The organism is Desulfovibrio sp. (genome assembly GCF_047607245.1).
In the GTDB taxonomy this organism is placed as follows: domain Bacteria; phylum Desulfobacterota; class Desulfovibrionia; order Desulfovibrionales; family Desulfovibrionaceae; genus Desulfovibrio.
In genome coordinates, this window is record NZ_JASGDK010000012.1 from 1 (window position 1) to 54,805 (window position 54,805).

Annotated in this window: 49 protein-coding genes, 2 tRNA genes and 1 riboswitch; of the genes, 34 read left to right on the top strand and 17 right to left on the bottom strand. The window is 54.1% G+C overall.

Going from position 1 to position 54,805, the window contains the following annotated elements; translation table 11 throughout:
* Window positions 1-223 precede the first annotated feature (223 nt).
* The 4 genes from QM579_RS01110 to sodC all read right to left on the bottom strand — a co-directional run bounded on the left by QM579_RS01110 (window position 224) and on the right by sodC (window position 5,482).
* The gene (locus tag QM579_RS01110) at window positions 224-1,357 is read right to left on the bottom strand and encodes a 5-methyltetrahydropteroyltriglutamate--homocysteine S-methyltransferase (RefSeq protein ID WP_414997391.1); all 1,134 of its coding nucleotides are present in this window, start codon (window positions 1,355-1,357) and stop codon (window positions 224-226) included.
* Window positions 1,358-1,802: 445 nt separating this feature from the next.
* Window positions 1,803-1,987: riboswitch (cobalamin riboswitch) on the bottom strand.
* A 359-nt stretch (window positions 1,988-2,346) separates the two neighbouring features.
* Window positions 2,347-2,422: transfer RNA gene (locus tag QM579_RS01115), tRNA-Ala, on the bottom strand.
* A 151-nt stretch (window positions 2,423-2,573) separates the two neighbouring features.
* On the bottom strand, window positions 2,574-4,322 hold the full coding sequence (locus QM579_RS01120; protein ID WP_414997392.1) for a DUF3880 domain-containing protein: 1,749 nt from the start codon (window positions 4,320-4,322) through the stop codon (window positions 2,574-2,576).
* A gap of 623 nt (window positions 4,323-4,945) precedes the next feature.
* The gene (gene sodC, locus QM579_RS01125) at window positions 4,946-5,482 is read right to left on the bottom strand and encodes a superoxide dismutase [Cu-Zn] SodC (RefSeq protein WP_414997393.1); all 537 of its coding nucleotides are present in this window, start codon (window positions 5,480-5,482) and stop codon (window positions 4,946-4,948) included.
* A gap of 183 nt (window positions 5,483-5,665) precedes the next feature.
* Here sodC and QM579_RS01130 point away from each other — a divergent pair, with 183 nt between their 5' ends.
* The 23 genes from QM579_RS01130 (at window position 5,666) to tsaB (ending at window position 28,218) form a co-directional block, all read left to right on the top strand.
* Window positions 5,666-6,298, top strand: coding sequence for an RlmE family RNA methyltransferase (locus QM579_RS01130; RefSeq protein ID WP_414997394.1), 633 nt, complete (start codon window positions 5,666-5,668; stop codon window positions 6,296-6,298).
* A 31-nt stretch (window positions 6,299-6,329) separates the two neighbouring features.
* Window positions 6,330-7,067 (top strand): YebC/PmpR family DNA-binding transcriptional regulator, encoded by a 738-nt coding sequence (locus tag QM579_RS01135; RefSeq protein ID WP_414997395.1) that lies wholly within the window; start codon window positions 6,330-6,332, stop codon window positions 7,065-7,067.
* A 267-nt stretch (window positions 7,068-7,334) separates the two neighbouring features.
* The gene (locus QM579_RS01140) at window positions 7,335-8,150 is read left to right on the top strand and encodes an ABC transporter ATP-binding protein (RefSeq protein WP_414997396.1); all 816 of its coding nucleotides are present in this window, start codon (window positions 7,335-7,337) and stop codon (window positions 8,148-8,150) included.
* Window positions 8,151-8,415: 265 nt separating this feature from the next.
* Window positions 8,416-8,868 carry an outer membrane lipid asymmetry maintenance protein MlaD gene (mlaD, locus tag QM579_RS01145; RefSeq protein ID WP_414997397.1) on the top strand — a complete coding sequence of 151 codons (453 nt, stop codon included), beginning with the start codon at window positions 8,416-8,418 and terminating at the stop codon, window positions 8,866-8,868.
* Window positions 8,869-9,513, top strand: a complete 645-nt coding sequence (locus tag QM579_RS01150; RefSeq protein ID WP_183718513.1) for a phospholipid-binding protein MlaC — start codon at window positions 8,869-8,871, stop codon at window positions 9,511-9,513. It begins immediately after the preceding gene.
* Window positions 9,503-10,354 (top strand): VacJ family lipoprotein, encoded by an 852-nt coding sequence (locus QM579_RS01155; RefSeq protein ID WP_414997398.1) that lies wholly within the window; start codon window positions 9,503-9,505, stop codon window positions 10,352-10,354. Before QM579_RS01150 ends, QM579_RS01155 begins: the two co-directional genes overlap by 11 nt.
* Before the next feature lie 299 nt (window positions 10,355-10,653).
* Window positions 10,654-13,752: a flagellar filament capping protein FliD gene (gene fliD / locus QM579_RS01160; protein WP_414997399.1), complete on the top strand. Its 3,099-nt coding sequence runs from the start codon at window positions 10,654-10,656 to the stop codon at window positions 13,750-13,752.
* Between the two features lie 23 nt (window positions 13,753-13,775).
* Window positions 13,776-14,582, top strand: a complete 807-nt coding sequence (gene fliS / locus QM579_RS01165) for a flagellar export chaperone FliS (RefSeq protein ID WP_414997400.1) — start codon at window positions 13,776-13,778, stop codon at window positions 14,580-14,582.
* Window positions 14,583-15,155: 573 nt separating this feature from the next.
* Window positions 15,156-15,887, top strand: coding sequence for a Crp/Fnr family transcriptional regulator (locus QM579_RS01170; protein WP_414997401.1), 732 nt, complete (start codon window positions 15,156-15,158; stop codon window positions 15,885-15,887).
* A 386-nt stretch (window positions 15,888-16,273) separates the two neighbouring features.
* Entirely contained in the window at window positions 16,274-16,786 is a 513-nt protein-coding gene (locus QM579_RS01175) for a flavodoxin family protein (protein ID WP_414997402.1), read from the top strand.
* Window positions 16,787-16,796: 10 nt separating this feature from the next.
* Window positions 16,797-17,258 (top strand): pyridoxamine 5'-phosphate oxidase family protein, encoded by a 462-nt coding sequence (locus QM579_RS01180; RefSeq protein ID WP_414997403.1) that lies wholly within the window; start codon window positions 16,797-16,799, stop codon window positions 17,256-17,258.
* A gap of 138 nt (window positions 17,259-17,396) precedes the next feature.
* Window positions 17,397-18,713: a 4Fe-4S ferredoxin gene (locus tag QM579_RS01185; protein WP_414997404.1), complete on the top strand. Its 1,317-nt coding sequence runs from the start codon at window positions 17,397-17,399 to the stop codon at window positions 18,711-18,713.
* Between the two features lie 31 nt (window positions 18,714-18,744).
* Window positions 18,745-19,281 (top strand): HPP family protein, encoded by a 537-nt coding sequence (locus QM579_RS01190; RefSeq protein ID WP_183718505.1) that lies wholly within the window; start codon window positions 18,745-18,747, stop codon window positions 19,279-19,281.
* A gap of 151 nt (window positions 19,282-19,432) precedes the next feature.
* On the top strand, window positions 19,433-20,308 hold the full coding sequence (locus QM579_RS01195; protein WP_414997405.1) for an AzlC family ABC transporter permease: 876 nt from the start codon (window positions 19,433-19,435) through the stop codon (window positions 20,306-20,308).
* Window positions 20,305-20,655, top strand: a complete 351-nt coding sequence (locus QM579_RS01200) for an AzlD domain-containing protein (protein WP_414997406.1) — start codon at window positions 20,305-20,307, stop codon at window positions 20,653-20,655. The genes QM579_RS01195 and QM579_RS01200 overlap by 4 nt, the downstream gene beginning before the upstream one ends.
* Window positions 20,655-21,002 (top strand): DUF4911 domain-containing protein, encoded by a 348-nt coding sequence (locus QM579_RS01205; protein WP_414997407.1) that lies wholly within the window; start codon window positions 20,655-20,657, stop codon window positions 21,000-21,002. Before QM579_RS01200 ends, QM579_RS01205 begins: the two co-directional genes overlap by 1 nt.
* Before the next feature lie 141 nt (window positions 21,003-21,143).
* Window positions 21,144-21,857, top strand: coding sequence for a UMP kinase (pyrH, locus tag QM579_RS01210; protein WP_414997408.1), 714 nt, complete (start codon window positions 21,144-21,146; stop codon window positions 21,855-21,857).
* A 276-nt stretch (window positions 21,858-22,133) separates the two neighbouring features.
* Window positions 22,134-22,694, top strand: coding sequence for a ribosome recycling factor (gene frr, locus QM579_RS01215; protein ID WP_414997409.1), 561 nt, complete (start codon window positions 22,134-22,136; stop codon window positions 22,692-22,694).
* 150 nt (window positions 22,695-22,844) lie between these two features.
* The gene (gene uppS / locus QM579_RS01220; protein WP_414997410.1) at window positions 22,845-23,651 is read left to right on the top strand and encodes a polyprenyl diphosphate synthase; all 807 of its coding nucleotides are present in this window, start codon (window positions 22,845-22,847) and stop codon (window positions 23,649-23,651) included.
* Complete coding sequence (locus QM579_RS01225) at window positions 23,641-24,459, top strand: phosphatidate cytidylyltransferase (protein WP_414997411.1); 819 nt, start codon at window positions 23,641-23,643, stop codon at window positions 24,457-24,459. Before uppS ends, QM579_RS01225 begins: the two co-directional genes overlap by 11 nt.
* 362 nt (window positions 24,460-24,821) lie before the next feature.
* On the top strand, window positions 24,822-26,153 hold the full coding sequence (gene dxr / locus QM579_RS01230) for a 1-deoxy-D-xylulose-5-phosphate reductoisomerase (RefSeq protein WP_414997412.1): 1,332 nt from the start codon (window positions 24,822-24,824) through the stop codon (window positions 26,151-26,153).
* A complete protein-coding gene (locus tag QM579_RS01235; protein ID WP_414997413.1) occupies window positions 26,147-27,343 on the top strand; it encodes a M50 family metallopeptidase in 1,197 nt (398 codons plus the stop codon). The genes dxr and QM579_RS01235 overlap by 7 nt, the downstream gene beginning before the upstream one ends.
* A complete protein-coding gene (gene tsaB / locus QM579_RS01240) occupies window positions 27,340-28,218 on the top strand; it encodes a tRNA (adenosine(37)-N6)-threonylcarbamoyltransferase complex dimerization subunit type 1 TsaB (RefSeq protein WP_414997414.1) in 879 nt (292 codons plus the stop codon). Before QM579_RS01235 ends, tsaB begins: the two co-directional genes overlap by 4 nt.
* A 1,125-nt stretch (window positions 28,219-29,343) precedes the next feature.
* Here the strand turns inward: tsaB and QM579_RS01245 are convergent.
* The gene (locus QM579_RS01245; RefSeq protein ID WP_414997435.1) at window positions 29,344-29,760 is read right to left on the bottom strand and encodes a hypothetical protein; all 417 of its coding nucleotides are present in this window, start codon (window positions 29,758-29,760) and stop codon (window positions 29,344-29,346) included.
* A gap of 13 nt (window positions 29,761-29,773) precedes the next feature.
* Here QM579_RS01245 and QM579_RS01250 point away from each other — a divergent pair, with 13 nt between their 5' ends.
* Entirely contained in the window at window positions 29,774-30,262 is a 489-nt protein-coding gene (locus QM579_RS01250; RefSeq protein ID WP_414997433.1) for a septal ring lytic transglycosylase RlpA family protein, read from the top strand.
* Window positions 30,263-30,715: 453 nt separating this feature from the next.
* Window positions 30,716-31,654 carry an EamA family transporter gene (locus QM579_RS01255; protein ID WP_414997415.1) on the top strand — a complete coding sequence of 313 codons (939 nt, stop codon included), beginning with the start codon at window positions 30,716-30,718 and terminating at the stop codon, window positions 31,652-31,654.
* Between the two features lie 119 nt (window positions 31,655-31,773).
* Here the strand turns inward: QM579_RS01255 and trmFO are convergent, their stop codons facing one another.
* Window positions 31,774-33,141, bottom strand: coding sequence for a methylenetetrahydrofolate--tRNA-(uracil(54)-C(5))-methyltransferase (FADH(2)-oxidizing) TrmFO (gene trmFO, locus QM579_RS01260; protein ID WP_414997416.1), 1,368 nt, complete (start codon window positions 33,139-33,141; stop codon window positions 31,774-31,776).
* A gap of 210 nt (window positions 33,142-33,351) precedes the next feature.
* On the opposite strand from trmFO, the gene QM579_RS01265 reads away from it, so the two are divergent.
* Entirely contained in the window at window positions 33,352-35,643 is a 2,292-nt protein-coding gene (locus QM579_RS01265) for a diguanylate cyclase (RefSeq protein WP_414997417.1), read from the top strand.
* A gap of 114 nt (window positions 35,644-35,757) precedes the next feature.
* On the opposite strand, the gene leuB is transcribed toward QM579_RS01265, so the two are convergent.
* From leuB to QM579_RS01295, 6 genes are all read right to left on the bottom strand, one after another.
* A complete protein-coding gene (gene leuB, locus QM579_RS01270) occupies window positions 35,758-36,831 on the bottom strand; it encodes a 3-isopropylmalate dehydrogenase (RefSeq protein WP_414997418.1) in 1,074 nt (357 codons plus the stop codon).
* Between the two features lie 182 nt (window positions 36,832-37,013).
* Window positions 37,014-37,505 (bottom strand): 3-isopropylmalate dehydratase small subunit, encoded by a 492-nt coding sequence (locus tag QM579_RS01275; RefSeq protein WP_183718491.1) that lies wholly within the window; start codon window positions 37,503-37,505, stop codon window positions 37,014-37,016.
* A gap of 141 nt (window positions 37,506-37,646) precedes the next feature.
* Window positions 37,647-38,909 carry a 3-isopropylmalate dehydratase large subunit gene (locus QM579_RS01280; protein ID WP_414997419.1) on the bottom strand — a complete coding sequence of 421 codons (1,263 nt, stop codon included), beginning with the start codon at window positions 38,907-38,909 and terminating at the stop codon, window positions 37,647-37,649.
* 380 nt (window positions 38,910-39,289) lie between these two features.
* Complete coding sequence (locus tag QM579_RS01285) at window positions 39,290-40,843, bottom strand: 2-isopropylmalate synthase (protein ID WP_414997420.1); 1,554 nt, start codon at window positions 40,841-40,843, stop codon at window positions 39,290-39,292.
* Window positions 40,844-40,955: 112 nt separating this feature from the next.
* Window positions 40,956-41,717, bottom strand: coding sequence for a CDP-diacylglycerol--serine O-phosphatidyltransferase (pssA, locus tag QM579_RS01290; protein ID WP_414997421.1), 762 nt, complete (start codon window positions 41,715-41,717; stop codon window positions 40,956-40,958).
* Window positions 41,718-41,764: 47 nt separating this feature from the next.
* A complete protein-coding gene (locus QM579_RS01295) occupies window positions 41,765-42,412 on the bottom strand; it encodes a phosphatidylserine decarboxylase family protein (RefSeq protein ID WP_414997422.1) in 648 nt (215 codons plus the stop codon).
* Window positions 42,413-42,461: 49 nt separating this feature from the next.
* Here QM579_RS01295 and QM579_RS01300 point away from each other — a divergent pair, with 49 nt between their 5' ends.
* The 5 genes from QM579_RS01300 to infA all read left to right on the top strand — a co-directional run bounded on the left by QM579_RS01300 (window position 42,462) and on the right by infA (window position 46,183).
* Window positions 42,462-42,920: a hypothetical protein gene (locus tag QM579_RS01300; RefSeq protein ID WP_414997423.1), complete on the top strand. Its 459-nt coding sequence runs from the start codon at window positions 42,462-42,464 to the stop codon at window positions 42,918-42,920.
* A gap of 6 nt (window positions 42,921-42,926) precedes the next feature.
* The gene (locus QM579_RS01305) at window positions 42,927-44,264 is read left to right on the top strand and encodes a metal-dependent hydrolase (protein WP_414997424.1); all 1,338 of its coding nucleotides are present in this window, start codon (window positions 42,927-42,929) and stop codon (window positions 44,262-44,264) included.
* A 103-nt stretch (window positions 44,265-44,367) separates the two neighbouring features.
* Window positions 44,368-44,856 (top strand): cyclic pyranopterin monophosphate synthase MoaC, encoded by a 489-nt coding sequence (gene moaC, locus QM579_RS01310; protein ID WP_414997425.1) that lies wholly within the window; start codon window positions 44,368-44,370, stop codon window positions 44,854-44,856.
* Complete coding sequence (gene lgt, locus QM579_RS01315; protein ID WP_414997426.1) at window positions 44,853-45,740, top strand: prolipoprotein diacylglyceryl transferase; 888 nt, start codon at window positions 44,853-44,855, stop codon at window positions 45,738-45,740. Before moaC ends, lgt begins: the two co-directional genes overlap by 4 nt.
* Window positions 45,741-45,964: 224 nt before the next feature.
* Window positions 45,965-46,183 (top strand): translation initiation factor IF-1, encoded by a 219-nt coding sequence (gene infA, locus QM579_RS01320; protein ID WP_006008898.1) that lies wholly within the window; start codon window positions 45,965-45,967, stop codon window positions 46,181-46,183.
* Window positions 46,184-46,281: 98 nt separating this feature from the next.
* Here infA and QM579_RS01325 read toward each other — a convergent pair whose 3' ends face one another.
* Window positions 46,282-46,752 (bottom strand): phosphatidylglycerophosphatase A, encoded by a 471-nt coding sequence (locus tag QM579_RS01325; protein WP_414997427.1) that lies wholly within the window; start codon window positions 46,750-46,752, stop codon window positions 46,282-46,284.
* A gap of 319 nt (window positions 46,753-47,071) precedes the next feature.
* Here QM579_RS01325 and QM579_RS01330 point away from each other — a divergent pair, with 319 nt between their 5' ends.
* The 3 genes from QM579_RS01330 (at window position 47,072) to QM579_RS01340 (ending at window position 48,758) form a co-directional block, all read left to right on the top strand.
* Complete coding sequence (locus QM579_RS01330; RefSeq protein ID WP_414997428.1) at window positions 47,072-47,521, top strand: hypothetical protein; 450 nt, start codon at window positions 47,072-47,074, stop codon at window positions 47,519-47,521.
* Window positions 47,522-47,554: 33 nt separating this feature from the next.
* Window positions 47,555-47,640, top strand: a tRNA-Leu gene (locus QM579_RS01335).
* A 221-nt stretch (window positions 47,641-47,861) separates the two neighbouring features.
* On the top strand, window positions 47,862-48,758 hold the full coding sequence (locus tag QM579_RS01340) for a site-specific integrase (RefSeq protein WP_414997429.1): 897 nt from the start codon (window positions 47,862-47,864) through the stop codon (window positions 48,756-48,758).
* A 260-nt stretch (window positions 48,759-49,018) separates the two neighbouring features.
* Here QM579_RS01340 and QM579_RS01345 read toward each other — a convergent pair whose 3' ends face one another.
* The 4 genes from QM579_RS01345 to QM579_RS01360 all read right to left on the bottom strand — a co-directional run bounded on the left by QM579_RS01345 (window position 49,019) and on the right by QM579_RS01360 (window position 54,732).
* A complete protein-coding gene (locus QM579_RS01345; RefSeq protein ID WP_414997430.1) occupies window positions 49,019-49,978 on the bottom strand; it encodes a hypothetical protein in 960 nt (319 codons plus the stop codon).
* Window positions 49,979-50,760: 782 nt separating this feature from the next.
* Window positions 50,761-52,080, bottom strand: a complete 1,320-nt coding sequence (locus tag QM579_RS01350; protein WP_414997431.1) for a hypothetical protein — start codon at window positions 52,078-52,080, stop codon at window positions 50,761-50,763.
* Window positions 52,081-52,804: 724 nt separating this feature from the next.
* Window positions 52,805-52,951 (bottom strand): hypothetical protein, encoded by a 147-nt coding sequence (locus tag QM579_RS01355; protein WP_414997432.1) that lies wholly within the window; start codon window positions 52,949-52,951, stop codon window positions 52,805-52,807.
* A 347-nt stretch (window positions 52,952-53,298) separates the two neighbouring features.
* A complete protein-coding gene (locus tag QM579_RS01360) occupies window positions 53,299-54,732 on the bottom strand; it encodes a hypothetical protein (protein WP_414997434.1) in 1,434 nt (477 codons plus the stop codon).
* Between the last annotated feature and the right edge of the window lie 73 nt (window positions 54,733-54,805).

The following is a 54,805-nucleotide window of genomic DNA, read 5'->3' on the forward strand; positions in this document are numbered from 1 at the left end:
ATGGACGCAAAGATTTTAGCCTTGACGGTACCGTCTTCAGCCAGCCCCCTTTCGATCATATTGCGGCTGCCCCATAGCTACGCTTTTCTTTATGACGCGCAGGTAAACGCATGTGCCCGGCAGGTTGTTCTTACACTCCTGCCGGGCACAAATTTGCAACATGGCTTCAATTGCCAATTTTATTTCCCGCAAGGCATCGGGACAAACCAATCGTTCAATGCCTTTACTTCCAAATGCTCTCCGCCACTTCAACAACAAGGCCAATCTTTTTCCACTGCTCTTCTTCGGTCAGCGTATTTCCTTCTTCAGTGGACGAAAATCCGCACTGCGGGCTGAGGCAAAGTTGTTCAAGGGGAACAACCTTTGCGGCTTCAGCAATTCTCGCCTTGATGGCTTCCCTGTCTTCCAAAACGCCTGTTTTTGTCGATACCAGGCCAAGCACCACTTGCTGATCACGCATATGCTTGAGCGGGCTAAAATCGCCAGCGCGTTCGGAGTCATATTCAAGAAAGAAGCCGTTCAGTTTAGCCTTGCCAAACAGTTCCTGCGCCACAGGCTCATAGCCGCCGCTGGAAAACCATGTGGAGCGAAAATTTCCCCGGCAGATGTGCATAGTCACTGCCATATCGGCGGGTCTGTCTGCAATGGCGGCGTTCACAAGGTTCACATATTTTTCTGCTAAAGCTGCCGGATCGATGCCTCTGCCCGCCAATGCGGCTCGCTGTTCGGCAGAGCACAGTGCTCCCCAGCTGGTGTCGTCCAGCTGAAGATAGCGGCATCCGGCTTCATAAAAAGCTTTCAGGGCGCCTCTGTAGGTGTTTGCTATATCGTCAAGCAACGCGGTTTCGGACTGATAAAAACCGGGCAGCGCAAACTGTTCATTCCTGATAGCCAGCACAAAATGTAGCATGGCAGGCGAAGGAATGGTCATTTTAGCCGTATGCTCCCCGGCGCAGCCTTTTAGAAAGGCGAAGTCCCGTAACATCGGGTGGTCAAAAAAACTTACGGGGCCAGCCAGTTCCACACTTTCTGCCTTGGTATGCACACCGTGGAAAACAAAACCCTTATTGGTTACGGTTTTTTGAATCCCCTGAAGTCCGGCGAAAAAGTCCAGATGCCACCAGCTCCGTCGAAACTCACCGTCTGTGACAGCTTGAAGCCCGCACTGTTTCTGCTTTTCCACCAGTTGCATGATGGCTTCATCTTCCACAATGCGCAGAGCTTCGGGCGTAATTTCTTTGTCTTGCAGTTGCTTGCGGGCCGTTTTCACAGATTCCGGGCGCAGAAAGCTGCCTACATGATCGGCCCGAAAAGGAGGTTTGCCCAAAGAACGCGTAATGGAATTTTCAGTAGTCATTTTTAATCCTTTATATGCTTGCACCTATGTGACGGCGCACAGTTTTGCGGACCAATCCGCCTTCATTTACAAAGCGTAATCTGCCAAACGGGCAACATGCGAAAATACGGGTACAGTCTGACAGGCGGCCACAGATCAAGAATTCTCCGCAGGCGCACGCTCAAAACCAGCCTTCGCTGGATGCGCCAAAGGATTTTTAGGTCGTTTGCGACCGCCGTGAAGGATTGTCTGACACGAAAAGCGTTACGGTAAGATTCGGGAACCAGCTGCGACTCTTACAGAGTCTGCCAATTGATGTGAACCTCAAAAAAGAGGTTTTCATAGGATGCTCCTTTCAATAAGTGTTGAAAGGACAGTCCATTTCACGTGAAGCCAGAACGGATGGAAAACACCCGTCAGGCCGGACAATTGCCTGTACGCGAGACAGTACTGCCGAGCTGCGCCATTCGCAGCGATTGTGACAAGTCGTCTCCTGGCTTCCGGCCCGTGGCAGCCTGGTCTTCCCATTTGCAGATACAAACAGTGGCCAGGTTCAGGTAATTCCGGTTACAGTGGCGCGCCCGCGGCAGATTTTCACTGCCTTCCGTTTCTTATCACAATATCAAAATAAATTGATATATAACATAGTTCGCCTCGTCAACCGACGATTTGCCGCAAACTACGAAATGTAAATCCTGCTCCATCCACGAGAATGGCAACCGCTCCCTTGCAGCAACGCCACAATTTGCCAAGGGTTTCCGTTGTTAAATTCTGCTATCCACGCATCAATGAAAGATATTCGGTGCCATTTAAAAAACTGTGAAGAGCTGCTGGAGCAGATCGTTGGCTTGTCTCTGTGCACAGCATGCAGGGGGGATGCGCGACGGCAGACCGCATCATCCAGAGATGGCGATGTTGCCGCCCTTAATGACTCATCTTCAGTGGGTAGGATAAAATACTATTGAAAAACAAAAAAAGGGTTACCTGATTACAGGTAACCCCTTAAAAAATGGTGGAGAAGAAGGGATTTGAACCCTCGACCCCCGCCTTGCGAAGGCGATGCTCTCCCAGCTGAGCTACTTCCCCACGAATTGAAAATATCGCAGGAAGAAACCAATAGGCAATACACGTCCTGCTGTCAAGTGCTTTGCATCTGCGCAGCTTTGCCTTTCTGCCAAGAAAAACCTGTCATATCCAATACACAAGGCCAATCTGCACTACGGCCTTACGCCCCAAGCTATACCTCGGCAGCAATGCTGCCCGTCAACTCACAAATGCGCCGCACGCGGTGCGTATACTCATGAGCCTCACGCAGGTGCTCACGCCAGGCCATGCGCAAATCTTTTGCATAGGCAGGCCGCAAGTACACGACGTCCCAGCGCGGCCAGAAATCTTCGGGAGCATTAAGCCGCACAGCGTCTGCCAGATCTTCCGGAAACAAATCCAGACCCGGTGTGGAGTCACTCAGCAGCAATCCGCCAGCAGCCCAAACGTCAAAATGACGTTGACTCAGGCTGTGCGGCAGAAGCAGGCTCGTCACGTTGACCACCGCCGCTTGGGCATAGAGCCCGGGCAAGGCCGAATAATAGTCCACAGGAGGCTGAATGCCCGCACCGGGCAAAAGCTCACGCCAGCCAGCGTCCCCCACAATGCGCAGTGGCAGACGCCTCAAGTCCGCTGTGGGGCTAGAAACAGGGCCATCAGTGGAGCCCGCTGCGCGGCTGATATTCGTCCCATCGTACGCAACCGCCCTTCCCTCAATAATAGTTCGTAACCAGCGGACGCGATTGGCGCGGGCGCATACCTCGGCACCCAACCCGGCGCTACGTACAGCCGGATCAGGCCAGCGGGCTCCGCCAAGCGTGCGTTGCCACCAAAAATAATTGGGGCCAAGAGCTGGCGCTTCCCCACGTTCCAGCAAAGCCAGCGCTTCAGCCAGCAGATCTTCTGGCACCCTGGCGGCTGCAAAAAAACGTTCCTTCTGAGGAAAGGCAGAACGGCCCACAAAAAGCGGTTCAGGCGCTGCCAAAAGATCAGGCGCTGCCTCCCGCCACATATGTGGCGCAACAGCCAGAGGCAGGTGATGCACGTGCCGCGCCCCGGCGGCCACAAGCTCCGGCACAAAGGAAGGGTCTGTGACAAATATATGGGCTTCACGCCACCACGGCAGCCGCAATGCCGACAATACATGCCAGGGATTGTCCACAAGCCAGAGGGCCACTGGTATATTCATGCCCTGGCAAAGATGAAAGATCCGCCCTTCCGCATCCAGTCCACGCAGATTTACAGACAATACAAGACGCGGTTTGCCCTGACGAAGGATGTCACGCCAGACAGCGTGCACGTCAACATGCGTCTGAAAGGCGTCCGGCAAAGCTGAAATCGCATGTAATCCGCAAGAATCCAAAGCCTGCAACAATTCCTGATGCAGCAGCTGCCCGTTATGCCCAGGCAAAAGCACTGAACCTCGTGATTCTCCCCTACCCTTTCGTGAAGCCAGGCAGGCAGGCATGCCAACGTTGGCAGCGTCCGGCGGGGCCGATGCCGCGCTGTTTTCTGACGAACCCTCTGCCGTCAGCTCTCCAGCGCCCAGCTGTGCCGCGTCCACATGCCCCAGAAGCGGCCCCCAGAACTCGGGGGCAAGCCGCATGCCTGGGCCATAAAAGAGACACTCGCATTGAGCAGCCAAAACCACGGCCTCATCCAGTGATACCTTTTTCCAATGGTCCGGCGGGCCCGCCCCACCTCTTTCATTCAGTGCGGGCAAGGATTGCAGGGTTGGTTCATGTTCCAGCCAATAAACAGTGCGCGCTCCCGCTGTGAGAGAGGTTCGCCACGGGCAGCCAGGGCCAAGGCCCAATACCAGCGCGTCTTCGCCTTCGCCCGCACGCCGCCAGGACTCCTGCCCTTCTGGCAGCGTCAGCTTTCGCCCGAAAAAATCAGGCAGGCTCAGGCGCTGAGGTCTGGATGCTTGATCTGCATTCAATATATTGCCCGACTACCCTTTACTATCGTGTTGCCGTCACGGTTACAGTGCCCGCCTTACAGCATGCAATGCTGGCATGCTGTACGAGTTGCCTGCGCAACGCGGCAGGGATCTTGCTGAAAACCACATCATCTTCAAAAAATACCGGTTTTGAAACGGCAGAGCGCTCAATGTGCAGCTATTTCAGGCCGTGCCGTCAAATGAATATCCCTGTTTTATCAAGAAGAACTAATAGCTTATGCGGGCAGTGCCTTCGTTTAATACTCTACCGGAACAAAAGAAAAAGTTCGGCGCAAAAACATCTAAGGAAGCACTGATTAAAGATCCTCCTGGAAACGCGCAGTTATTTCGTTTGGCAAGGCGCGATCTTTTTTTGGAGCAGGAGTAGACACTTCCTTCCTCGACTGTTTCAAAAAAAGCGAAGCAACGCCGCCAAACGGAATAAATCAGCGTTTCCTTAAAATGACGCTCGGCCTGCACGGCCCAAACTGCCCAAGCTTTCCTGACGTGCAGCATAGCCAATGCACGCCACTGCGGGCAAGTATGGCACACGAAAAAACCCCGCCACAGAAAACGTGGCGGGGTCAATAGTAAAGGAGTGCCTTGGGGATTTCTACGGCTGTTTACTGAATCACGCCGCAGGCTATCCGAGCGCCGCCGCCGCCCAGAGGGGCGGGTTGGTCGGAATAGTTGTCTCCGCCCGCATGAATAATGACCGCGCGGCCCTTGAGGTCCTTAACGGCCAGATTGGGCGCGTTCAGCTCACCCTTGACTTCGCCCTTGGCATCGGCAGTGATGGCGGGCAGGTCGCCCTTGTGGCCATGCTTGACCGGGCCTTCATGCTTGCCAGTTTTATCGGGGTCAAAATGACCACCTGCCGACAGGCCAGCCACTTTCTTTCCATCTTTTTCAGCAGGAGCGCATGAGGGGTTTTCATGCACGTGCATGCCGTGCTGGCCTTCGCTGATGCCCATAACGTCCATCAGAATATCCAGGCCACCCTTGCCGTCATCAGTAAACGTGATGAAGCCTATGGCTTCGCCCACACCGTCGTCAGTGATCTTATTAACAGGAACCTTGACGCTCTCCGCCTGCGCGGCGCCCGCTCCGATCCAGAGGGCGCAGCACACAAAACACAAGGACAGCAGAATTTTTTTCATATGAAGTCTCCTTTGTTTATGGCATGCAGCAAGACAACTCACCGACACCTGTGAAACCTTACTAATAAGCTAGCGCATCCACACAGTCTGGTCAACGCGTCATTTTTTTTCGCGGACTCTTGCCCCCATACGCCACTTGGCGAAGCGAATAAAAAAGAGTATGGTTACGTGTTGGTATATATTATGAAGGAATATCGAGACCATTACTTCCTCAAGGCCAAGCGCGAGAATTATCCCGCGCGTTCGGTCTACAAGCTTAAGGAACTGGACGCCAAGTTCCGCCTGTTGCGGCCCGGCCAAAAGATTCTGGACCTGGGGGCAGCCCCCGGCTCATGGTCATTGGGCGCGGCGGAAAAGGTGGGTTCCAAGGGTTTGGTTCTAGCCTGTGACATTCAAAGCACGGAGACGACCTTCCCCCCCCAGGTCACCTTCATGCAAGAGGACGTGTTTGACCGCTCTTCGGCCTTTGAGGCCAAGCTGGAAGAACTCGGCCCCTTTGACCTTGTCATAAGCGACATGGCCCCACGCACAACAGGTACCCGCTTCACCGATCAGGCCCGCTCACTGGATCTGGCCGTGGAAGCGCTGTCTGTTGCCTGCCTGCATTTGAAGCAGGGCGGGAGCTTTGTGGTGAAACTTTTCATGGGCCCGGACGTTCAGGAATTGCTGGCGCCTATGCGCAAAGCGTTTACAACGGTCAAGTCCTTCAAACCCAAGAGTTCGCGTCCTGAAAGCAAGGAAACATTTTTTGTGGGCCTTGGCTTTCGCGACAAGCCGAACCAGACTGACCCAGTGGATGCGCCGCCGGGCCGGTAAAACAATTATTCCTAAAGGTTTCGGAGGTTTTATGTCTGGTCACAGCAAATGGGCCAATATTCAGCACCGCAAAGGGCGTCAGGATGCCAAGCGCGGTAAAATATTCACCAAGGCTGCCAAGGAAATCATCATCGCCGCTAAAACCGGCGGCGACCCTGACAGTAACTCCCGCTTGCGCGCGGCCATAGCCGCAGCCAAAGCGGTGAACCTGCCCAAGGACAAAATTGAGGGCGCCATCCGCAAGGGCACCGGCGAAGACGCTGGCGGCGATCTCACCGAAACCTTCTACGAAGGCTACGGCCCGGGCGGCATTGCCGTCATGGTTGAAGTGGCCACCGACAACAAGAACCGCACTGTGGCTGAAGTACGCCACCTTTTTTCCAAGCATGGCGGCTCAATGGGTGAAAACGGCAGCGTAGGCTGGATGTTTGACCGCAAGGGCGTCATCAGCATCGAAAAAAGCGCCTATCCTGAAGACAAGATTATGGAAGCGGCTCTGGAAGCCGGCGCTGACGATGTGATTGACGATGAGGACCAATGGACCATTCACACGGCCATGACAGATTTTACTGCCGTGCGTGACGCTCTGGAAGCAGCCGGCCTTGCCATGCAGTCTGCCGAGCTTGCCATGGTGCCGCAAAATCTGGTGGCTGTTGACGCCGACATGGGCCAGAAAGTATTGCGCCTTATGGACGCGCTGGACGACAACGATGACGTCCAGAACGTTTACGCCAACGTGGATTTCCCTGACGACATGCCCACCGACTAAAGCTTTTCACGCCTGAAAGGGGTGTAAGGATTTGTTCTCAAGTCCTTGCACCCCAGGCGAATACGAATTTTCCCGTCGTTACGCGGCTCTTTCAGGCTGCAACGCCATCCGGGTTGAAAAGTCAAACTTGTTCCTCCGCTCCGCCTGGGTTAGACTATAGTCCCCCGGCGCCCCCGGGAGGGGAAAATAAAAAATTTATTGCAAAGCACCCGAACGTTTCCGGACGTCGCAAACAGCCCCGGCAACCATTTTGAAGGCAGGCGTTACATGCAGGCATGGGACTTGGAATTTCGCGAGCTCAGCGTGGGCTATGGAAGTCATGTGGTCCTTCGTGACATCAATGCGACACTGCCCGGCGGCAAGGTTTCGGTTATTCTGGGTGGTTCCGGCTGCGGCAAGTCAACACTGCTGCGCCACATCATCGGTCTTTCGCGACCACTTTCCGGCCAGGTGCAGGTTGGCGGGCGCGACCTCTTTGCCCTCGGCAAAACCGACTTTCGCCGTATCCGCCGCCACATGGGCGTGCTTTTTCAAGACGGCGCCCTGCTCGGTGCCCTGTCTTTGGTGCAAAACGTCACTCTGCCCCTGAGCGAGCACCTGCACCTGCCTCCCGCCACCATTCGCGAAGCGGGCCTGCGGGTTCTGCGCATGGTCGGGCTTGAAGATTTTGCCGATTTTTATCCCAACCAGCTCTCCGGCGGCATGCGCAAGCGCGCCGGGCTTGCGCGGGCCATCGTTGCAGAACCGCGTGTGCTCCTGTGCGACGAGCCAACCTCTGGCCTTGACCCCATAACCGCGGCCCGTATGGATGACCTGCTGCTGGCCATGCGCCAGCAATACGCCGACATGAGCGTGGTTGTAGTAAGCCACGACCTGGCAAGCCTGAGGGCCATTGCCGACCATGTGCTGGTGCTGGCAGATGGCGAGGCGCTGTTTTCTGGCACGCTGGCCGAACTTGAAGCCAGTGAAAATCCCTATTTACGCCAGTTTTTACAGCGTGAGGCCGGGGACGAACGCCGCGACCTGCACCAGCCCATTGACCCGGCAGTGAGCAAAGCCCTTGATACGTGGCTGGCTTCATAACAGCCTAATTCATGTTGCAGGCTGTGTTTTTACTCAGGAGCGCGCAGGCTCATTGGAACAAACAGATTTCGCCGTCAGGCAAAAGGCCCGCATCTCCAGGGCAAGAAGCCCTTTGAGTCCTGCCGCCACAGTTTTCAAGAGGCTGGCGCTGCCGCGCCTGAACAGCCTAACCTAGTTCCGCAAGGGGCTTGAAACTTTACGACTGCCTCCATATAGTATCGAAGAAAGACTGTAGCTCCGGCTACGGGGGAGTGATGCAAACCTAATGAGTACTGTACGCGAAACCGCTGTGGGCCTTTTTGTGTTGATTGGCCTGCTCTGCGTTGCCTACCTGACCATCAAGCTCGGCAAGATGGAAGTTTTTTCTGGCACGGGCTACGAGCTCAATGCCAACTTTGACTCTGTCTCAGGCCTGCGGGTCGGCGCTGATGTGGAAATGTCCGGGGTACCCATTGGCAAGGTCACAGGCATCAGCCTGGACTCGGACCCCATGCGCAATCAGGCTGTGGTGCGGCTGCGTCTGAACAAGAACATGCACCTTTCCGACGACAGCATTGCCTCGGTTCGCACCAGCGGGCTCATTGGCGACAAGTTCATCAGCATTTCCCGTGGCGGATCTGATCACATACTTGCCCCCGGCGACACAATTACGGAAACAGAATCCTCCGTTGACCTGGGCACTCTTATCAGCAAATACGCTTTTGGAGGAGTGAAATAAATGTTCACCCATGCATTTTCACGCCGTATCACCCTCACCTTGTGCGGCCTCCTGTTGGCTTTTATTCTTCTGCCTGCCGCAGCGCAGGCCAATTCTCCTGCCAAGCAGGCTCTGGAAACAGCCACTGACCGGATTTTGAGTTTCATAAAAAATCCTGACTATGTGAACCCTGCCACGCGCGGGCCAATACGCCAGCAGATCGAAGACGAAGTGCTGCACATCTTTGACTTCGGCGAATTTTCTTCACGTACCGTGGGGCCGCGCTGGCGCACATTCACTCCAGCGCAGAAAAAAGCGTTCAGTGATGCTTTCGCCGACCTGCTTATCAATACCTACGTCAACAAAATTGACGGGTATAACGGCGAGCAGGTGATCTATACTGGCGAAGTGGCTTCGGCCAAGGGCGACCGTGTCGAAGTTCGCAGCGTCATCACTATGAAGGATGGCAAAAAAGTGCCCGTAGCCTATCGCATGCTGCCCAAAAACGGCAAATGGCTGGTTTACGACGTGCTTATTGAAAATATCAGCTTGGTCAAAAACTACCGCACCCAATTTCAGGATATTCTGAACACGGATTCGCCGGAAAACCTCATTGCCCGAATCAAGTCCAAGGCAATGGAAGTGCGGCAGGAACATGGCAAATAAACACTTACCACGTCAGGCCCGGGCTTTTGCCCTGAGCCTTCTGCTGTTGGCTGGCGTCATTTGTCTGGACAGCAGCAAATCTTTGGCGGCGCAGGGCGTCAGGCAGTCTCCGGCACCTTCTACGGTTTACGGGGGCGCGCCCATGCTGCCCCCCGGAGCAGTTACCGTAACGCCTTACGGTTCTCTGCGCGAAGCGGACGAACTGGATGACTACGACACCGCAGACTTCGGCAGTATCGCCGACCCCTTTGAACCCTGGAACCGCTTTTGGTTCCACTTCAATGACATTTTTTACCTCTATGTAGCCAGGCCAGCCTACGATGCATGGGTATTCATCACCCCGCACCAGATCCGCGGCGGTTTGAAAAATTTCTTTTCAAACCTGCTCTTTCCCGTGCGTTTTGTGAATAACATCCTTCAGTTCCGCTTTATGGAAGCTGGTGTGGAGTTTGGCCGTTTTGTCATAAACACCACCTCCAGTCTTGGCCTCGCCGACGTGGCCAAGGGCAAAAAAGCCATTGTGCCCATTGATCCTACGGGCGAAGACTTCGGCCAGACTCTTGGGCGCTGGGGCATAGGCCAGGGATTTTACCTGGTGTGGCCTATCATTGGTCCCAGTTCTGCGCGCGACACTGTCGGCCGCGTGGGCGACCTCTTTGCCGACCCGCTCTTTTACCTGCAGCCCTGGGAACTTGGTGCCGGGGTCAGCGGAGGCCTTCGCTTTAACGCCCTTGGCGATGTGCTGCCCCTCTATGAAGACCTGAACAGCGTGGCTCTTGATCCTTATCTTGCCATGCGCGAAGCCTATGTGAACTTTCGTAGATCGCAGGTCATGCACTGATTTTTCAGTTTGTGAACTGCCCCTGTGAATGTAAAAGGCCGCCTCGCAACGAGGCGGCCTTTTACATTCACCTGCAGTCTGTCGCCCGCTTGTCTAAACTTTTTCTTGCCGCAGCCGTTATTATTAATAGCGGGCTCTCGCTGCCATTCAACGGCTGCACGCTCATGTTCCTGCCGGTCATCCGGAAAAACAGGAGGAAAAAACTGCCTTAAAAAGTTGCACGCATCTTGCAAAAAGAGAATGTGCCCGGCATATATGCCCATTCAGCCGGACATAAAAATATTTGATGAGAGGCGCCTATGGCCACCAGTATATCCGGCTCCAACGCCATTTCCGGCTTGAGCGGCATGGACACCAACTTTGATGAGGTGCTTGCCAAGCTCAAGAAGGTTGAATCCACACAGCTCAACCGTTTGACTGCCTGGAAGTCTGACTGGAATCTGCGCTATGAGGCGTTCGGTTCCATTATCGAGCAGGTGCAGGTCGCCAGCAACGTGCTCTCAACTCTGGGTAACAGAAACAGCTTCGTCACCAAAAACGTTGCCAGCAGCAATGATAATGTTCTGACGGCTGTTGCCAATGCTTCTGCCCAGGACGTGCAGCACACCATCAATGTGCTGCAAATGGCAAATAACTCTGTATGGGCCAACACGGGGCATGTGTTCAGCTCAAAAACTGAAGTTATCAACGATTCCGGCGTGGATCAAAATTTCACCTTCACCTATGCCGGAACCACCAAGAGCATCAAAATACCGCCCAAGACCACACTGGAATCCTTTGCCAGCATGGTCAACAATTCTACGGAAAATCCTGGCATCAAGGTCAGCCTTGTGCAGACGGGAACGGGCTACGTGTTCCAGGTCGCTGGCAAGAGCACCGGGGCGGAAAACGACCTCGTCGTTCACAGCAGCGGCCTTGTGGGCATGAGTTCGGCTGGAAGCACGTCGGTATGGAAGACCAACAATGCTCTGGACCTCAGCGCCACACTTTCTGATCCTAAAAAATACGCTTTTGACCTGTTCATGGAAGACGGCTCCCAATTTACCGTTTCCATCACGGGCGACAAGACCAACCAGAACCTTGCAGATCAGATCAACACGCAGACAGGCCGCAATGTGGCCAGTCTCGACAGCAGCGGCAACCTGACGCTCTCGGGCGTGTCCGCCATGTACCAGCGGGATACCAGCACAACCCCAAAATCCGTTGCCGCCAGCACCAAGGTTACCGTTGGATCCGATCCTACGAATACGAAGCTGCAATCTGACCTGACCATGACCCTGAATTACGATGACGGCATCACAACAGGCACACGGCAGCTCACGATCAAGGCCGGAACAAACCTCAGAGACGCCCTCATCCAGATGGCTCAGGGCACGGGCATGAAGACGGCGGACCTGAGCATGGACAGTTCGGGCAGGTGGTCTGTCAACCTGAACAATATTACCGGCATCACCTTTGATGCAGGCGCAAATCCGGCTGACACAGCCCTGTTCACCAGCAGCACCACCGCCAGCACTATGGGTACCCGCGTAGACGATACCCTGTCTTCCGCCATCACCAGCATAAATTTCAAGGGCAGCATGCTTTCAAGCAAGCTGGGCGGCAGCAGCGCGGACGGCACCAAAAATTTTACCTACACAATTGTTGACAAAAGCGGCAGCACCCAGACCATAACTCTGGCCAACGACGCAACGTATCAGGACCTTGCAAACGAAATACAGACCAAAACTGGCGTTGCTCCAACAAGTAGCGGCAGCGACCTGTCATTTTCCCTTGGCGATACGCTTCAGTTTTACGTGAGCCAGGGTACGGGCGGCGGCATGGATGGCTTGACCACCAGCACCGCTACCACAACTTCGGCCACAGGTCTGACGCCGGGCGACCCACTGGATGCCACGCAACCTGACCTCAATTACACGGTCACTCTTAACGACGGCACCCAGATAACCGTGCCCCCCATCGCCAGTGGTTCCACCATGCAGCAGGTGGTCAACAGCATCCAGCAAACTCTGGCGACCAACTCCGCCGCTCAGGCAGCCGGAGCAACGGCCAAGCTCGTAAAGGCTGACGGCACAGACTGGACCAGCGCAGCCGACGGTGATCCCTTTCTTTCCATCACCAATGCCCAAAGCGTCAGCGGTCCGGGCATCAAGGGACAGGTAGCCTCATCTTCAAACTGGAATATCCAGCGGTCCACCAATGCCCGCTTTACTGTAGATAACTGGCCCATTGAAATGGAGTCGGCCTCCAACAGCGTCAGCGATGTCATTGATGGCGTGGTGTTTACCATTCAGGACAAGGGACAGGCACGCATCAGCGTCAGCACCGATATCACTTCGGTGGAAAAATCCATCCAGACCTTTCTGGACGCTGTAAACTCTGTACTTCTTACCGTACGCGAATTCACCAAGTTTGACGAAGACAAGGCAACAACGACCAACGACCCTGATCATGCCGATAACTCCAACTACAGCCCGTCACAGCTCACTGCGGAAAAGGGCGGTCTGCTTCAGGGCAACTATGGCGTGCAGCTTTTCAAGTCGCGGTTCAACAGCCTGCTCGGCAGTTCGCCTCCTGGTTTTAAAAGCCGCTCCAGCGCAGACGATCTGCTCTCTGGCGATGTGCTGGCGAACCTGGCCAACCTGGGCATCAAGGTCAATAACAATGAGGCCAGCGACAAATTCGGTCTGCTGGAAATAGCGCCCTCATCCAGTATTGCCGCTCTGCAGCAAATGGATCAGGAAAACTATACCAACATGATCACCAACAACCTGGAAGCCGTTGTGGATTTTTTCTGCACCGACGGCACAGGTACCAGTACATCTTCGTCTTTTCGTTACGGCAGCCACGTTGCTGGCATCACCAAGGCCGGAACATACGATGTAAGCTACACGGTTGACGCCAGCGGCAACATTGAAAAAGTTATGGTGGGCGGCGTCGAGGCCAAGCGAGACTTGGGGCAGGCCGGTTATTACTACAGCGTGGGTTCCGGCGACGGTCGGGGTTTGGCGATCCTTATTGATGACCTGAGTCAGGGCGAACATACGGGTCAGGTGCGCATCAAGGAAGGACTGACACAGACCGTCAACAGCTTTTTGAAAAAAGAGCTGGTATTCAATGACGTCAACCTGTCCGGAACAGACCCCAGTAAAAATGCCGACGCCATTGCCCTTAAATCACAGAACGGCGCTCTTATGGTCTTGCGCAATAACTACAAGACCATCATGGACAACATCGACAAAAAAATCACTCTGGAGCAGAATCGACTGTCCCTTTGGGAAAAAAGGCAAAAAACATCTTTTGCCAACCTGGAAACATTGCTGAAGAAATACAACACCCAGCAAACCCAGTTGGAATCGCAGATAGCCAAGTTGAATAGCAGCAGCAAGAGCTCATAACAGGCTCACACAAGGATACGGATATGAACAAAGCGGCGAACGCTTATTTTCAGACCAAGGTTGGCACCACGGATCAGGGGCAGCTTTTGCTCATGCTCTACGATGGCGCCCTTAAGTATATCCAGCAGGCACGCACCAAAATGCTTGCCAAGGATTTTGCCGGTAAGGGCATCATGATTTCAAAGGTTATTGACATAGTTAACGAACTTGCCGCATCTCTTAATATGGACAAAGGCGGCAGCTTGGCGGTTAACCTCAATAATCTCTACCTGCTCTGCACCGCCCGTTTGTTGCGCGCCAACCTCAAGATGGACGTGGAGTCTCTCGACAGTGTGGAAACCATACTGTCCGGCCTGCGTGGAGCTTATGCCCAGATCATCGAAACCCCCGAGGCCCGAAAAGTTGCGGCAGACATTGCAACCCGCATGCAGCCTACGGGATCAGTGACCAAAACGGCGCAGCCCATCATGCAGCACCAGGGCACAGCAGTGCCCCGTGCCCATGCGCAGGCGGCCTACGGGCGTAACTCAATGATGCCACCACAGGCAATGGACGCCTCCGCTACTGCCACGGTTGCCGCAGCAGCCCCGCAGCCCAATCTGCCGGGCTATTCTCCGGCTCCTGCCCCGGTTCCGAGCCAGACGCCCATGCCAGCGGTGCCTGTAGCGCCCAGTGCCTCCCTCGCCACAGGCGCGGCTCCAGCGCAAACCGCCCCCCGTGCGCATGTTCAGGCCTTTGATCAGGCCATGAGCCAACCGCCAGCTGCACCCAAGGGATTTGCCCCAAACAGGTTGCCCGGAGCATACGGCAAAGTGCCCCCACGCGGTTAATACGCACTGGCTTTGAAAGATGTATTCGCAAATACTAAACAGAAAACTCGGCACGGCAGATTCAAGCATTTTAACTTTGTAAAAATTTAACTGCTCAAGAACTCCGTTCGAAATACTTACCGGGTAAGCGCAATATATGCGCGTATTGCAAAAAATGCATAACATCCCCGCTTCTGAACTTCAGAAGCGGGGATGTCCGTTTTTTTTATGCTCTCCAGCTGCTTTGTAGATGATTTTTTAATCCGGCATCATGCAACTATACGTTACCATACGTTAAATATATATTAAAAATAGTTCAAGAAGATACGCAGTCAACATCGTCAAAGGCTGTTTTCATCATGTCGGCTATCTGCACCAGCATAGTGCAAATCTAATTTTCCGGTAGCCCGCATGATTGCCTTTTTTCTGCCTGTACAATAATCGATGCCTGCCCAAAATTGTGAGCATGATCACAGATCACACTGGGGTTTTATGTTGTACACTGATCCTGCGCCCGCTACACTGCGCCTGCATTCTCAAGGCAGCCGTACGTATGCCCGGACAGATCCCCCAGCCGGGAAAACAGGAGGTTTTATGACAAACCGACAGCACGACGCCCACGTTGATTCCTTTGCGAACGAAGAGACTTCACAGCATGCCACAGTGGCTGATGCCCTGTGCACGGGGCTGTTGAGCGCACTTACCCCAAATGAAAGGGATGCCTTGTCCCGCCATGCGCGTCTGCAAACCTTTGCTCCCGGCGCGGCTCTCTTTCAGGAAGGAGACGAAAGCGCTGACGCCATGCTGGTGCTGTCCGGTCTGGTCAAGCTGTGCCGCCACAGCAGTCAGGGCAAGGAATGCGTATTGCACCTCGTGCATACCGGAAAATTTCTGGACGCTGGCGTGCTTTTTTATGAAGGTGGCCTCCCCATCTCGGCAGTGGCTCTGCAACCCACTACGGTGCTGAGCCTCAATCGCAGAGCTTTCTTGCATACGCTTGAAAACAACGCGCCGTTGGCCGTCAGCCTGTTGGGGGCCATGAGTCTGCGCCAGCGCCTGCTCATTACCAAAATCGCGGGGTCGCAAGGGCGCATATCCGTCGCCGGGCGTGTTGCCGCATGGCTTCTGCACCGCTCAAAAATGGAAAAAAGCGCTACGTTGCGGCTGGGCGTCACTCAGGAAATATTGGCCCGCCTTATGGGCATCAGCCGCGAAAGTCTGAGCCGCGAACTTTCAGCGCTTTCCTCGGCAGGCATCATTGACCACAAACGCCGCAGCATCACGCTTCTGGATCACGACGCGCTGGTGCAACGGGCCCAAGGATAACTCTGCGTAATTTTGAATATTTTCATCCAGCATATCCTAATCTGCGGCGCAATCAGGCCCCGCCGAAGCGCAATCTGTTTGTGCGGTAAAACGCCGCACGGCCATGACGCAAGCTTTGAGAATGCATATTCGCAAAACTGACATGCTCCAGAAGCTGATGGCTAGACTAAAAATCGTATCTCCCCAGGGCAGCATTGCAACTATTACCCAGTTAAATGAATAATGAGTTATGGCCTCACACAAAGCATATTCTATTTAAATTACAGGTACTAAAAAATGTTCAGCCCAATCAGAATACTATGCGATGCCGCCCGTAGAATCGGCGCAAGCAGCCTCATATACCGCCATGCGGCCAATCCTTTACAAAACAGGTTCAGGTAGAAAGCGTGCGAGCCTGCATCGTCTACTCATCCTGCACTGGCAATACCCGCAAAGTGGCGGAAGCTATGGCCGAAGCGTCTGGCCTGCCGTGTTATGCCTTGCGTCATGCCCCGGCCCCGCAAGATTATGATTTGCTGGCCGTGGGCTTTTGGGTGCGCAAGGGCCTGCCCGACGCACGGGCCCAGCGCTATATACAAAGCATTCAGGGCAAGAATATATTTTCTTTTGGCACACTTGGCGCGTGGCCCCAATCTGAACACGCCATGCGTTGCCAGCGTGCTGCCAGAGCCTTACTGGAAGAAGGTGGCAATACTGTACTGGATGAATTTTTGTGTCAGGGCAAGGTGAATCCACAGGTTGTGGCGGCCTCGCAACGCAAGGGAACCCACCCGATGACTGCTGCCCGGCAGGAGCGGCTGCAAGAAGCCGCCCGCCACCCTGATGAAAACGATTTACAGGCGGCCAGTCAGCGCTGGCTGAGTTGCCTGACAGCGGCCCGCGCCGCTTTTCAACAATAAGGAGCTACTCATGCGCAGAGCAAAGAGCGAATGTAACGAACCAGGCTTTTTTGACGAAGTGTTCACCGCTGCCGACGAGCTGTTTCTCGCCATGCATGACGGCGACTATCCCTATGTGCTGCCCCTGAACTTTGTCCGTCAGGGCCAAGCCATCTATCTTCACTGCGCCCTTGAGGGACACAAGCTGGACTGCATACGGCAGAATCCCCGCGTGGGCTTTACCCTCGTTGCGGATGTGACCATTCACCGCGAAAAATCCACCACCTATTTCAAGTCTCTTTGCGGCAAGGGCCAGGCCTGTATTGTTGAGGACGAAGCCGAAAAAGGCCGCGCCCTAGACGCCATTGCCCAGCGCTACGCAGCCCTGTGCCCACAGCCAACCCCAACGGCCAGCCTGCAGCGAACAGCCATTGTGCGCATAGACATAGAAGAGTTGGTGGGTAAGCGTAGACTGGCTTCTGGAACAGCCTAGAAAGTGTTGTCACGAGCGCCGTGCTTGCTATCTCTGTGCAGACGCTTGAAATCTGACAGCACGACGGCAGAGACAGCCCGGCAAATCGCAACGCGCTAACTAACTACCGTAACAAACTGTTTTTAAAGGAAGTCTGACATGGGCGGAGCTTCCCGTCTTATTCCCTTGCCAAGTTTTCTGGCTTTTGTGCTGGCTGGTGCGCACTTCTGGCGTGCAGACTGGCCTTCGCTGACAGTTGGCTGCGGTATAACGGCCTTGCTGACCTGGACGCGATTTGCCTGGGTGCGCCAATTCTTGCTGCTGACCTTGCCCCTGCTGGCTGCCCGCTGGATATGGACCACAGCGCAGTTTGTGCAGATTCGGCAACTTATGGAGCAGCCCTGGCAACGCCTTGCCGTCATCCTCCTGTCGGTTGCCCTGTTTACGGTTCTGGCTGCGCTGCTTTTGCTCAGACAAAAAGCGCTTCAGTGGTATTGCCGCAAAGAAGAAACAGCAAACGTGCAAACGGCAGCCATGATGGTATGTCTGGCCCTGTTGCTGCCCGTGTGGTTCATGAATCCGCAACTGCTGGTGCTGGAACGCTTCATCCCCCAGGGCGGTCTGGTTCAGATCATACTGGCTGCCCTGTGGGCCGTGCTGGCTGCAGGCTGGCTTGCCGGCCGCCATCAGGCCTCCCGCGCCCGCATGCTTCTTTGGCGGCTGTTCTCTCTGATTTTTTTCGGCCAGCTGGTGTTGGGGCTCGTTGTGGAGAGCCGCTTTCTGCTTACAGGCAGTCTGCACCTGCCCGTGCCCGGTCTCATTGCAGCGGGGCCGATCTACCGGGGCGGCGGCTGGTTTATGCTTGGCCTTTTTAGCCTCTCTACCTTGCTTGTGGGCGCGGCGTGGTGCAGCCAGCTCTGCTACTTCGGCGTATGGGACGCCACTGCGGCGCAAAAGACTAAAAGCAGCCCGGCCCCTGACTGGTTGCCTCGCCTGCGTTTGGGCATACTGGTCCTGACCTTGGGCGCGGCCCTGACACTGCGGCTTACGGGCGCGTCCACTGTAGCGGCTCTGACATGCGGCCTTTTGCTGGGTTTGCTGCTTCTTCCCTGCGCGCTCTTGATCAGCCGTGCCCGCGGGTATGCATCCTACTGCCGTGGCCTTTGCCCTTTGGGTCTTTTGGGGCAATGGCTGGGGCGCATATCTCCCTGGCGCATACACCGCATTGGCCCATGCAGCAGGTGCCACGCCTGCATCCGCGTATGCCGCCGAGGCGCAATGACAGAAAAAACTCTTGAAAGCGGCACCCCTACCGCAGCCTGCCATCTCTGCCGAGATTGCGCGCATGTCTGCCCCAAGCAGTCATTGGCAGTGACATGGTTCGGGCGTCCGTCAAGCGCGGCCTGGGCCGGAAGCATTTTTACGGCTCTGCTGGCTGGCCTGCATGCGGCCTTTCTGTTCATGGCCCGCATCTGAATGCGGTAATGGTAAATAACAAGGATATGCAATGACACGCATTCTGAACCGCATTCGCACAAGCCAGGCTCAAGCCCGCGTGGGCTGGAATGAAATTTTTTGGGCATGGTCGGGCAGTTGTCTTTCCATCGCCTGCCTTGCCTTGCTGGAAAAAGTATGTGCTCAGGAGTGGAACCTGCCCCTGCTTATCGGCTCCTTCGGGGCGTCCGCCGTGCTGGCCTTCGGCGCGCCCCACAGCCCGTTGGCGCAGCCGCGAAACCTTGTGGGTGGCCACGTTTTTTCCGCCTTTGTGGGGGTAAGCAGCCAGGCCATGCTGGGCGCAGAACCCGTGCTGGCTGCGGCTCTGGCGGTTTCCACCGCCATTGCCCTCATGCACATGACCCAGACCCTGCACCCTCCAGGTGGAGCCACGGCCCTTATTGCTGTTATTGGCGGCCCCGGCATTCACGACATGGGCTACTGGTACGTTTTGCTGCCTTGCGGCGCAGGAGCCGTATGCATGCTGGTGCTGGCTCTGGCCGCCAATAATCTTGCAGCCAGAAAAAAATACCCTGTTTTCTGGTGGTAAAACATCATTGCCTTGCCCGTGAACTACAAAATACGTTTTCCGTTAAAGAACATCAGTACTGCTGCCTCTGGTACAGAGGCGACCGCACTTGCCACACCTCACCAAAAAGAGTAGCCATATATTTTTTCAGCATTTGGTGAGGTTGCAACATATGTCGAGCAATTCCCCCGCTTCCCCCCTGGCGGAGGGCCTGCGCCGCGCACTGCCCATTGTGCTTGGGTACACGCCAGTGGGCTTCGCTTTTGGCGTTCTGGCAGTCAAAAACAACATCCCCCCGTCTTTGGCTGTGGCCATGTCCGTACTCATGTTTTCCGGGTCTGGCCAGTTTGTTTTTGCGGGTATGTGGGGCGCGGGCGCGGGCACGCTGTCCATTATGGCGGCAGTTTTTATCGTGAACCTGAGGTATCTGCTTCAATCAGCAGCAGAATCTCCCTGGCTGGCTGGCCTGCCACGCTTTCAGCGGTTTTTGCTGGGCCTGGGTCTCACGGACGAAACCTTTGCCGTACACGTTACAGCTTTTCAAAGCGGTTGGAAGCGCAACCTCACCACGCTCTTTGTCTGCAACCAGACAACACAGATCGCCTGGGTGGGCGGCAGCGCCATTGGCGCTTTTTGCGGCGAACTTGTTACCGATGTCAAACCGCTCGGTCTGGATTACGCCCTGACGGCAATGTTTCTGGCCCTGCTGGTGCCGCAATGCGTCAGCCGCCTGCATGTGCTGATTGCCCTCTTCACCATGATGCTTTCCATCGCCCTCAAGGTCTCGGGCATGAGCCAGTGGAACATTGCAGTGGCCACAGTGGTGGGCGCAAGCCTTGGCACGGCCCTGCTTTTGTACAGGGATAAAAAAGAAGCCGCATTTACCGGGCATAATGAAGCCCGCCCGCCGCAAAGCGCCCACAACACTTCGGGTGCAGATCAAGAAAATATTGATCGGAACACGGCGCGGAATGAAGGCCAGAGCAATTCCCGCATGCAGACCGAAACAGGCCGGATGACGGCAAATCCTGACGAGGCAAACTCATGACCGAAGCAGGCTGGCTCGATAACCACCTTGTTCTCATTTTGTGCATTGCAGGCAGCACCATTGTAACCCTGTTGCCCAAAATCCTGCCCGTGACCTTTCTGAGGGGCGACAATTTGCCCCCGGTACTGCGGCATTGGCTGTCTTTCGTGCCAGTGGCCGTTATGGCCGCTCTGGTGGGGCCTGATGTTTTTATCTACGAAGGGCGGTTTAACCCCGGCCTGTCCAATCTCTTTCTTATGGCGGCCCTGCCCGCTCTTGTGGTGGCATGGTGGAGCAAAAATTACTTTCTGACCATTGTTGTGGGCATCGGCCTGGTGATATTGGCCCGCTACACGGGCCTGTACTGATGAACGCCAGCGAGTCGAAAAACTTTTCGCCAGCGCAACCTCCGGCTCTGCGCAAGCGCCGCAAGCCTGCCCCGGCTTTTGCCGCGCCGCAGCACAGTGGCCGCCTGCTGGTTCGCCTGGCTCCTCAAGACACGGCGATGTTTCGCTTTTTGCTCGAAGCCTACGACCACACAGCCTATTTTACAGTGCTGGAACCCAAAACAGCTTTGCTCAAAATTGTCTTTTCTCCGCATCTTGAAAAAGAAACGCGGACAGCTCTTGCCGAAATGGCCCAAAGCCTGCCCTTTTGCATTGAAGAGTGGCCCGTTGCCTGCCGCCCTCAGGAGTGCAAAAAGGCTTTGAGATAGCCACGTTTTCTGTTATGACTGCCCTGTTGCGGGAGAACGGGCCCGGGGTGGCCCGGTCCCGTTTTTTCGCGCCCGAGCAGTGGGCGCTCCCTTGCACAATCTCCCGGCAAACAGGCCGATTATCAAGACGAAGGCGGACAAATGTCACCGACATACAAGAGAGTTTTGCTCAAACTGAGCGGCGAAGCCTTGGCGGGCACCAACAAAACTGGCATCAGCCCCGACACCGTGGCCGAAATCTGCCGTGAAATCGGCACGGTTCTCGCTATGGGTGTGGAGATGGCCCTGGTCATAGGCGGGGGCAATATCTTTCGCGGGCTTTCGGGTTCCGCCAAAGGTATGGAGCGCTCATCAGCCGACTATATGGGCATGCTGGCCACAGTGCTGAACGCCCTGGCCGTGCAGGACATGCTGGAAAAACAGGGGTATCCTACCCGCGTGCTTTCCGCCATTACCATGCAGGAAGTATGTGAACCCTTCATCCGCCGCCGCGCCCTGCGCCATATGGAAAAGGGCCGCGTGGTCATCTGTGCGGCAGGTACGGGCAATCCCTACTTCACCACTGATACTACAGCAGTGCTGCGTGGCATGGAACTGAAGTGCGATGCCATCATTAAAGCCACCAAGGTGGACGGCATCTATGACAAAGATCCTGCCAAGTACAGCGACGCCGTAAAATTTGACACCATCAGTTATGATGAAACCCTGGCGCGCCACCTTGGTGTTATGGACGCCACGGCCTTTGCTCTGGTACGTGACAACAATATACCCATCATTGTCTGCCGCATGGTTGGCGGCGACATCAGGCGTGCCGTCATGGGTGAACCCGTGGGCACCATAGTACGCAACAGCTAGACTGTCCGGCTGTAACAGCCTTGTCTGACTGTAAAAAAAGCTGCTGACACACAGCAGGCATTGCTCCGCCACATTTTGCCCCGCAAAAGCCTTTCAGTGAAAGCGGCGGTGCAATGGTTGCAATGCCACAGAATATTCAGCGGCACGAATGTGTAACCGTTCGTGCCGAAGTGCCTGACATTTCAAAAGTCAGGCACTGCAGATCTTTCGCAAAGGGAGGCGCAGCGCCATCCCCACAGGAACAGGCCGCAGGCCGCAGCCCCAAGGAGAATATTTATGGATATCGACAGCATCCTTTTTGATGCCGAAGAACGCATGGAAAAAGCCCTTGCCGCTCTTGACCGCGAGTTTACCAAACTGCGTACGGGACGCGCCACTACCGCTCTTGTGGACGGCATCAAGGCCGACTACTATGGTACCCCCACCCCCATCAGCCAGATGGCCTCGGTTGCCGTGCCCGACAGCCGCACCCTGACCATTCAGCCCTGGGACAAGGGCGGCATCGCCCTGATTGAAAAGGCCATTCTGAAGTCAGATCTGGGGCTTACCCCGGTTAACGACGGCAAGGTCATCCGTATTGTCATGCCCCCTCTTACCGAAGAACGCCGCAAGGAATTGGGCAAGGTGGCCCGCAAGTACAGCGAAGACGCCAAGGTGGCCGTGCGCAACGTACGCCGCGACGCCAACGACAGCCTGAAAAAGCTGGAAAAAGACAAGACTATTACCGAAGATGATCAGAAGCGCGCCACCGAAGACGTGCAGAAGCTCACGGACAAATACGTGGCTGATGTGGACAAGAAGTGCGCCGCCAAAGAAAAGGAAATTATGGAAATCTAGCCGTGAGCGGAAGCTTCCGCCACGGGCCGCCGCCTGCCACGCCCGACAGGGCGGGGCGGGCGCGGCGCTGTCTGCCCGCGCACATCTGGATTGCAGGCGTGCATTGGGCAAAACAACACCGCAGGGACACTTTTTGTACAGGCTGAAAGCATGACGCAACAAAGCACGCCCCCATCCGGCCATCCCATAGCCAGAACTCCCGATACGGATCCCGAGCCTCAGGCAGGGCCGCTGACGGAGCTTCCGCTGGAGCAGTTGCCCGCCCATCTGGCCATTATTATGGACGGAAACGGACGTTGGGCGCAGGCCCGCAACCTCCCTCGCGAGGCCGGGCACAAAGCGGGCGCCGAAGCTGTACGCGCGGTGGTGACAGAGTGCCGCAGAATAGGTATTCGCCACCTGACGCTCTACACCTTTTCCAGCGAAAACTGGAACCGCCCCAAAACGGAAATCAGCGCTCTCTTCACTCTGCTGCTTGATTTTTTGCGTCAGGAGCTGCCCCGGCTTGAAGAACAGGGTATTGCCCTCAAGGTACTGGGCAATCTGGACGGTCTGCCCCTGGCGCAACGCACGGCTTTACGCCATGCCATAAAGCGTACGGCTGCCGGACCGCACATGACCCTGAATCTGGCTCTCAACTATGGCTCCAGAGCCGAGCTGATCCGCGCTGTCCAGTCTTTTCTGCGCGAAGGCGCACGCCCCGAGGAAGTTACCGAGGAAAGCCTGGCCCAACGTCTCTACACAGCCGGGCAGCCCGACCCGGACCTGCTCATCCGCACCAGCGGCGAGCAACGCCTGAGCAACTATCTGCTTTACCAGTGCGCCTACAGTGAATTGTACTTCACGCCCACGCCCTGGCCCGACTTTGACGCCACGCAATTGCGTATGGCACTGGAAGCCTATGCTGCGCGATCGCGCCGTTTCGGCAAAACACAGGAGCAAATTGATGCCCATTGAACCCACCGCCAATCCCATCGACATTCGCCGCATTATAACAGGCGTGGCTCTGGCCGCAGTGCTGTTGCTGGTGCTCTGGCTGCGGGGCTGGCCCCTGCTGTTCGTCATCCTGCTGGTTTCCGCCCTGGGGCTTTGGGAGTTTTTTTCACTGTTCTGGGGGCCCACGGGGCGCATTCCCAGCCGTGTCTGCGCCATCGCTCTGGGGTGGGGCATGCTGTGCCTTACCTGGATGCATAGGCCGCAAGACGCCCTTGTGTTTATGGGCGCGGGCTTCGTGCTCTCAGCCATGAGTTTTCTCTTCAGGTGGGATGTGCTTGAAGAAGAAAACGCCTTTGTTTCCAGCGGCATCTTTATGGCAGGCTTGGCCTATGTGCCCCTGCTGCTGCTGCCGGCAACCTATCTTTCCACCACCAAGCTCATCTTTGTCATTGCTGCCGTTGCTGTGTCAGACACGGCAGCTTACTTCGTGGGCACGCGCTTTGGGCACCACAAACTGTGGCCCCGCGTAAGCCCCAAAAAAAGCTCCGAGGGCGCGGTGGGCAGCCTTGTGGCATGCGTTATATTTTGCGCCATTTACGGCGAAATATATGGCAAAACAGGCTGGTTTTCCTTTGCGCTTCTGGGCATTGCGGTCAATGCTTTTGCCCAGGTGGGCGACCTTTTTGAATCCGCCCTTAAGCGCTCGGTCAATGTAAAGGATTCCGGCCATCTGCTGCCTGGGCATGGTGGTGTTCTGGACAGGGCTGACAGTCTGCTGTTTGCCATGCCGATGGTGGCCGTTGTGGACCAGTGGTTTTTCTTCTTTTAAGCAACGTTGCCTGCGTGACTGCCGTTTCATGAGAGGCCTTGGCCGCATTGAACGGCTGTCCCGCCAGGCTTTGCCAGCTTTAACGGTATACGCCCGCCTTGGAGAAATGTAGCAGCCTCCGGTTAAACGCCTCAAAACCTGCTGTCTCCCGCTGACGCGGCATGCCAGTATGAATATCTTGCCAGCCCCGCTGAAGCCGTAATAAAATTAAGGCTTATAGCGTGGGGCGAACAGTACTCTGAGGCGGCCCATCAACAGGGCCGCTTGAATTTTTCAAGAGCAGACTTATTTTTCTTTCTGGTGCAAGCCGCCTGCCCATACCCGCAGGATACAAGTACGGCGATAACCCACAGGATGCAGAAATGGCAGAACTCTGGCCGGGTCAAGGCGGCCCATCCACAGACTATATTTCCGGCCCGCCGAGCGACGCATGGCGCAACACTTGGCCGCGTGGCCTGGTAATACTCGGTTCAACGGGTTCCATCGGACGCAGCACCCTGGCCGTGGTTGAAAATCATCCGCAGGCTTTTCGTATCGAAGGTCTGGCCTGCGCCCGGCAGGTGGAACGCTTGGCCGAACAGGCCGCCCGCTGGCGTCCGTCCCATCTGGCAGTGCTGGACGAAGAAGCCGCCGCAAGATTGAAGCCCCTTCTGCCAAAGGGCTATGCCCCCAATATTCTGACAGGCCGCGAAGGCTATGCCCAGTTGGCTGCCTTGCCCGAGGCTGGCACCGTGCTTTCCGCACAAGTGGGCGCAGCGGGGCTTGACGGCACGCTGGCCGCAGCTCTGGCTGGCAAGGTCATCTGTCTTGCCAACAAGGAATCGTTGGTTCTGGCGGGTGATCTGGTGAGACGCGTCTGCGCCAGCACCGGGGCTGTCATTCTCCCAGTGGATTCTGAGCACAATGCCATATTCCAGTGCCTGGCCGGGCGCGGGCAGGAAGTGAGCCGCCTCATCCTTACGGCCAGTGGCGGGCCTTTTCGGGGACGCAGCCGTGAAGACCTGCGCAGCATCACCCCGGCACAGGCGCTCAAGCACCCCAACTGGAGCATGGGCGCAAAAATTAGCATAGACTCCGCAACCCTTATGAACAAAGGCCTTGAAGTTATTGAGGCCTATCACCTTTATGGGGTGCCCGCCGAACGCATCAAGGTGCTTGTGCATCCGCAGTCGGTAATCCACTCGCTGGTGGAGTTTGAAGACGGAACCCAGCTTGCCCAGCTTGGCACGGCAGACATGCGCCTTGCCATTGCCAGCTGCCTGCTCTGGCCCCGCTGCCTGCCTGTTGGCGTGCCGCCCCTTGACCTTACGGCCACGGCCCTGACCTTTCACGAGCCGGATACCGAGGTTTTTCCCTGTCTTGATCTGGCGCGGCAGTCTCTTGCCCTGCGCGGAGGCCGTTGCGTTGTTTTGAACGCGGCTAACGAGGCCGCTGTGGAACTTTTTCTTGAAGGCGGATGTGCCTTCCTTGACATTCCCCGGCTGATAGAAGCCGCTTTAAAGGCGCACGACGCCAGCGAGCCCGGCCATCAGTCTTTCTGTGCCCCGTTGAAACAGGACGGGCCCGTGGCTTCTGACCACATGGCCGCCCTGAAAAACGAGGCCCATACCCTGGCGGAGCGCCTCACGCGCCTTGACCGCCAGAGCCGCGAGTTTGTACGCAACCTCGCCCGCGACGGAGAACCCGCATGCTGATTACCGTTATAGCTGTATCCCTTGTTCTTGGCGGTCTTATTTTTTTTCATGAGCTGGGGCATTTTGCCGTAGCCCGCAGCCTGGGCATGGGTGTTTCCACCTTTTCCCTCGGCTTTGGCCCCAAGATTCTCAAGCACAAATGGGGCAAGACGGAATACGCCCTGTCCCTGGTTCCTCTGGGCGGCTACGTCGCCCTGGTTGGCGAGCAGGATGACAGCGAACTGCCTGAGGGCTTCACCAAGGAAGAAAGCTTTTCCTTGCGCCCGGCCTGGCAGCGCCTGCTGGTAGTAGCAGCCGGGCCTGTGGCCAATATGCTGCTGGCCTGGTTTTTGTGCTGGATACTGGCCTTTGGCTGGGGCACGCCCCAACTGCTGCCGCAGGTGGGCGGTCTGGTGGAAAACGGCCCTGCAGCCAAGGCTGGCATACAGGTTGGCGACACCATTGTGAGCATTGACGGCCAGGCCATTAATGAATGGGAAGACATGACCCACGCCATTGCCCGCAGCGACGGCCAGCCACTCAGCATTGTTCTGCAACGTCCAGCCAAGGTTGCAGCCACGGCTCCCGAAGGCGAATCCCAGGCAGGTCACGACGCCGCCCCCGCTGATTCAGCTGGAGTGGCATCAGGTCAGGGCAACACGCCTGCGGCCATGCTGACTGTCGAAGTCACACCCGAAATGTCTGTGCGCAAAACCATCTTTGGCGAAGATGAAAAAGCCTGGCTTGTGGGCATTCGCAATACTGGCGCGGTACGGCTTGTGGAGCACGGATTCTGGGGTTCGGCTGCTGCCGGTGCGGCTCAGGCTTCCGACATGCTTGCCCTCACGTGGAAAAGTTTTGTAAAGTTGGTAGAAAGGGTGGTTCCCCTTGATCAGGTGGGTGGGCCCATCATGATCATGCAGATGGTGAGCAAACAGGCTCACGAAGGCATTGCGGGAGTGCTGGCCCTGGCGGCGCTCATAAGCATAAACCTTGGGGTATTGAACCTCCTGCCCATCCCGGTGCTTGACGGCGGCCAGATCGTCTTTTGCCTGTGGGAAATGATCTTTCGCCGCCCCATCAACGCCAGGGTGCAGGAATATGCTATGCGGGCCGGTGTAGCCCTGCTGGTCGGTCTCATGCTGCTGGCCACCTACAATGACATCTGGCGCATCGTAAAGGGTGCGGGCTGGTTTGGGAGCGGGTCATGAGTGCATACTCCACCGGGCTTGAGCTTATTCTCAATGCGGCTGAAGGCGTACTGCAGGTTGTCGTTACCGACGATGAAAAACCACTTTGTTCCCAGCAATGGCACAGGGCCGACCGCGCAACTGAAATTCTTGCCCCGGCGCTGGAAAACCTTTGCGCCGCACTGGACATAAAGCCCAACAGCTTTCGCCGCATGGCCTGCGTGCGCGGACCCGGCTCATTCACAGGCATACGCCTTGTGCTGGCAACAGCCGCGGCCTTGCGAAGAACAGGCAATGCCCAGGTGGCCGGGCTTGATTACATGCAGGCCCTTGCCACCACAGCTGTATTACGGTCCCAGCTTCTTTTTGGCTCAACCATCTGGGTGCTCACCCATGCCCGGCGCAACCTTGTGCATTGCCAGTCTTTTTTGTCTTACGGGCCGATGATTCCTGCTCAGGCACAGGCCCCGGTGGACCTTTGCACACCGCAGGAGGCTCTGGAGCGCATCTTGGCCAGCCGCACGGCTCCCCTGCCCGCGGGAGTGCCCGAAGGCAGCCGCATAGTATGGGTCTGTGGCAGCGGGCTGGAGCGAAACGCGGCTGTTTTCAGCCCTCTGGATCTTATGCGCCCGTCGCCGGATGGCACACAGCGCCAACCTGATGGCGGCGCTCCGGTCACGACCCTTGATGAACTCACAATTCCGGACATCAACGCTCTTTGCCTCCTGGCTCGGCATGGCGATTATGCCGACGCAGACATAGAACCTCTGTATGTACGCCCCTGCGATGCTGTGGAAAATCTGCCCCAGTTGGCTCCGCGTCTGGGTCTGACAGGGGAAGAAGCCACCACAACGCTGGAGCAAATACTTCAACGCCCACCCACAAGCGATATTTAGATCTTCCGCTTTAGTGACTGTCTCTAAATAATTCTTTTGTCCAACTGGTTGCGTCAAAAAGCCATTTTTTACTCCCGTCATGTACCGCAAAAGTACACTCCTTTTGTAAAAAAACTTTTTTCTTGCCCTTGGCGCAAAACCATTTATTTAGAAACAGCTCCTAGAGCTCTTTAATTTTGAAAATGTATATTCTTAAAATTAAAGCGCTCTCGTTACTGCATTTCATCACGCAAAGAAGTAGCAGTGTTGCCTTCACAGCAGCCGTTGCTGCCAGAGCTTTCACAAAGCTGCGCTATCCCCTGTGGCAGGCGTCTGCTCACGTTGCCGGTGGGCATTTCTATTTTGAATCTCTTTGTAGGAGCGCCCCTTTAGCAAAAGGGCTCCATTTCTCCGCCCCCAACTCCCTATTTTTCTGCTTGCAAATTTCAGCAAGCCTCCTCATTTGAAGGCCAGCCTTCACAAGAAAAATCCTTCAAACGTCACCCGGCCTCAAGCCATCTACTCTAAAATAACAAGTGGCTATATAATCTCAGTTTTCCGGTTTAAATCTGCCCTCGCCAGTCCTTTGCTCTTTGGTGATAGACTTTGAAAATCGCACACAAGCACGATGCAAACCATCAGCCGGGTGCTCACTTGAGAGCAAACCTGAAATCACAGCATTCTTTTGCTGGCAACATTTCAAACCATCCAGATAACAATCTGTAATATCATAATATTCACAAACATCACATGCATCCTTCGCCAGTATCAAACCAGCATACCTCACCTGCTTGTTTTGCTGCCCCTGATGGTTCGCACCTTAGCCATGTGTCATTTTGAAGTATCATCAGGAATTATTCTGATGCGTGTGGTCTGCTTTACCAGAAAAAAATACGGATCTGGCCGTTCGAATTTTAATCCACTTTTTTGCGGCAATCGGGTCACCTAATTTTAACCGTATACACGATAATTTTACTCGATATTGTCACTTTAGTGTTTTTCTAGAAAAATATTACTGCTAACTGTCTGTAATAAAATATATTATCAGTTTGACACAGAAGTTTTTATTGCGGTATATTCTTCGCACCAAGAAAAGGCATCCCCTGACAGAGGCTGACAGGTTCAGTGCGCAAGGCGCATTTACCGTCATTGGAGGGTCTCCAGGGTCAGGACCACGGGCGTGGTCCGTTCGCCACCGCGAACAGCCTCGAACAGTAACCAAGGAATGATCATGAAGTATTCACGCTGGCCTTCCATGCTGGCTGTTGCGGTCGCATGTATGTTGCTGACCGCCCCCATGAAAGCCGACGCAGCTTCAGCAAGCTCTCCTTCTGCAGATATCTCCTCTCGCTCTTCCTCGACTGACGCGTCCAAAGCTTCCCGGAAATCCGAATCGCGCTCTGCCAAGTCTGACAAAGCGCAGAAATCCAAAAGTTCCGGCAAATCAGAAAAGTCAGCTGTATCTGGCAAATCGTCCAAATCTGAGAAGTCGTCAAAGTCTGCAAAAAGCAGCAAATCTTCCAAGTCTTCAAAAAAAGACCAGCAGATTTCTGAAAATAGCACCGACAGCCGCGATATCTGGCTCAGACGCGCTCAGGAAAGTGAAGTTTTCACTGGCAAGGCTTCCTGGTATGGACGTGATTTCCACGGCGGCTCCACCGCCAGTGGCCTCAACTATGACATGTATACCTTTACGGCCGCACACCGCACCCTGCCTATGGGCACCGTCGTGCGTGTGACCGATCAGGAAAACGGCAAGAGCGTCATGGTCTGCGTAACAGACCGCGGCCCCTTCGTACGCGGACGCATTATAGACCTTTCCTTTGCAGCCGCCCAACAGCTGGATCTTAACAGGCGCGGCGTGGGCAAGGTTGAGCTGGAAGTGGTCAGCGATGAAAGCGGCACGCCGCTGCATGCCGATCAGGCCTACTATGTGCGCTACAATGCGGCTATGGGCGATGAGCGCATTGGCCCCTTCCGGGCATTTGCTGACGCTGCGGCCATGCATGAAGCCTTGCGCCAGGCCCACCCCGAAGCGGAAGTTGTACTGGATCAGTCCCGTTAGCGCAGCCTGACACAACAAGTGTTCGCGCCAACGGCGCGCAGCTTGGCCCTCCGCCGCAACGCGGCCTGGATTCAGTCGAAGACCGCGTTTTTGGCTGGATGCAGACGGGGAATGTAAGACATTCAACGCCAATCTGCTCTGGTACGGCTAACATCGGTCAAATTTTTTCAGCATTGACGCGGCACTGCACTGCCATTTCAGGGGCAAAACTCTCCAGCCCGTTTTCTGAACGATGGCCCAAGAAATCCCTGAGCAAACCGCGTTTGCCATCATACTTATACGGCCCGCCCTGCATCGCAGCTGGCGGGCCGTATTTTATCTTTTTGCACAACAGGCAACCCCTCGAAAAAGCAGAAGAACAATCGTACCGGATATTTTTCCCTAACCGCCTTGCCCCGCTTACCTTTCTTCGTTATTCAGGTGTTTGCGCACCTGCGCATAAAGAAGGATGTCATGGGTTTCTTTTTCAGTCTGCTTTCATCGGCCACCTTTGGGCTCATCCCCCTTTTCAGCCTTCCTCTCATGGCTCAGGGGCTGTCTCCCGCCACGGTGCTTTTTTACCGCTTTTTCATTGCCACCATTGTTCTGGGGATACTGCTTCTGCTGCGCGGCGAACGCTTTCACACATCAGGCCGCAACTTGCTCAAACTGGCAGGCATGAGCCTCATGTATTCGCTGGCGGCCCTGCTTTTCATGCAGGCTTTCAAACATTTACCCAGCGGTGTTGTGGCCACCCTGCATTTTTCCTATCCGGTCATGGTCATGCTCATCATGATAGCGTTCTTTCATGAACGCTTCTCTTCTATCACGGCCATAGCCATTACCCTTGCCATTGCCGGGGTATACCTGCTCAGTAACGGAGAAGCGACAGGGGCCACTGGGACGGCGGGATTTGCAGGCATGAGCATGCTTGGCCTTACGCTGGCTCTTTTGTCAGCCTTGTGCAATTCGCTGTACATCACCAGCATCTACACTGCCGGGCTTACCAACATGACAGGGCTGATGCTGACGTTTTACGTTATGGCCTTTGGAGCGCTGTGCTCCCTGATCAATTCACTGGCTACCAACAGCTTTCAACTGCTGACCAGTTGGCGTGAACTGCTGTTGGCCGTACTGCTGGCATTGGTCACAGCAGTACTTTCCAACTTCACCCTCATTCTGGCTGTACAACGCATTGGCTCCACGCTTGCCTCGGTTCTGGGTGTTATGGAGCCAGTCACCGCTGTCATTGTAGGCATACTGGTTTTCAACGAGCCTTTCAGCCTGCCTCTGGTTATGGGCATTGCTCTTATTGGCTCTTCTGTGGTGTTGATCATGCTGGGCGAGCACATTCGCCAGCTGATGGCCAAACGCAGGGCCGCAAAACAAGGTGGGGCTTCTTCAGACAGTTAAAACCTTTCCATAGCGGGCTGCTTGTACGGCGCGATAATATAAAACAAAGCCGCCTCCGGTATTCAAGGGAACCCCTGAATGCCGGAGGCGGCTACGCATACTTCACTACTCTCGCAATATCAGGCCAGGCCCATCGTCTTTGCTTCTTCAAACCAGTTGCCAAAAGTTTCCAGTGCCCGGGCCGAATAAAGAGCTTTACGGTCTTTTTTGCGCGCTCTTTCCCCCAATTCCGGCATAAGGCCGAAATGGGCGTTGGACGGTTGAAAACGTTTCGCAGGGGTACTCAGGTGGTTGAGCAAAGCGCCAAGGGCACTTTCAACCGGAGGCCGGGGCAACGCAATGCCGCGAGCACGAGCGTCCAGCAGCATGGCCAGCCACAACCCGCTGGCTGCGGATTCCACATAGCCCTCCACTCCGGTGATCTGCCCGGCAAGGTATACCCCCGGCGACGCCTTGAGCGACAGGTCTTCAGCCAGAATCTGCGGCGCATTCACATAGGTATTGCGGTGCATGCTGCCAAAACGCGCAAACTCTACATTCTCCAGCCCAGGCACCAGACGGAACACACGCCCCTGTTCGCCCTGGGTCAGTTTGGTCTGGCAGCCCACAAGATTGCATGTGTCGCTGTTGGCGTTTTCGGCCCGCAACTGCAAAATGGCCCACGGGCGTCGCCCTGTACGCGGATCAACAAAGCCCACAGGCTTCAGAGGGCCAAAAGTCAGGGTACGGGGACCACGTTCGGCCAGAGCCTCCACAGGCATGCAGCCTTCAAAGTGCTTTTCCTGCTCAAATTCATGCGCAGCCACTTTTTGCGCGTCCAACAATGCCTGATAAAAAATTTCGTATTCTTCGCGGCTCATCGGACAGTTCAGGTAATCGCCCTCGCCTTCGGCGTCACCACTTTCCTGCCCATAGCGGGAAGCGCGAAAAATCACGTCCATATTGAGCGAATGCGTCCAGACAATAGGCGCAATGGCATCATAAAAGTAGCAGTGTTTCTCGCCCAGCACACTGGCCAGAGAGGCTGAAAGCCCGTCTGAAGCCATAGGGCCAGCGGCCAGAATTATGGCGCGGCCTTCGCCCCTGAATGGTTCCAGAACCGCATCATCCAGAGATTGTACCTGATGGCGCACAAGGCGAATATTGCCCTCGGCCTCCACCATCTGGCTCATGCGGCGGGCAAAAGCTTCACGGTCAACGGCAAGAGCCTTGCCAGCAGGCACGCGGCAAGCGTCGGCAGCTTCCATAAAACGGCTGCCCAAAGCGCGCATTTCAGCCTTGAGCAAGCCCACGCCGGAAGTAAGCTCATCCGACCGCAAAGAGTTGGAACACACCAGCTCCGCCAGATCATCATTGACGTGAGCCTGTGAGCGGTGATGGGGCTTCTGCTCAAACAGCACAACTTCATGCCCGCTGCGGGCCAACCGCAGGGCACATTCACAACCAGCCAGGCCGCCCCCCACCAGGGCTATGGACAATTTCTGCATATGATCTCCTCTGCACGGCAGCTTCTAAGAAAACCCGATTTATGGCAAGTGCCGGGCAACGTGCTGCAACAACGGAACTTCTTGCACCAGACCGCGCGCAACACGCAAAAAACTACACACGTAGATTATTTTTTTCACACAGGCAACTACTCTTCCCTTTGACAGGCAAAAACCGTATTATTAAACGATTAGTCTAATGCAGGAAGATTCATGGCCAAACCGTCAAGCACATTCACAACCATCATCTGCATAGCGATGTTTCTCATCGCATTGCTTCTGGTCGTGCGCGAATACACCTCGGAAACCACCGGGCATTTGTCGCAGGACATCACCACCCGTCTGGCCGAAGTAAGCCGCCGGGTTGCTGATGATTTTGACCGCAATATCGATAGTCAGCTCAGTGAGCTACAGAATATCACCAGTTTTATGGCGCAGGAAGACTGCAGGCAGTTTAAAAAATGCGTTCTTTACTATGCGCCCCTGCTGCGTGCGGCAGGTCTTAAAAAATTCGCCCTTGTTGATCTGGATGGCAAAGGTTTTTGCTCTGACCAAGGGGACGCATTTGACCTGGCGCGCACCGGAAAAGAAGAACTGTTCTACCACGCGCTCAGTGGTTCCGCGGGGTTTGCCGCTATTTCCGACGGCAAGGGAAGCAAGCTTGCCGTTGCCATTCCCCTTAGCCGAAACGGCAAGGTCGTAACCATTCTTCTGGGCGAACTTGAAGACAGGGTCATGAAGAAAAACCTTGTCACCAGGGCGTTTGGCGACAGAACCTGCAACATGGTTTTTGACGACAAGGGCCGCATGCTGTTCTGGGCTGTTCCCCCGGGCAACGACATTGAAAAAGTATTTCCGCAGATGGAAGAAAAAGCCTTGCCTCCGCCGCTGCGCGAATATCTGAAGACCGTATTTTCCGACACGCAAAGTCAGACCAGCCGATTCATCAAAGACGACAAGCACGCCTACTACCTGACGCACATTCCCCTTGAAAAATATGGCTGGCAAATTGTTTCCCTGTTGCCAGAAGAAGTTGTGAACCATCTGGTGGACAGACAGAACGCCATCACCTCCACACTGGCGTGGCGTATGTCTGTACTGGCCGGGCTGGTGCTGCTTTTCATCATTATCATCCTGCAACGCTACAACCGCACCATCCGTCGTCAGCAGGAAGATTACCGCTCAATCATTTCAAGCATCTCTGGCGGCGTTATAAAGTTTGCCGGCCTGCACGGCAACTTTCAGTTTATCAGCCCCAATTTTCTCAAAATGCTTGGCTACCGCAAAGAAGAATTTTTACAGCGTTTTGGCATGAGCTTCGCCCATTCCATCTTTGAGGCGGATCGAGAAAGTGCGTTGCGCACCATGCAGCAACAGCTGGATTCAGGCATCCCCATTGATGTGGAATACCGCACCCGCGCCAAGAATGGCAGCCTCATCTGGCTGTATCACAAAGGTTCACTGGTACAGGCCGGGCCGGGGCAAACCTATATCCAAAGCATTGTTTTCGACATCACTCATAACAAGGAAGCCGCCCAGGCCAAACGTATTTCAGACGAGCGCTACCAGTTTATTCTGGAGCAGCACGACATTATCATTTTCGAGCAAAATCTCATAAGCGGCCATTTTTCCTGCTCCGCGCGCTGGATCCAGACGTTTGGCAAGGTTTTCAACATTCTAGAACCGGATACTGACCTGAGCCTGATTCCTGTTCACGAGGACGACAGGGAGCTGCTGGAAGACTTTCAGAAAAACGTCCACCACAATTTGCATGAAAGTAAGCTTTTTGTTGAATTGCGCTTGCGCGACACCAGCGGTCTGTACCACTGGTACCGCATCGAGGCGTCCAACCTCATCAGCTCTCAGGGCAAGCCCATATATATCATTGGCATTATTACCGACATCGACAAGCAGAAGCTGCTTGAACTGCGGTTGCGCACGCAGGCCACACGCGACAGCGCCACAGGCATGCACAACAAACGCGCCACGGAACAGGCCATTTCGCGTTTTCTGGGCATGCACAACAATCTTGGCCCTGATGTTTACGCAATGTTCATGATAGATTTTGATAATTTCAAAAGCATTAACGACAGGTTCGGGCATGCCGTGGGCGACAAGGCCATCTACCAGATGGCTCAGATAATCCGACGTAATTTCCGCAGCACTGATATTGTTGGCCGGGTAGGCGGAGACGAATTTCTGGTTTTCTGTACAGAACCCATGCCCATGCAAAAGATACGTGAACGGGCCATTGTGCTTGTCAGCCAGTTGCACCTGCAATGCGGCACCCACGACGCCGAGGACGTGCCCCTGACCGCCAGCGTGGGCATAGCTTGCAATCCCGGTGACGGGCATAGCTTTACAGACCTGTACAAGCACGCCGACATGGCCACCTATGAGGCCAAACGCCGTGGCCGCAACCAATGCGTCTTTTATGCGGAACTGACCGCCAGCGAGCAGCAGAACGCCCGTGATTCACTTCTGGCTGAAGAAAAGGAAGATTAATATCGACGCGCTGCCGCGCCACGGCATGTGCAGTATTTTCACAATTACCGGTTGCGCCGAAAACCAGAAACGCCCGCTTCAAGCGGGCGTTTCTGGTTAAAACCAAAGCTCGAATTACAAACGTTCCACGACCTTGTCACCCATGCTCTTGCAACCCAGAAGATCCTTGCCGGGTTCCATAATGTCAGCAGTACGGTAGCCGTCAGCCAGCGCCTTGCGCACGGCTTTTTCAATATGATCGGCCTCTTCCGGCATGTCAAAGCCGAGGCGCAGCATCATTGCAGCGGAGAGGATGGTCGCCAGAGGGTTGGCCACGTCCTGTCCGGCGATGTCCGGCGCAGACCCGTGTATGGGTTCGAACAGACCCGGCCCTTCGGCTCCCGTGGAGGCCGAAGGCAGCATTCCCAAAGAACCGGTGATAACCGAGGCTTCGTCCGAAAGAATGTCGCCAAAGATATTGCCAGTGAGGATCACGTCGAACTGCGAGGGATCGCGCACCAGCTGCATTGCGGCGTTATCCACGTACATGTGGCTCAGTTCCACATCTGCGTATTCACGGTGCATTTCCATGACGACTTCTTTCCACAGGCGGGAGCATTCCAGCACGTTGCTTTTTTCTACCGAGCAGACCTTGTTACGGCGCTTGCGGGCAGTTTCAAAGGCAACCCAGGCAATACGCCGGATCTCTTCCTCATTATAAATCATCGTGTTGTAGCCTGTGCGCAGGCCGTCACGATTTTCAATGCCGCGCGGTTCACCAAAATAAACGTCGCCCGTAAGTTCGCGCACCACCAGAAGGTCAAGGCCCTTGGCGGCGATGTCAGACCGCAACAGGCAAGCGCCAGCCAGTTCCGGCAACAGCATGGCCGGACGCAGATTGGCAAAAAGCCCCAGTTCTTTACGAATGCGCAACAAACCCTTCTCGGGCCGCAGCTCAGGGGTCAGATTGTCCCACTTGGGGCCACCCACTGCGCCCAGATAAATGGCGTCAGCACTGCGGCATTTGCTCACAGTGGCTTCCGGCAGGGGATCACCCGCGCCGTCAATAGCCGCACCGCCGATCAGGGCAGTTTCAAAAGTAAATTCGTGGCCGAACTTTTCAGCCGTGGCTTCCAGAACTTTGACGCCCTGAGCAATTATCTCCGGGCCAATGCCGTCACCAGGCAGCAGGCAGATGGACTTTTTCATGCAATATCCTTGTGGCAGTTTGTCGGCTGTGCTTTTCAGCCTTTTCTGACGCGGCTTTTTCCGGGAAAGGAGACCTGCGGAACACAGGCCCCCTCTCTGGTTACATTCCTCAAAAATTCGGCCTCCAGCCTGCCGCCAGAGCTATAAAAGGCACGGGGAAAATGAACTAATCTGGTCAGCGTCTACGCGATTCTTTCCTTTACGTATTCCACAAGCCCGCCCTTGTCCAAAATTTTGGCCATAGAGGCTGGCAACGGCGGGCAGGTGATCTCCTCACCGTTGGTCAGATTGCGGATAACGCCAGTGGCCGCATCAATTTCAAGCTCGTCGCCGTCATTGATTTTGTCAACTTCATCGCCAACTTCCATAAGCAGCAAGCCCATATTGAATGAGTTGCGGTAGAAGATGCGGGCGAAACTGTGACCAATGACCACGGGCATGCCCGCGCCCAGAATGGCAATGGGGGCGTGCTCACGTGAAGAGCCGCAGCCAAAATTGCGCCCGGCGACCATAATGTCGCCAACCTTGACGCGCTTGGCCCAGTCAGGTTCAAGACCGGACATGCAGTTTTCGCCAAGCTTTTTTGAGTCAGTGGTGACCAGAAAGCGGGCGGGAATGATAGCGTCCGTATCAATATGCTCGCCCACTTTGTGGGCTTTGCCTTTGTAGTTCATATGCTTGATCCTTCTTAACCCGATGCGGGACGTTGAAGAGTGTTCTTTTTCCTTACAGCGATGCCGCTTTACGGCAATCCGTCCTGACCGCTGCCGCCACACGGGCGACGCCAAAAGACAGGCGGCATAAACCGCGGCGGTCTACAGCTGGTCAGGGCCAGCCACAAATCCGGTTATGGCTGTGGCAGCGGCAACCAGAGGGCTGGCAAGATAGACTTCAGAATTCAGACTGCCCATACGGCCCCTGAAATTGCGGTTGGTAGTGGCCACCGCCCGTTCGCCGTCGCCCAGAATGCCCATATGGCCGCCCAGGCAAGGGCCGCATGTGCAGGGGCCAACAATGCAGCCCGCTTCCATAAATGTTTCAATAAGACCTTCCTTGAGGCACTGCTTCCACACAGTGGGGGTGGAGGGCAAAACGATGCAGCGCACGTTCTTGTCTACCTTGCGGCCACGCAGAATTTCGGCAGCGTCGCGCATGTCGCTGATGCGGCCGTTGGTGCAGGAACCGATGACCACCTGCTGTACCGCCGTATTACGCACCTCGGAAACAGGCTTCACATTGGAAGGAATGTGAGGACAGGCCACCACAGGCTCCTTGCCCGTAACGTCTATCTCCACCACGCGGTCGTAGTGCGCGCCTGGGTCGGCAGCCATATTTTCAAGCACGCCGGGGCGTTTGTGCTCGGCGCAGTAGGCGCGCGTTTTGGCGTCCACGGCGAAAAGGCCCACTTTGCCTCCGGCTTCAATAGCCATATTGGCCATGCTCAAACGGCCTTCAACGGAAAGATCGTCCACCACAGGACCGCCAAATTCCAGAGCCTTGTACAGCGCGCCGTCAACGCCAATGGCGCCGATAAGCATGAGCATAAGGTCCTTGCCGCGCAGCCACTTGGGCATATTGCCCCTGATATTCACGCGTATGGTGGGCGGAACCTTGAGCCAGGTTTCGCCAAGGGCCATGCCCGCTGCGATGTCGGTGGAGCCCATGCCTGTGGCAAAAGCGCCGATGCCGCCGTAGGTGCAGGTGTGGCTGTCTGCCCCGATGACGAGATCGCCGGGGCCAACGAGCCCCTGTTCGGGCAACAGGGTGTGTTCGACGCCGCAATCGCCGCCTTCGTAGTAGTGTACGATGCCCTGTTCCTGAGCGAATTTGCGGCTTATCAGCACCTGATTGGCGGAATCAATGTCCTTCTGCGGCGTGAAATGGTCCATAACAAGAGCAATCTTGTTGCGGTCAAAAACCTTTTTCGCGCCCATACCGTGGAAGGATTTGATGGCGAGAGGGCCGGTAATATCATTGGCAAGCACCATAGACACGCGGCACTGAACAATCTGTCCATCCTGCTCCACGGCTTCGTCCGTATGAGCTTGCAAAATTTTCTGCGCAAGCGTTTGAGCCATGTTGAACTCCTTTCTATCCTGAAGCGGTTCCACAGATAAATGTTTTTGAAAACGGGGCAGAAAAACTGTCGTGTCAGCTTTCCTAACCACCGGTGTATTTGCAATTCTCAATATTCAGCCAGACAGACTTCGTCTGTCCCAACCGCCTTTGGGGCGGATGTGCCCGAAATTGAAACTTTTCTGCATGGCAGGAAGCCCAAAGTGCAGCCAACTGCAAAGCCATTCAATCTCAGAGCGTTTTAACTTTGAAGCGCTCGGGCATCTGCGTGAGCAGACGCCCGCCGTGAAGACGTTAGCGCTATTTATTTGTGCGATGAAACGCCGTAACAAGCGTGCCTGATCTTTTGAGCAGCCATATTCTCTAAAATACTCTGCTCTGATCAGTTCAAGTCGTGCTGACAGTGCAGCCGCGGCCCTTCTTTTTCCTTCTTGAAAAGGTGATTCAGCGCGTTGACGTAAGCTCTAGCGCTGGCCACAAAAATATCAGGATGCGTACCGCGTCCCACTGCGCTGAACTCACCTTCACGCAGGCGCACGGTCACTTCACCCAAAGCGTCGGTACCGCCCGTAACTGCGTTGATGGCATACTGCTCAAGCTCCGGTTCACGCCCCACCATATCGGCAATGACGTTGAAGAGCGCGTCCACCGGGCCAACGCCAAAGCCAGCACTGCTGCTTTCCATACCGTCAACATCCATAATGACCGCAGCTGTCGGCGGCACGCCGCCTGCATCAGAGCTTTGCACACTCACGTGGCGCAAGCGGAAGCGGTCGGGCGTGCGGTACACTTCTTCCTGCACAAGCGCCATAAGGTCGTCGTCGTGCAGGGTTTTCTTGCGGTCGGCCAGCTGCTTCACCGCTTCGAATACAAGATTGAGCTGCTCGTCTTCCAGCGTGTAGCCCATGCTCTCAAACTTGTTGCGCACGGCGTTACGGCCAGAGTGCTTGCCGATGACAAGATTGCTCTCCGTACGGCCCACAGACTGCGGCGTCATGATTTCGTAAGTCTCGCGGTTCTTGAGCATGCCGTCCTGATGGATGCCCGATTCATGCGCGAAGGCGTTGGCGCCCACAATGGCTTTATTGTTGGGGATGGGCTGGCCAATGGTCATCGAAAGCAGGCGGCACGAAGGATAGAGCTGCTCGGTGACGATGTTGTGGTCCAAACCAAAGTAGTCGTGGCGCACGCGCAGATTCATGACAACTTCTTCAAGGGAAGCATTGCCCGCGCGTTCACCTATGCCATTAAGCGTCACCTCGGCCTGACGCACGCCAACCTTGAAGGCCGCCAGCGTGTTGGCAACGGCGAGTCCAAGATCGTTATGGCAGTGCACGCTGAAAATGGCCTTGTCGCTATTGGGCGTATTGCGGATCACATGATCAATAAGAGCCGCGTATTCAGCAGGCTGCGCATAGCCCACTGTGTCTGGCAAATTGACTGTGGTGGCCCCGGCATTGATGACCGCTTCCACTACCCGGCAGAGAAATTCCGGTTCGGAACGCGAAAAATCTTCGCACGAAAATTCCACATTGCTGGTGTGCTGCACGCAACGCTTGACGCCCTCTACGGCCATTTTCAGCACGTCGGCGGGGTCTTTGCGCAGCTTGTGCTGCATATGCAGGGGGGAAGTGGAGAGAAAAATGTGGATGCGGGGATTTTTGGCAACCTTGATGGCATCCCAGCAGCGATCAATATCGCCAGCCACACAACGGGCAAGACCCGCAACCTGAATGTCGCCAGCCTGCGCTGCAATACGTTGCACAGACTCAAAATCGCCGGGGCTGGAGGCGGGAAAACCCGCTTCCATAATGTCCACGCCCAACACTTCAAGCTGATGGGCCAGACGCAATTTTTCCTGTAAATTCATGGTCGCGCCGGGCGATTGTTCGCCATCGCGCAAGGTGGTATCGAAAAAATAAACGCGGTTATTCATGACTATCTCCTCTGGGTATGACAAGTGGTGTATTCTTGCATAACGGCCACCGGCAGGGCGGCGGTCCAGAGAGCGTCATTCCGCCCAAAGGGCGGCGAACCGTTACGCAACCTTAATCGCTCTGAGGCGATAGGGCGCGTAGTAGCTGACGGTCGCGGCGGGGAAGGATGACAAAGGTGTAGACAAGGCCACCGGCAATGTAGACGGCGCAAAGCATGAAGCCCATGACGCGCGGGAAAGAAATGACAGTGGCAAGAATGAGCAGAAAAACCAGCATGGTGCGGATGGGGTGAGCACGCAGGAAGTCATACTCCTTGAAGGAGAAATAACGCACCCGGCTCACCATCAAAATGCCCACGCCCACGGCCAGCAAAAGGGCCATGTACGGCTTTGCAGATTCAAATACGTCTGGGAACAAAGCGGCAAAAAACACAAAGGTCACAATGGTACAACCGCCAGCCGGAATGGGCAGGCCAATGAAAAAACGCTTACCCGTTGCGGCAGTGCTGACATTGAACCGTGCCAACCGCAAAGCTCCGCAGGCGGCATAAATAAAAGCCGCCGCTATGCCCATACGGTTGAGGTCATGCAGTTCCCACTGCCACAGCAACATAGCAGGAGCAAGGCCGAAGGCCACAAGGTCGGCAAGCGAGTCGTACTGAACGCCAAATTCACTGGCGGTGTTGGTAAGACGGGCCACCTTTCCATCAAGACCGTCCATAACGGCAGAAAGCAGAATAGCCATACAGGCCGCCTCAAAGCGCCCCTGCCCGGCCCATACCATAGACAAAAAGCCAAGAAACATGCTCAACGTCGTGATCATGTTTGGCAGGAGGTATACTCCCTTGCGTGGCTTTTTAACTTCTGTGGTCATGCTTCACCATTATGGCCGTCTGGCCTTATGCAGCGAGACAAAAGAACCTATTCCTGTCCTGCGCGGGCAACAACACACTGCCCTGCAAAAACCTGCTGCCCCAACTGCGCAGCAGCAACATATCCCTCAGGAAGGTAAAGGTCAACTCGCGATCCAAAACGAATCATACCGTAGCGTTGACCGCGTTCAAGCGTGTCGCCGATGTCAGTACGGCAGACAATGCGCCGGGCCACAAGGCCTGCAATCTGCACCATTGACCACTGCTTTCCGCTGACGTCACGCAGACTGTAGGCGCAACGCTCGTTGTCCGTGGCAGCCTTGTCAAAGGCCGCGTTGACAAACGCGCCCGGAAAATAGCGAATATCTTCCACCGTACCCGCCACGGGCGAACGGTTCACGTGCACGCTGAACACATTCATAAAAATGCTGATGCACAGGCGCTTTTCACCACTGAAAGGATCGGGCTTTTCTTCAATACGAATAACTTTTCCGTCAGCAGGGCTGATAGCAAGCCCCTCGCCCCGCGGCGTCACGCGCTCGGGATCGCGGAAAAAATGCATGCTGAACCAGCACAGAGCCAGAAAAACCACGGCCAAGGGCCACCAGCCCAAGGCTGCGAACACGAGGGCCGAAAAGCCGGTAAGGCCTATGCAGGGCCATCCTTCAGGGGTAATACCGCAGTGGGCGGGACGCATAGCATCTCCTGTATGTAGTGCGCGGGCTCGCCGCACTGTTACCTAATCAATGCAGCAGCATAGCCTGACACCCGCCGCATGGCAAGCACAAGTGCGCCTGCCCGCCTTTGAAAAACCGCCTCTTGCCGTAAGCCGCACACGAGACTATACTACAGACATGAAGACTCCGTTCGCCCCCCGTCCGTTCCGCTATGCCCTGCTGTGCAGCCTTGCTCTGGCAGGACTGCTCTCTGCATGCGGCCCCAAGGACATCGGCGCAGGCACCTCTTCTGATAATGAATCACGCCCTATGGGCGTGAGCACCGAAGACCAGATGCGCTACCCCATCATGGGAGCCAGCAGAACGCAACAATTGCTCTATCTGCAAAACCGCCCGGATGTTATGGCCAACACGCAACAGTGGCGTATGCAGCAGTTCAACCGGGTCCACGGTCTGGATCAGGATGTCAGCCCTGAAGACCCGGCATACAGAGCCGTGCCCAAACAACGCAGCCCCTTCAAACAGTAGCGACCTATGGACCCCATTACCCATGCCGCCAGCGGCGCTGTAGCCATGCTGGCCATGCCGAACCGCCCTGCCACCCGGTGGGCCGTTCCGCTGGCCGCTATTGCCGCAGCATCTCCCGATATTGACGTCACTCTTTGCCATACACCTCTGGAATTTCTGCTTCTGCACCGGGGCATTACCCATTCCCTGGCGGCGGCCCCGTTGCTGGGGCTGCTTCTGACACTGCTGGCGCGCCCCATGTGGAAGCCCGGCACACCCGGCCACTGGAGTTTCTCCAAGGTCTGGCTGTTCATGATCTGTATGGTGCTGCTGCACATCTGGCTGGATGTCATCACCACCTATGGCACGATGATCTATCTGCCCTTTTCATATGAAAGGGTGCGGCTTAATGCCGTATATATTATTGATCTGCTGCTGACCCTGCCCCTGCTCTGGGCCGTGTTGCGCTGGCGGGCCAAACGCGGCCTCATGCGTATGGCCCTGGCCTGGGTATTTGTTTACCCGGCGCTGTGCATAGGACTCAATGCGTGGCATACGGCCCAGACCGAAAGCCGCCTCGCCGCCGAAGGCCAGAACACGCAACAGACCGTACAGAAGGTTGTGCTGCTGCCCGACGCTTTTGGCCCCCTGTTCTGGCGTACATTATATGAAACGGACGGCCCCGGCGGCAGAATGGTCTACAGTCAGGGGCTCAACGCCCTGGGGCAGCCCCGCAACCCCGCAACAGGGCACAGGGCCGCCCCCCCAGAACTTCTGGCAGAGCTGGCTCGGCAGTCCGTCGCTGCGGAAGCATTTTTTGGTTTTACCGTGCTGCCAGTCATAAGCCCTCTGGCCGACGACTTTAAGCCTGCGGAAGCTCTTGCAGGCGCGACGTCCCCTGCCCTGCCGGAGACTGCGGCCGCGACCGCCGCAACAACCACAGCAGGCACAACTGGCACAACTGGCGGGGCTGCCACAACAGACGCAGTAGAGGCAACAACCCCCACGGGCACGCCAGACGCTGCAAGCACCGCAAGCACCGCGGGCAACGACACCCCTGCCAAAGATACGCGCCTTGCCTACGTGCTGTTTAACGATCTGCGTTTTGGCAGCGATCTGGCGTTCGTGCGCGCCATCATAGCCAGCCGTCCCAATGCCGACGTTCCATTCAAGTATATGGCCGAACTGGAGCTTGCCGGTCCCAACGAGGTTGCGTCCCTTGTGGATGAAGGGCAAAACCCCGATGGTGCACGCCTTGTGCGCGAACGCCTGCGCTTTTCGGACAGCGGCAAAGACTCGCACTGGCAAAGCCCGCGGGTGCCCACGCCGCCCTCTTTCTGGGACTGGCTGATAGGCCTGCGCTAAAATTTTACCCGGCGGAGCGGCAATTGCCGCGCCACGACGCCCCGGCGCGCCACGCTGCCGGACGGCCCATGCCGGTATAACGCCTGAAATGCCGAGGTTTGTTATGGACAATAACTTTTCGCATCTGGACGGGCAGGGCAATGTGACGATGGTGGACGTAGGGCATAAAGCCGCCACCGAGCGCGTCGCCATTGCCGAAGCCGTTGTAGAGCTGAGCCCCGCCACCCTTGAACTGTTGCTCAAGGTGGCGCTTCCCAAGGGTGACGTGCTGACCTGTGCCAAGATTGGCGGTATTATGGCCGCGAAACGGGTGGGCGACCTCATCCCCCTATGCCACCCCCTCAATCTCAGCTATGCCGATATTCGCTTTGAAGTAAGCAAAATGCCGCCACGCATTCGTATTGAGGCTGAAACCCGCACAGTCAGCAGCACCGGAGTGGAAATGGAGGCCATTGTGGCCGCGCAAACCGCCGCCGCCGTTATTTACGACATGTGCAAAGCCGTGCAGCGTGACATAATTATCAGCCGGGTGCGCCTGCTACACAAAAGCGGCGGCAAAAGCGGCGATTTCAACGCACAGGATATGGATTGATGACACTGCCTCATATCGACCCCGTTGCCTTGAGTATCGGCAACCTTCAGTTGCGCTGGTACGGCCTTATGTATCTCGCAGGCTTCGGCCTTGGCTGGTGGCTGGGACGCTGGCGCGCATCCCGCCCCAACTCCGGCTGGCGTGCGTCTGATGTGGACGACCTGCTGACCTGCGTCATGATCGGCATTATTCTGGGCGGCCGGCTGGGCTATGTGCTGTTTTACGACCTGCCCGTCTATCTGTCTGATCCGATGGAAATACTGCGCATCTGGAACGGAGGCATGTCCTTTCACGGCGGGCTTCTCGGCGTGCTTGGGGCCTTCTGGTATTTTGCGCACAGCCGACACCGCTCGTTTCTGGATATTTCGGACCTTGTGGCTCCGCTTATACCGCCGGGCCTGTTCTTTGGCCGCTTGGGCAACTATATCAACGGCGAACTATGGGGCAAGGTTACAGACAGCCCGTGGGGCGTCATTTTTCCCGGCGCTGGCCCCTATCCGCGTCATCCCAGCCAGTTGTACGAAGCCCTGCTGGAGGGCATCGTTCTTTTCACCGTGGTATGGATATACTCGCTGAAACCCCGCAAGCGCGGCGCGGTATCGGGCCTGTTTGCGCTGGGGTACGGCGTGTTTCGCTTTGCTGTGGAATTTGTGCGCGTACCTGACGCCCAGCTGGGCTACCTGGCCTTTGGCTGGCTGACAATGGGGCAAGTGCTTTGCCTTCCGCTCATTGCCGTGGGCCTGTGGCTGCTCTGCCGCCCGGCCCCCATATCGCAGCCCGGCATGCATGTGGTGCTGGACCGCCCCGGAGCTGGATCAGACTCCAGCTCAGATTCAGAGAATGGCAAACCGCGCAAGAGCAAAAAGAACAAGCATAAAAAGTAAGCAGCCTCACGGCAGCTGAAAATACAGATTCAAAATCCTGAAAAGGATTGTAAAGACAAGAATGATTGATGGCAGCCCATATGGCCGTGAATAAAAACGGCTGCATGGGCTGCCGGGCGAAAAGAGGCCCATGCGGGTTTGTGAGCAACCGCGCAGGTTGACACTTGCCCGCTTTTTTGTGAAGCTGACCGCCGTTTATCCAAATATTTTTTTACGGAGATCACATGGCTAAAGAAGGTTCCATTGAAGTTGACGGCGTAGTGCAGGAAGCCCTGCCTAACGCCATGTTCCGCGTGGAACTGGAAAACGGCCACGAAGTGTTGGCCCATATTTCCGGTAAAATGCGCAAATTCTACATCCGCATTCTTCCCGGCGACCGCGTTAAGGTTGAGCTTTCGCCCTACGACCTTACCCGCGGACGCATTACCTACCGCATGAAGTAGCAGCGGGCGCGGCGGCTTTTCTACCGCCACCTGACGTGGCTGAACCGCCCGTGGCCGCGCCCCCTCTTCTCTTTTGCAGCCAGTTGGCTGCCTTCGCTTTACGAAAGCCCCATCCAGGCAAGCAGGCTCAGGCACAGCAAGGCCCACAACCCGGCGACAACGTCGTCTATCATGACGCCGTAGCCTGCGGGCAGCCAGTTTTCAGAGGCCTTGACCGGCCAGGGCTTGGCGATGTCGAAAATGCGAAAGAGCACAAAGGCCGCCAGCACCATAAAGAAACTGGGATTGGGAAAAGGCAGCAGCACCAGCCACACGCCCACCAGTTCGTCAATAACTACCTCGCCGGGGTCTTTGCGCTCAAGCAGCACTTCTGCCCTGCTTGCCGCCACTGCGCCAAGAAAGAACAGCACGATCAGCAGGGCAAGCCGCAGCCAGAAATTCAGCGGTAAAAAGATATACGGAGCCAGCAGGCAGGCTATGGCCGTGCCCCAGGTTCCGGGAGCCTTGGGGTCCAGCCCGGCCACGCCGAGTCGGCAGAAGTACAGGGTTATTTTGTCGATCAGGCGCATGCATCCTCCAGACGGAAAGTCGGTTGTCTGCCCGCTGCATGTTTTGGGCTCGCGGCAAAAAAAAACATCAGCGGGCTACGCAAACCACGCGAACCGCATGAGCCGCGCAGCAACGGCAACAACCGGGCGGCAACAAAAGCAACGGTAAACATTTTCGCATACCACAAGCGGTACGCGTGGGTAGTCTATCCATTTTTTTTCAGCAAGACCAGAAAGGAAGCATGCGGAATATCGCGTAAAAAGATCGTCTATACGATTGTGAGAAGCGTGATTAATCCTGCGCATTGCCTAAGAAACCGCTTTGCCGTATAGGCATGGCATGGACAAAAACCGCAGCGAACTTTTTGGCCACTTCAGCTACGACGATGACCTCACCTATGAGGCTCTGCTGGAAGTGGAGGAAGCTCTTACTGCCGACATGACAGGCCTGCTGCTGCGGGCAGGGGCCACCCACCTGGACTTTACGCCGCAGGGTGATGCGCTCATGTTCCAGTGCGTTTTTGAAGCCCACAAGCTTTATGTATACCGCAAAATTGCCGCAGAAACAGCAATCCTGCTGCCGAATGGTGTGCGGGGGCGCCTGTTGTGTCTGGACAAGGACCTCAATTCCCTGCATATATACTGGCTGCGCACGGGGCAATGGCAAGAAGAGGAACGACCTGTTCCCTTTGAGCCGCCGCAGGGGCTTAAAATCTGGAAGATTGGCGGAACCGCCACAGATATGACGGAGCCCACGATTGACAGCGCCCCGCCCTGCGAAGAAAAATAACTGCCACAGGCAGCCGCTTGCAAAATCACACCTGCCCGGGTGGTGGAATGGTAGACACAAGGGACTTAAAATCCCTGGGCCGCAAGGCTGTGCGGGTTCAAGTCCCGCCCCGGGTACCAAATAATATCAGGAAAATTCCCGGATTCGTCGAAATGGCGAATCCGGGAATTTGATTTTTTGGTCCATTTTTGGTCCAGATGGTCTAGACACAAGGAACACTAATGGCCGCAATAAAAAATCGTGGCCCACTCAATGGAAAGTGCGAATTCGCCGCCGGGGCTACCCCCTCACAACCAAAACTTTCGATACGAAAGCAGAGGCAGAGGCTTGGGCTCGTCTGATGGAAAGCGAGATGGATAGGGGTATTTTTGTCTCTAGAGCTGAGGCAGAACGCTACACTCTGCGCGAATGCCTTGATCGCTACATTGAAGAGTATATTCCGCGCTTAAAGCACGCCAAACGCGAAGTGGACCGCGCCAGAGCTTTGCAGCGCCGGACGCTTGCGCATCGGGTTATGGCAACAATCCGCTCAAAAGATATCGCAGACTTTCGGCGGGAACGTGAAGCCGAGGGTGTAAGCGGCAACACAATTCGGCTGGACTTTGCCCTGCTCTCCAAGCTGTTCAACTTTGCCCGCTCCGATTGGGGCATGGAGAGCTTACAAAACCCCGTTGAAATTGCAGCGAAACCAAAGCCCGCCAGGGGCAGAGATAGAAGGCTAGAAGATGGTGAGGAGGAAAAGCTATTGGAGGCGGCGAATCCGGTGTTTCGCCCCATCATCCGATTTGCGCTAGAAACGGCTATGCGCAGAGAAGAAATTGCCAGCCTACAATGGAAAAACGTCAGTTTCAAAAAAAACTCTGTGCATTTACCAGAAACAAAGAACTCTGAGGCCCGCACGGTCCCACTCTCTCCCCCTGCTCTCGCCATTCTGAAAGACTTGGCAAAGGTCAAAACCGGCGATCAAGTTTTTGCCCTAACAGCGGAGCAAATCACCGCATCCATGAAGCGGCTTAGGGCTAAAAGCGGGCTTGAAAATATCCGCTTTCATGACCTGCGACATGAAGCCACCAGCCGCTTCTTTGAAAACTCGGATTTAGACGTAATGGAAATTAAGGCAATTACCGGACATAAAACGCTGCAAATGCTTTCCAGATATACTCACCTACGGACGGCTAGGCTTGCGGATCGGCTGAACGGGGCAAGAAGGGGCGCAGAGACTGAATATCCTATTTGAAACACCTTTCAACAAAACAAAAAAACAAACAAGCGCCTTGTGGTAAAAATCGTGAGTTCTCTTCTGCAGGGAAAATATACATCCGCCGTCACTCCTACAAGATCAATTATAACTTAACTAAAATCCCCCCTTTGCAGTAAAAACGATGATAATGGAAAGTACTCCCTCCAGCACCACTTCACATCAAAACATTTTATTCATTTATCATACATTTAGTTACAACCAAAGCATACGACACAATAACTTCTTCGAGCGCCAATCTACCTTCGCAACCCTAAATCTTCTGTTGGCCCCCAATAAGTTCCATTCCATTGTATTGGGGAAATTCTCATTCCATGTGGATACACGGATTCCTCATTATTTTCCTTACTAAGCTCATCTTTATTATCCAATAATGTACTATTTAATTCATTTGCCAACCATATATATTTTTTTAGTATGCAATCAGATCCGCCTTCAAATGATAAGTCATATCCATAGGATTCCTTCCAACAATAACTCGCATCAAGCTTCTTAAGATCTGCCCCGAATACAGTTACTCTATCATCATACAGGTTAAGATTATACAGAATTTTGCCTTTCACCCTCAGCAAATAACTAAGCCAGTCATATACATAAAGTGGATAGTAGTGGTAAGGAAAATTTGCTAGATAGCGTTGGTTGTCAGAATCTATAGGAATTACATTTTTGCAAAGGGGAAATTCTTCATCATGATCCGACAAAGCATCAAAAACGGACTTATCAACAATGATTCTCGGATATACTGCAACTTCCCCTTCTAACTTATATGCCCTCATGTAGGCTGAACCAAACAAAATCGGCCCATGATGATACACCTGACCATAGGTAATAGCCCCCCTCAAAAAGATACCATCACAAGCTAAATCAGTAGAAAACTTCGTTAACTTATTACACAAGGCTTTAAAACCATCAAAGGTGCCCTCTGTTGATATAATAGCACAATCAGAAATATAGTTAATCCGAGGATCACCAAGTTCTATATCGATCATAGAGCCACTTTCTGCACTCTTATAAATCACTAAATCATGCTGTCCATTTGACTCCACAGATTCTTCAGATAAAAAATTGAGCGCAGATATAATGGCCTTAAAGCTCGGATTATCTAGATTATTATTTTCTTCAATTTTGCCAATAAGCGCTGTAAAACCCAAAATGTCGATAAAAGCTACAAAACGATTTTCATACCCAGAAATATCCATATAGACCTACACTTTATTTAATAGATGCATTGCAAAAAACATGCGTATAGCACTTATTTTGTATTAATTATACACTGTAAAAGCGCAAGGCCATCCACGACTCATAGATCCATGCTGTCGAAAGGATAAATAGAACACTTTGAGCACCAATTTGCATATCCTCTCACGGGTAGAAAGCATGATTCGCCTTAAAAGAAATAAACGCATATTTATGCAATCCACTAACTCGAAAAAGTCAAGTAGTGCATAAGACCTGCAGTTTTCAATCCCATCAAATTGGTTGCTACGCCAACTTGTTTGCAAATCCATTGTGCCGGGCTCAAAAAATTCTTGGTATCCCTCTATTTACATGACCATCGTAGTCATTCCCCATCTGTATGATTAATGCTCTCAAGCTTCAACATAATTTTTGATCATCCTGAAGAGCAACTTACAGTCGGCACAAACTTCAGTGGAGACGAGTCAGTTGAATTTAACCATGCCCCAAAAGATGCTTTACCACGAGCAACCCGACCTCTGATCCATCTAGCACCTTGCGCTTCAAACTAGCTTTCCTTAAGCTTGGCTCTCCAAAGCGGGCAAGCGATTTCGCCTAACAAGGCAGAGAGATCCTTTACCAACGAAATAAAAAAAACGAATAATATCGGGACTAGACTGAGAAACTCAGCGAGTGGAGCAGCACTCCAACCAAAGGCAAACAGCATTACGCTTTGCCGGACTTTATTCTTTGAAGTTTTCGAGTGATAGGCATATCTGCTTTTATTGTCACGCACCATTAGCTTTTAGCATTGCAGGGACGCCTCCTGGTCATGCTCCATTGGATTAGAGTTTAACTTTGACTTAAGAGTCTTCATATCGATTACCCCAGTCTTAATCCCCAAAATTTTATAAATCGCCGTAGCTCTTTTCTGCAACCTTTTGTCTTCTGTCACAAAGTAATCACAAATATAGGCGTGCTCCAAGTGGCATTTATCTCTATACGAACTTGCAATTTTTTTCTTGTTTGAGAATTTCACTTGTTCTGTTTCAAAGTTTATAAAATCAAAAAGATTGGTCAGCTCTTCAATTGCCTCTCGGTGGTCTTTAATGACACCAAAACTTCCTGAATTTACAAATCCGCCCACACAAGTATTATTAAATTTAGATCTAATTTCCTCATATCCTGATATTTTTGACTTTTGCTCTCCTTTAAAAAAATCTATAAGATTTTTACTAACCTTATTGTACAAGTCTGTCCCCTTTCTTAGATTAGGATGTACGTGGTAATTTTTAACAAATTCAAGCAGGCGACTATTTTCATATTTTTTTGTTAGCTCTGAATATTTTTTTACCCGCGCTATAGTATCTTCAATTTTTTCTTCAACAAAACAAAGCCCTTCATCCATGTAGCCAACCATTCCACCTTTTGTTATAGAAAACAGATCAGAACAAAAAGAATTAAGAAAGATTGGATTACTATTACACGCATCCTCTATTAAATAAGAACTATACACAAAACAACATTTACGTTGCTCAGCCAACCTTCTTATGTTCGAGTCGTTTGCTAAAACGTGAACAGCATTCATATCCAAATAAATTGAATTATTTTTTGAATCTATTTTTTTATATTTTATATTACATGGATGAACAATATCATCTTTACCCAGAAAATCATCCTGGATATCTGCAATTCCATAATTTAAAAGTGCCATTTTAAATTGAAGAAATATCTTATCAAACTTCAAAATATATTCCTCATACTCTCTACACTGGGCAGAAGAAAGAGTTGGAATAATTTTTTTTTGATAATTATAAAGAATGCTAGAAATTAAAAATCGATCTTTGACTTCATCTGCTTTAAATTTATGCAAGACACAATCAATTAAATCTCTGTAATGCCCATTTAACTCAGCTACATCCATTTTGATTTTAACCCAAGGGGCTAGAACAAGGTCAAAGTCAACATTGTGCGTTTCTCCATCCTGAAGCAGCGAAAACAAGTCTAAAACTAACAAATAATCCTGTGACTCTTCGACTTTGCTTAATTCCTCAATATCATCAAAATATTCTATAAAGACATTATAACTTATTCTAGCAATCGCTTTTTCTAACAACTCAACCATGTCTTTTCTCCAAATTAGAAATCATTTGAACAACGAACTTTTACACAACGCCACTGCGTAACCATTTGCAAGATATTGTTCTCAAGGGATTGCACTTTATAACTCTTCACACAGAATTCTCTTGTATTTAGCCTAATCAACCATAGAGCAGTCACCGATAGATATAATCATGCCGAAAAACCCATTTTTTGCATGGATGTTCCCCATAACCACTTATCTCGAAGCACATGTTACAGTTTTCAATTTGCCATTGCCTGGGGCTTCGCTGATGAATAACTATCTTTAATCGTGTCCAACACCCTGCGACCATAGCCTACAGATTCTATGCTAGGAACACATTTTTTTTAATGGCCTGCTTTCCGTGGGAATGGTCAATTCGGACCTATATCTTCCGATGATTACGCGCCAAACTTAATAAACAAGCCGGGCCACACTTATTTCTGACGCAAAAGTGCATGCAGGTTCGGATAGATCATTTTATGTCACTCAAGGTCATTTTATGTCATTCAAGGTTATTTAAGGTTATTTAACAAGACTTAAGGTTAATCTACCGCAATTCTGCCTAAATAACCTATAATGACGTAAAATGACCTATAATAACCTTAAATGACATATCGAGGAAGTACATGCTGAAGGCAGGATAGGTGAGGTAGGCCCACCTCACAGCGTTGTTTATTCGCCTATGGCTCAACAAATGACTAGATAGCCCCAACTATGAGCCCTTTCAGCAAACGATAGCCACGGTGCGTTGCCGAATGAAATCCGTCAGAATTTGCCCTTGTGCCTCTGTCTTGGCTGAAATGGCTGCATTCTCCGCTGGAGTGACACACAGCTTTATCCAGGCACTACGGGTTTCAGGCTTGGCTTTCATGCTTTTGCATTGGCGCTTTTGCAGGGCTCGAAGGGGCGCAGCCATTCGCCAGCCCCGGCTGTGGACACCGCAAAGCGTGTGGCCACAACGGGTAGGCTGGCTATGAGAAATACCAACGGCCCAAACTGGCGTGAGGAATTTCTGTGGCAACGAAGATTTGTTGCTAAAAACCCCCACCTCGCGCTGCTAGCTTGATACTGGTTGGTAACGAAACAAACGAAATTAACGATTTTTCGTGCGCATAACATCCACAGGTCCAGGGGCTGTTTCGTTAATTTCGTTCACTGCTCCCCCCAATACCTCTGCGGCAACGGGCAACGAAAAATACGAACTAGACGAAATTGCGCTCATGCTTGCCCCTCACAGCTAGGTAGAGTTTCGTATAATTCGTTAGTTTCGTTCAGGCTGATGATTTGTGTGAAACGGGTTGGGCCACGTTTTTCTTTTCGAATGATTATCCGCTGTTGGGTTTCTAATTGTTGGAGCAGAGGCTCTAAACGAGCCTTGGGAATATTTCGATTCAAGGCTGCGCTCAATTCTGTGGACGTAAGCTGGCCTTGCCGTAGAATGCCCAAAACTTTTTCTTCCAGGGGATCAACAGCCCTGTCTCCGAAAATATACAAGGCTGAGTCTTGCGCATATTGCCACATGGCCAAGGCTGCTTGCAGATGTGTCTCCTCTATTTGGGCCTTGCCATCTAGCAAGGCATAGACAAGGGACAGCCGCAACGTCTGAGCCTCTGCTCGATTAATAATGCTGCCAGCAAGACCAAAATGTTCTTTTGACAGCTCTGAATAGACATGTTTCCAGAGTTCCACGGCATTGGAGGCCATTGCCATTGCGCCGCGCGTTTGGGCATGGGCCACAATTTGCCAAAGTTCGCGCTGTAGGGGGGCTATTTCAGTTTCTGGCATTTGAGCTGGGAGCGGGATCATCTTCGACCGGCGGGCACATATCCAGAGGAACCGATTACCAAAGCCATTCACGACCTGCACGTCTCCCAGGCGCACCAAAAGCTCCTGTATTGTGATGTGGGTGAGAATGTTGATATGCGCCCTTTGAACCACTACAGGGTTATTTTTTGTCAGAGGAGAATACGCGCCTGAATCCCAGAAGCTGCGGATGCACGATGAGAGGGTGTTGCCCTCACGTTTTGTGCAGGCGAGAGCACTGGCAAACTCCTCATCAAAAATCACCAGCCGCTTATCATCTTTCGCGCGTACTGGCTCATTTGGGTGCTGTTTATGCCACCGTTCTCGCTCTTCGTCAGATTCATCTCTGACAAAAAATGCAAGCCCTTCACCTGTTGATAATGGCCCACCGCTTTCTCTGGCAGGCAAACCTAGCTGCCATTTTTGAAGATCTGCAGCAGCACAAAACATGCGGCTGAACAGTCTCTCAACCGGTTTTCGGGAGGTGCCTTTTCTGGCCTTGCTGGAACTTCCGCAAATTACAGCAAAGAGGCGTGGAGGATGAACAGTTTCGCCAACATAGATATGTGGCCCTGCATTTGGAGCATAGCCATAGATCTCTGCGCAAAACCGCACCAAAGTAGTGATAGCAATCGCGGCTGGGTCTGCTTCACTATCTCTGGTTGCTAGCCTGACGAAGTCACCCAGAAGGCCTGGACAAGCGTTCCATGAAAAAACTGGCCATGCTTTCAGATTCATTTCCTCTGCGAGTTCCGAGGACAATTCGGAACCAGCACTAAGTGGTGCAACGCGAACGGAACGAGCCCCGATAGCCTCCCTAAATTGCTGGGGTGACAGGGCTCCATCCATAAGAGCTTTGAGAGGCACGTCTGGGGCTTCATCAGCCAAATCCCAGCCGCTTGGGAGTGAGTCTGGTGGTAAT

Coding starts and splice junctions, on each gene's coding strand:
- leuB (WP_414997418.1), bottom strand. CDS start 36,831: ATGAAAAAGTCCATCTGCCTGCTGCCTGGTGACGGCATTGGCCCGGAG.
- QM579_RS01295 (WP_414997422.1), bottom strand. CDS start 42,412: ATGCGTCCCGCCCACTGCGGTATTACCCCTGAAGGATGGCCCTGCATA.
- mlaD (WP_414997397.1), top strand. CDS start 8,416: ATGAGTACTGTACGCGAAACCGCTGTGGGCCTTTTTGTGTTGATTGGC.
- sodC (WP_414997393.1), bottom strand. CDS start 5,482: ATGAAAAAAATTCTGCTGTCCTTGTGTTTTGTGTGCTGCGCCCTCTGG.
- infA (WP_006008898.1), top strand. CDS start 45,965: ATGGCTAAAGAAGGTTCCATTGAAGTTGACGGCGTAGTGCAGGAAGCC.
- QM579_RS01285 (WP_414997420.1), bottom strand. CDS start 40,843: ATGAATAACCGCGTTTATTTTTTCGATACCACCTTGCGCGATGGCGAA.
- fliS (WP_414997400.1), top strand. CDS start 13,776: ATGAACAAAGCGGCGAACGCTTATTTTCAGACCAAGGTTGGCACCACG.
- QM579_RS01170 (WP_414997401.1), top strand. CDS start 15,156: ATGACAAACCGACAGCACGACGCCCACGTTGATTCCTTTGCGAACGAA.
- QM579_RS01200 (WP_414997406.1), top strand. CDS start 20,305: ATGACCGAAGCAGGCTGGCTCGATAACCACCTTGTTCTCATTTTGTGC.
- QM579_RS01360 (WP_414997434.1), bottom strand. CDS start 54,732: ATGGATGGAGCCCTGTCACCCCAGCAATTTAGGGAGGCTATCGGGGCT.
- uppS (WP_414997410.1), top strand. CDS start 22,845: ATGACGCAACAAAGCACGCCCCCATCCGGCCATCCCATAGCCAGAACT.
- QM579_RS01350 (WP_414997431.1), bottom strand. CDS start 52,080: ATGGTTGAGTTGTTAGAAAAAGCGATTGCTAGAATAAGTTATAATGTC.
- QM579_RS01265 (WP_414997417.1), top strand. CDS start 33,352: ATGGCCAAACCGTCAAGCACATTCACAACCATCATCTGCATAGCGATG.
- QM579_RS01130 (WP_414997394.1), top strand. CDS start 5,666: ATGAAGGAATATCGAGACCATTACTTCCTCAAGGCCAAGCGCGAGAAT.
- moaC (WP_414997425.1), top strand. CDS start 44,368: ATGGACAATAACTTTTCGCATCTGGACGGGCAGGGCAATGTGACGATG.
- QM579_RS01305 (WP_414997424.1), top strand. CDS start 42,927: ATGGACCCCATTACCCATGCCGCCAGCGGCGCTGTAGCCATGCTGGCC.
- QM579_RS01195 (WP_414997405.1), top strand. CDS start 19,433: ATGTCGAGCAATTCCCCCGCTTCCCCCCTGGCGGAGGGCCTGCGCCGC.
- QM579_RS01280 (WP_414997419.1), bottom strand. CDS start 38,909: ATGGCTCAAACGCTTGCGCAGAAAATTTTGCAAGCTCATACGGACGAA.
- frr (WP_414997409.1), top strand. CDS start 22,134: ATGGATATCGACAGCATCCTTTTTGATGCCGAAGAACGCATGGAAAAA.
- QM579_RS01330 (WP_414997428.1), top strand. CDS start 47,072: ATGGACAAAAACCGCAGCGAACTTTTTGGCCACTTCAGCTACGACGAT.
- trmFO (WP_414997416.1), bottom strand. CDS start 33,141: ATGCAGAAATTGTCCATAGCCCTGGTGGGGGGCGGCCTGGCTGGTTGT.
- QM579_RS01140 (WP_414997396.1), top strand. CDS start 7,335: ATGCAGGCATGGGACTTGGAATTTCGCGAGCTCAGCGTGGGCTATGGA.
- dxr (WP_414997412.1), top strand. CDS start 24,822: ATGGCAGAACTCTGGCCGGGTCAAGGCGGCCCATCCACAGACTATATT.
- QM579_RS01325 (WP_414997427.1), bottom strand. CDS start 46,752: ATGCGCCTGATCGACAAAATAACCCTGTACTTCTGCCGACTCGGCGTG.
- QM579_RS01150 (WP_183718513.1), top strand. CDS start 8,869: ATGTTCACCCATGCATTTTCACGCCGTATCACCCTCACCTTGTGCGGC.
- QM579_RS01235 (WP_414997413.1), top strand. CDS start 26,147: ATGCTGATTACCGTTATAGCTGTATCCCTTGTTCTTGGCGGTCTTATT.
- QM579_RS01300 (WP_414997423.1), top strand. CDS start 42,462: ATGCAGCAGCATAGCCTGACACCCGCCGCATGGCAAGCACAAGTGCGC.
- QM579_RS01340 (WP_414997429.1), top strand. CDS start 47,862: ATGGAAAGCGAGATGGATAGGGGTATTTTTGTCTCTAGAGCTGAGGCA.
- QM579_RS01110 (WP_414997391.1), bottom strand. CDS start 1,357: ATGACTACTGAAAATTCCATTACGCGTTCTTTGGGCAAACCTCCTTTT.
- QM579_RS01255 (WP_414997415.1), top strand. CDS start 30,716: ATGGGTTTCTTTTTCAGTCTGCTTTCATCGGCCACCTTTGGGCTCATC.
- QM579_RS01225 (WP_414997411.1), top strand. CDS start 23,641: ATGCCCATTGAACCCACCGCCAATCCCATCGACATTCGCCGCATTATA.
- QM579_RS01275 (WP_183718491.1), bottom strand. CDS start 37,505: ATGAACTACAAAGGCAAAGCCCACAAAGTGGGCGAGCATATTGATACG.
- tsaB (WP_414997414.1), top strand. CDS start 27,340: ATGAGTGCATACTCCACCGGGCTTGAGCTTATTCTCAATGCGGCTGAA.
- QM579_RS01180 (WP_414997403.1), top strand. CDS start 16,797: ATGCGCAGAGCAAAGAGCGAATGTAACGAACCAGGCTTTTTTGACGAA.
- QM579_RS01205 (WP_414997407.1), top strand. CDS start 20,655: ATGAACGCCAGCGAGTCGAAAAACTTTTCGCCAGCGCAACCTCCGGCT.
- QM579_RS01355 (WP_414997432.1), bottom strand. CDS start 52,951: ATGAAAGCCAAGCCTGAAACCCGTAGTGCCTGGATAAAGCTGTGTGTC.
- QM579_RS01345 (WP_414997430.1), bottom strand. CDS start 49,978: ATGGATATTTCTGGGTATGAAAATCGTTTTGTAGCTTTTATCGACATT.
- pssA (WP_414997421.1), bottom strand. CDS start 41,717: ATGACCACAGAAGTTAAAAAGCCACGCAAGGGAGTATACCTCCTGCCA.
- QM579_RS01135 (WP_414997395.1), top strand. CDS start 6,330: ATGTCTGGTCACAGCAAATGGGCCAATATTCAGCACCGCAAAGGGCGT.
- QM579_RS01155 (WP_414997398.1), top strand. CDS start 9,503: ATGGCAAATAAACACTTACCACGTCAGGCCCGGGCTTTTGCCCTGAGC.
- QM579_RS01190 (WP_183718505.1), top strand. CDS start 18,745: ATGACACGCATTCTGAACCGCATTCGCACAAGCCAGGCTCAAGCCCGC.
- pyrH (WP_414997408.1), top strand. CDS start 21,144: ATGTCACCGACATACAAGAGAGTTTTGCTCAAACTGAGCGGCGAAGCC.
- fliD (WP_414997399.1), top strand. CDS start 10,654: ATGGCCACCAGTATATCCGGCTCCAACGCCATTTCCGGCTTGAGCGGC.
- QM579_RS01185 (WP_414997404.1), top strand. CDS start 17,397: ATGGGCGGAGCTTCCCGTCTTATTCCCTTGCCAAGTTTTCTGGCTTTT.